Origin of the sequence: Myxococcus guangdongensis (assembly GCF_024198255.1) — a bacterium.
In the GTDB taxonomy this organism is placed as follows: domain Bacteria; phylum Myxococcota; class Myxococcia; order Myxococcales; family Myxococcaceae; genus Myxococcus; species Myxococcus guangdongensis.
On record NZ_JAJVKW010000008.1, the window covers coordinates 398,555 to 456,225 of the forward strand.

General features: G+C 69.6%; 48 protein-coding genes and 1 pseudogene (2 of these 49 running past the window's edge). 32 read left to right on the top strand and 17 right to left on the bottom strand.

Features of this window, described 5'->3' with window-relative positions; translation table 11 throughout:
- The 3 genes from LXT21_RS25615 to LXT21_RS25625 all read left to right on the top strand — a co-directional run.
- A protein-coding gene (locus tag LXT21_RS25615; RefSeq protein WP_254040807.1) for a 2-oxoglutarate dehydrogenase E1 component crosses the window boundary here: on the top strand, positions 1 to 1,103 show its 3' end. It extends 1,792 nt beyond the left edge of the window; 1,103 of the gene's 2,895 nt are visible here — the last part of the coding sequence; the start codon falls outside the window, past its left edge; its stop codon occupies positions 1,101 to 1,103.
- Positions 1,093 to 2,307, top strand: a complete 1,215-nt coding sequence (gene odhB / locus LXT21_RS25620) for a 2-oxoglutarate dehydrogenase complex dihydrolipoyllysine-residue succinyltransferase (protein WP_254040808.1) — start codon at positions 1,093 to 1,095, stop codon at positions 2,305 to 2,307. Before LXT21_RS25615 ends, odhB begins: the two co-directional genes overlap by 11 nt.
- Before the next feature lie 187 nt (positions 2,308 to 2,494).
- On the top strand, positions 2,495 to 2,698 hold the full coding sequence (locus tag LXT21_RS25625; RefSeq protein WP_015352191.1) for a cold-shock protein: 204 nt from the start codon (positions 2,495 to 2,497) through the stop codon (positions 2,696 to 2,698).
- A gap of 145 nt (positions 2,699 to 2,843) precedes the next feature.
- On the opposite strand, the gene LXT21_RS25630 is transcribed toward LXT21_RS25625, so the two are convergent.
- Complete coding sequence (locus LXT21_RS25630) at positions 2,844 to 5,051, bottom strand: alpha/beta fold hydrolase (protein ID WP_254040809.1); 2,208 nt, start codon at positions 5,049 to 5,051, stop codon at positions 2,844 to 2,846.
- A gap of 117 nt (positions 5,052 to 5,168) precedes the next feature.
- Here LXT21_RS25630 and LXT21_RS25635 point away from each other — a divergent pair, with 117 nt between their 5' ends.
- Complete coding sequence (locus LXT21_RS25635) at positions 5,169 to 5,945, top strand: UPF0489 family protein (RefSeq protein WP_254040810.1); 777 nt, start codon at positions 5,169 to 5,171, stop codon at positions 5,943 to 5,945.
- Between the two features lie 4 nt (positions 5,946 to 5,949).
- On the opposite strand, the gene LXT21_RS25640 is transcribed toward LXT21_RS25635, so the two are convergent.
- Complete coding sequence (locus LXT21_RS25640; RefSeq protein WP_254040874.1) at positions 5,950 to 7,656, bottom strand: BamA/TamA family outer membrane protein; 1,707 nt, start codon at positions 7,654 to 7,656, stop codon at positions 5,950 to 5,952.
- Positions 7,657 to 8,459: 803 nt separating this feature from the next.
- On the opposite strand from LXT21_RS25640, the gene LXT21_RS25645 reads away from it, so the two are divergent.
- From LXT21_RS25645 to LXT21_RS25655, 3 genes are all read left to right on the top strand, one after another.
- The gene (locus tag LXT21_RS25645) at positions 8,460 to 9,377 is read left to right on the top strand and encodes a cation diffusion facilitator family transporter (RefSeq protein ID WP_254040811.1); all 918 of its coding nucleotides are present in this window, start codon (positions 8,460 to 8,462) and stop codon (positions 9,375 to 9,377) included.
- Between the two features lie 18 nt (positions 9,378 to 9,395).
- Positions 9,396 to 9,740: a DUF3703 domain-containing protein gene (locus tag LXT21_RS25650; protein WP_254040812.1), complete on the top strand. Its 345-nt coding sequence runs from the start codon at positions 9,396 to 9,398 to the stop codon at positions 9,738 to 9,740.
- Positions 9,741 to 9,873: 133 nt separating this feature from the next.
- Positions 9,874 to 10,779 carry a sulfotransferase domain-containing protein gene (locus tag LXT21_RS25655; RefSeq protein WP_254040813.1) on the top strand — a complete coding sequence of 302 codons (906 nt, stop codon included), beginning with the start codon at positions 9,874 to 9,876 and terminating at the stop codon, positions 10,777 to 10,779.
- Between the two features lie 8 nt (positions 10,780 to 10,787).
- On the opposite strand, the gene LXT21_RS25660 is transcribed toward LXT21_RS25655, so the two are convergent.
- Together LXT21_RS25660 and LXT21_RS25665 are read right to left on the bottom strand one after the other, a co-directional pair.
- Positions 10,788 to 11,549 (bottom strand): sulfotransferase, encoded by a 762-nt coding sequence (locus LXT21_RS25660; RefSeq protein ID WP_254040814.1) that lies wholly within the window; start codon positions 11,547 to 11,549, stop codon positions 10,788 to 10,790.
- Positions 11,550 to 11,612: 63 nt separating this feature from the next.
- Positions 11,613 to 12,833, bottom strand: coding sequence for an MFS transporter (locus LXT21_RS25665; protein ID WP_254040815.1), 1,221 nt, complete (start codon positions 12,831 to 12,833; stop codon positions 11,613 to 11,615).
- 84 nt (positions 12,834 to 12,917) lie between these two features.
- Here LXT21_RS25665 and LXT21_RS25670 point away from each other — a divergent pair, with 84 nt between their 5' ends.
- On the top strand, positions 12,918 to 13,388 hold the full coding sequence (locus tag LXT21_RS25670) for a winged helix-turn-helix transcriptional regulator (RefSeq protein WP_254040816.1): 471 nt from the start codon (positions 12,918 to 12,920) through the stop codon (positions 13,386 to 13,388).
- 3 nt (positions 13,389 to 13,391) lie between these two features.
- Here the strand turns inward: LXT21_RS25670 and LXT21_RS25675 are convergent, their stop codons facing one another.
- Together LXT21_RS25675 and LXT21_RS25680 are read right to left on the bottom strand one after the other, a co-directional pair.
- Positions 13,392 to 13,841, bottom strand: coding sequence for an OsmC family protein (locus LXT21_RS25675; protein WP_254040817.1), 450 nt, complete (start codon positions 13,839 to 13,841; stop codon positions 13,392 to 13,394).
- A 129-nt stretch (positions 13,842 to 13,970) separates the two neighbouring features.
- On the bottom strand, positions 13,971 to 14,834 hold the full coding sequence (locus LXT21_RS25680) for an ABC transporter substrate-binding protein (protein ID WP_254040818.1): 864 nt from the start codon (positions 14,832 to 14,834) through the stop codon (positions 13,971 to 13,973).
- A gap of 290 nt (positions 14,835 to 15,124) precedes the next feature.
- Between LXT21_RS25680 and LXT21_RS25685 the strand changes: the two genes are divergently transcribed.
- The 4 genes from LXT21_RS25685 (at position 15,125) to LXT21_RS25700 (ending at position 21,109) form a co-directional block, all read left to right on the top strand.
- Positions 15,125 to 16,717, top strand: coding sequence for a serine/threonine protein kinase (locus LXT21_RS25685; RefSeq protein ID WP_254040819.1), 1,593 nt, complete (start codon positions 15,125 to 15,127; stop codon positions 16,715 to 16,717).
- Positions 16,718 to 16,758: 41 nt separating this feature from the next.
- A complete protein-coding gene (locus tag LXT21_RS25690) occupies positions 16,759 to 19,233 on the top strand; it encodes a TonB-dependent receptor domain-containing protein (RefSeq protein WP_254040875.1) in 2,475 nt (824 codons plus the stop codon).
- A complete protein-coding gene (locus LXT21_RS25695) occupies positions 19,230 to 20,483 on the top strand; it encodes a hypothetical protein (RefSeq protein ID WP_254040820.1) in 1,254 nt (417 codons plus the stop codon). Before LXT21_RS25690 ends, LXT21_RS25695 begins: the two co-directional genes overlap by 4 nt.
- Before the next feature lie 143 nt (positions 20,484 to 20,626).
- Positions 20,627 to 21,109, top strand: coding sequence for a response regulator (locus tag LXT21_RS25700; RefSeq protein WP_046715893.1), 483 nt, complete (start codon positions 20,627 to 20,629; stop codon positions 21,107 to 21,109).
- Between the two features lie 29 nt (positions 21,110 to 21,138).
- Here the strand turns inward: LXT21_RS25700 and LXT21_RS25705 are convergent, their stop codons facing one another.
- From LXT21_RS25705 to LXT21_RS25720, 4 genes are all read right to left on the bottom strand, one after another.
- Entirely contained in the window at positions 21,139 to 21,765 is a 627-nt protein-coding gene (locus tag LXT21_RS25705) for a protein-methionine-sulfoxide reductase heme-binding subunit MsrQ (RefSeq protein ID WP_254040821.1), read from the bottom strand.
- 4 nt (positions 21,766 to 21,769) lie between these two features.
- Positions 21,770 to 22,780 (bottom strand): protein-methionine-sulfoxide reductase catalytic subunit MsrP, encoded by a 1,011-nt coding sequence (gene msrP, locus LXT21_RS25710; protein WP_407667029.1) that lies wholly within the window; start codon positions 22,778 to 22,780, stop codon positions 21,770 to 21,772.
- Entirely contained in the window at positions 22,767 to 23,540 is a 774-nt protein-coding gene (locus LXT21_RS25715) for a fatty acid desaturase (protein ID WP_254040823.1), read from the bottom strand. Before LXT21_RS25715 ends, msrP begins: the two co-directional genes overlap by 14 nt.
- A gap of 79 nt (positions 23,541 to 23,619) precedes the next feature.
- Complete coding sequence (locus LXT21_RS25720) at positions 23,620 to 25,344, bottom strand: dipeptidyl-peptidase 3 family protein (RefSeq protein ID WP_254040824.1); 1,725 nt, start codon at positions 25,342 to 25,344, stop codon at positions 23,620 to 23,622.
- Positions 25,345 to 25,522: 178 nt separating this feature from the next.
- Between LXT21_RS25720 and LXT21_RS25725 the strand changes: the two genes are divergently transcribed.
- The gene (locus LXT21_RS25725) at positions 25,523 to 26,323 is read left to right on the top strand and encodes a CBM21 domain-containing protein (protein WP_254040825.1); all 801 of its coding nucleotides are present in this window, start codon (positions 25,523 to 25,525) and stop codon (positions 26,321 to 26,323) included.
- 150 nt (positions 26,324 to 26,473) lie between these two features.
- Positions 26,474 to 28,411 carry a molecular chaperone HtpG gene (gene htpG / locus LXT21_RS25730; RefSeq protein ID WP_254040826.1) on the top strand — a complete coding sequence of 646 codons (1,938 nt, stop codon included), beginning with the start codon at positions 26,474 to 26,476 and terminating at the stop codon, positions 28,409 to 28,411.
- 60 nt (positions 28,412 to 28,471) lie between these two features.
- Here the strand turns inward: htpG and LXT21_RS25735 are convergent, their stop codons facing one another.
- A complete protein-coding gene (locus LXT21_RS25735) occupies positions 28,472 to 30,517 on the bottom strand; it encodes a hypothetical protein (protein WP_254040827.1) in 2,046 nt (681 codons plus the stop codon).
- 363 nt (positions 30,518 to 30,880) lie between these two features.
- Here LXT21_RS25735 and LXT21_RS25740 point away from each other — a divergent pair, with 363 nt between their 5' ends.
- A complete protein-coding gene (locus LXT21_RS25740) occupies positions 30,881 to 31,816 on the top strand; it encodes a hypothetical protein (protein ID WP_254040828.1) in 936 nt (311 codons plus the stop codon).
- Between the two features lie 400 nt (positions 31,817 to 32,216).
- On the opposite strand, the gene LXT21_RS25745 is transcribed toward LXT21_RS25740, so the two are convergent.
- Entirely contained in the window at positions 32,217 to 33,482 is a 1,266-nt protein-coding gene (locus LXT21_RS25745) for an NAD(P)/FAD-dependent oxidoreductase (protein ID WP_407667027.1), read from the bottom strand.
- 174 nt (positions 33,483 to 33,656) lie between these two features.
- On the opposite strand from LXT21_RS25745, the gene aroF reads away from it, so the two are divergent.
- The 9 genes and pseudogenes from aroF to LXT21_RS25785 all read left to right on the top strand — a co-directional run bounded on the left by aroF (position 33,657) and on the right by LXT21_RS25785 (position 41,729).
- Entirely contained in the window at positions 33,657 to 34,682 is a 1,026-nt protein-coding gene (gene aroF, locus LXT21_RS25750) for a 3-deoxy-7-phosphoheptulonate synthase (RefSeq protein ID WP_254040829.1), read from the top strand.
- A gap of 6 nt (positions 34,683 to 34,688) precedes the next feature.
- Positions 34,689 to 35,705: an anthranilate phosphoribosyltransferase gene (gene trpD, locus LXT21_RS25755; protein ID WP_254040830.1), complete on the top strand. Its 1,017-nt coding sequence runs from the start codon at positions 34,689 to 34,691 to the stop codon at positions 35,703 to 35,705.
- Positions 35,702 to 36,517, top strand: a complete 816-nt coding sequence (locus LXT21_RS25760) for an indole-3-glycerol phosphate synthase TrpC (protein WP_254040831.1) — start codon at positions 35,702 to 35,704, stop codon at positions 36,515 to 36,517. Before trpD ends, LXT21_RS25760 begins: the two co-directional genes overlap by 4 nt.
- Entirely contained in the window at positions 36,514 to 37,152 is a 639-nt protein-coding gene (locus tag LXT21_RS25765; protein ID WP_254040832.1) for a phosphoribosylanthranilate isomerase, read from the top strand. The genes LXT21_RS25760 and LXT21_RS25765 overlap by 4 nt, the downstream gene beginning before the upstream one ends.
- Before the next feature lie 5 nt (positions 37,153 to 37,157).
- Positions 37,158 to 38,363, top strand: coding sequence for a tryptophan synthase subunit beta (trpB, locus tag LXT21_RS25770; RefSeq protein WP_254040833.1), 1,206 nt, complete (start codon positions 37,158 to 37,160; stop codon positions 38,361 to 38,363).
- Positions 38,360 to 39,151 (top strand): tryptophan synthase subunit alpha, encoded by a 792-nt coding sequence (gene trpA, locus LXT21_RS25775; RefSeq protein ID WP_254040834.1) that lies wholly within the window; start codon positions 38,360 to 38,362, stop codon positions 39,149 to 39,151. The genes trpB and trpA overlap by 4 nt, the downstream gene beginning before the upstream one ends.
- A 125-nt stretch (positions 39,152 to 39,276) precedes the next feature.
- Positions 39,277 to 39,834: a hypothetical protein gene (locus tag LXT21_RS25780; RefSeq protein WP_254040835.1), complete on the top strand. Its 558-nt coding sequence runs from the start codon at positions 39,277 to 39,279 to the stop codon at positions 39,832 to 39,834.
- 464 nt (positions 39,835 to 40,298) lie between these two features.
- Positions 40,299 to 40,517 (top strand): annotated as a pseudogene (locus LXT21_RS45665) (YCF48-related protein); the annotation flags it as partial.
- Between the two features lie 432 nt (positions 40,518 to 40,949).
- Positions 40,950 to 41,729, top strand: a complete 780-nt coding sequence (locus LXT21_RS25785) for a hypothetical protein (RefSeq protein WP_254040836.1) — start codon at positions 40,950 to 40,952, stop codon at positions 41,727 to 41,729.
- Positions 41,730 to 41,743: 14 nt separating this feature from the next.
- Here LXT21_RS25785 and LXT21_RS45460 read toward each other — a convergent pair whose 3' ends face one another.
- Together LXT21_RS45460 and LXT21_RS25795 are read right to left on the bottom strand one after the other, a co-directional pair.
- Positions 41,744 to 44,077: a YfhO family protein gene (locus LXT21_RS45460; RefSeq protein ID WP_254040837.1), complete on the bottom strand. Its 2,334-nt coding sequence runs from the start codon at positions 44,075 to 44,077 to the stop codon at positions 41,744 to 41,746.
- 90 nt (positions 44,078 to 44,167) lie between these two features.
- Positions 44,168 to 44,584, bottom strand: coding sequence for a hypothetical protein (locus tag LXT21_RS25795; RefSeq protein WP_254040838.1), 417 nt, complete (start codon positions 44,582 to 44,584; stop codon positions 44,168 to 44,170).
- Between the two features lie 84 nt (positions 44,585 to 44,668).
- On the opposite strand from LXT21_RS25795, the gene LXT21_RS25800 reads away from it, so the two are divergent.
- Positions 44,669 to 45,268, top strand: coding sequence for a histidine phosphatase family protein (locus tag LXT21_RS25800; RefSeq protein WP_254040839.1), 600 nt, complete (start codon positions 44,669 to 44,671; stop codon positions 45,266 to 45,268).
- 3 nt (positions 45,269 to 45,271) lie between these two features.
- Here LXT21_RS25800 and LXT21_RS25805 read toward each other — a convergent pair whose 3' ends face one another.
- The 3 genes from LXT21_RS25805 to LXT21_RS25815 all read right to left on the bottom strand — a co-directional run bounded on the left by LXT21_RS25805 (position 45,272) and on the right by LXT21_RS25815 (position 47,958).
- A complete protein-coding gene (locus LXT21_RS25805; RefSeq protein WP_254040840.1) occupies positions 45,272 to 45,745 on the bottom strand; it encodes a hypothetical protein in 474 nt (157 codons plus the stop codon).
- A 159-nt stretch (positions 45,746 to 45,904) separates the two neighbouring features.
- The gene (locus LXT21_RS25810) at positions 45,905 to 46,468 is read right to left on the bottom strand and encodes an anthranilate synthase component II (RefSeq protein WP_254040841.1); all 564 of its coding nucleotides are present in this window, start codon (positions 46,466 to 46,468) and stop codon (positions 45,905 to 45,907) included.
- Positions 46,465 to 47,958: an anthranilate synthase component I family protein gene (locus tag LXT21_RS25815; protein WP_254040877.1), complete on the bottom strand. Its 1,494-nt coding sequence runs from the start codon at positions 47,956 to 47,958 to the stop codon at positions 46,465 to 46,467. Before LXT21_RS25815 ends, LXT21_RS25810 begins: the two co-directional genes overlap by 4 nt.
- A 258-nt stretch (positions 47,959 to 48,216) precedes the next feature.
- Here LXT21_RS25815 and LXT21_RS25820 point away from each other — a divergent pair, with 258 nt between their 5' ends.
- The 7 genes from LXT21_RS25820 to LXT21_RS25850 form a co-directional block, all read left to right on the top strand.
- The gene (locus tag LXT21_RS25820; RefSeq protein WP_323394947.1) at positions 48,217 to 49,281 is read left to right on the top strand and encodes a ligase-associated DNA damage response exonuclease; all 1,065 of its coding nucleotides are present in this window, start codon (positions 48,217 to 48,219) and stop codon (positions 49,279 to 49,281) included.
- Positions 49,282 to 49,284: 3 nt separating this feature from the next.
- Positions 49,285 to 50,880: an ATP-dependent DNA ligase gene (locus LXT21_RS25825; RefSeq protein ID WP_254040843.1), complete on the top strand. Its 1,596-nt coding sequence runs from the start codon at positions 49,285 to 49,287 to the stop codon at positions 50,878 to 50,880.
- Positions 50,881 to 51,010: 130 nt separating this feature from the next.
- Positions 51,011 to 53,434 (top strand): ligase-associated DNA damage response DEXH box helicase, encoded by a 2,424-nt coding sequence (locus LXT21_RS25830; protein ID WP_254040844.1) that lies wholly within the window; start codon positions 51,011 to 51,013, stop codon positions 53,432 to 53,434.
- Complete coding sequence (gene pdeM / locus LXT21_RS25835) at positions 53,404 to 54,057, top strand: ligase-associated DNA damage response endonuclease PdeM (RefSeq protein WP_254040845.1); 654 nt, start codon at positions 53,404 to 53,406, stop codon at positions 54,055 to 54,057. Before LXT21_RS25830 ends, pdeM begins: the two co-directional genes overlap by 31 nt.
- 1 nt (position 54,058) lies before the next feature.
- Complete coding sequence (locus LXT21_RS25840; RefSeq protein WP_046715915.1) at positions 54,059 to 54,436, top strand: HNH endonuclease; 378 nt, start codon at positions 54,059 to 54,061, stop codon at positions 54,434 to 54,436.
- Between the two features lie 461 nt (positions 54,437 to 54,897).
- Positions 54,898 to 55,560 (top strand): cytochrome c3 family protein, encoded by a 663-nt coding sequence (locus LXT21_RS25845; RefSeq protein WP_254040846.1) that lies wholly within the window; start codon positions 54,898 to 54,900, stop codon positions 55,558 to 55,560.
- Positions 55,557 to 57,671: the 5' portion of a TAT-variant-translocated molybdopterin oxidoreductase gene (locus tag LXT21_RS25850; RefSeq protein WP_254040878.1), read on the top strand. 1,041 nt of this gene lie beyond the right edge of the window; the window shows 2,115 of its 3,156 coding nt (coding positions 1–2,115); its start codon is at positions 55,557 to 55,559; its stop codon lies off the right edge, out of view. Before LXT21_RS25845 ends, LXT21_RS25850 begins: the two co-directional genes overlap by 4 nt.

Sequence of the window (57,671 nt, forward strand, 5' to 3'; positions counted from 1 at the left end):
TGGAGCGCACCGTCATCAAGAAGCGCCTGGGCATGCTCGACAGCGAGGAGCTCCAGTGGAGCGAGGGTGAGTCGCTGGCGTACGCCACGCTGCTCGCCGAGGGCCACCCGGTGCGGCTGTCCGGTCAGGACTGCGAGCGCGGCACGTTCAGCCACCGCCACGCGGTGCTGCACGACGTGACGACGGGTGCCAAGTACACGCCGCTGCAGCAGTTCTCCACCGGCCGCGCCAGCTTCCACGTCGTCAACAGCGCCCTGTCGGAGATGGGCGTGCTCGGCTTCGAGTACGGCTACAGCCTGGACGTCCCGGACGGCCTCACCATCTGGGAGGCCCAGTTCGGCGACTTCGCCAACGGCGCGCAAATCATCATCGACCAGTTCATCGCCGCCGCGGAGAGCAAGTGGCGCCGGCTGAGCGGAATCACGCTGCTGTTGCCACACAGCTACGAGGGCCAGGGCCCCGAGCACTCCAGCGCGCGCCTGGAGCGCTTCCTGGACCTGTCCGCCGAGGACAACATCCAGGTCTGCTACCCCACGACGCCCGCGCAGATCTTCCATCTCTTGCGCCGTCAGGTGGTGCGCCCGGTGCGCAAGCCCCTGGTCATCATGTCGCCCAAGAGCCTCTTGCGCCGGCCGGAGGCCACCAGCAAGGTGGACGAGCTGGCGACGGGCGGCTTCCAGGAGGTCATCCTGGACAGCGTGGCGCCCGCGGGCGTGACGCGGCTGCTCTTGTGCAGCGGCAAGGTGTACTACGACCTGGTGAAGGCGCGGAACGAGCGCAAGGACGACAGCATCGCCATCGTCCGGGTGGAGCAGCTCTACCCGTTCCCGGCGGACGAGCTGGCGAACCTGGTGGCGAAGCTGCCCAAGCTCGCGGAGGTCTACTGGGTGCAGGAGGAGCCCCGCAATGCCGGTGCGTGGCACTTCATGTTCCCGCGCCTGCATGACCTGGTCTCGTCGCGCTCGCAGCAGCCCGTGAAGTTGGGCTACATCGGGCGCGCGGAGGCCGCCAGCCCCGCAACCGGCTTCCCCAAGACGCACGAAATCGAGCAGCAGCTCATCATCGAGGAAGCCATCTTCCGAGGGACCAAGAATGGCCGTTGAACTGAAAGTACCCCCCCTGGGCGAGTCCATCACCGAGGCCGTCGTCGGCAAGTGGAACAAGAAGCCGGGTGACGCGGTGTCCGCGGACGAGCCGCTCGTCGTCCTGGAGACCGACAAGGTCACCATCGACGTGCCCGCGCCCGCGGCCGGTTCCCTGGCGTCCGTCGCCTTCAAGGAAGGTGACAAGGTGCGCGTGGGTGACGTGCTCGGCCTCATCGAGGCCGGTGCCGGCGCTCCCGCCGCCAAGCCCGCGGCGGCCGCTCCCGCCGCCCCGGCCGCCGCTCCCGTCGCCGCCGCCCCCGCGCAGGACGCCGCGTCCGACGCGCGCATCACCCCCACCGCCAGGAAGATGGCGGAGGAGAACAAGGTCGACGTCAGCCAGCTCAAGGGCAGCGGCGCCAGCGGTCGCATCACCAAGGAGGACGTGCTCGGTCAGCTCAACCGCCCGGCCGCGCCCTCCCAGCCCGCCGCCCCGGCCCAGCCCGCGGGCCCGCGCCCCAACGCCGCGCGCGAGGAGCGCGTGCGCATGACGCCCTTGCGCAAGCGCGTCGCCGAGCGCCTGGTCCAGGCCCAGTCCACCGCCGCCCTGCTCACCACCTTCAACGAGGTGGACATGGGCGAGGTGATGGCCCTGCGCAAGAAGTACAACGACAAGTTCCAGGCCAAGCACGGCGTGAAGCTCGGCTTCATGAGCTTCTTCGTCCGCGCGTCGATTGAGGCCCTCAAGGCCTTCCCCCAGGTCAACGCGGAGATCGACGGCGAAGACGTCATCTTCAAGCACTACTACGACATCGGCGTGGCGGTGAGCGGCAGCCGCGGCCTGGTCGTCCCCGTCGTGCGCAACGCGGACAAGCTGTCCCTGGCGGAGCTGGAGAAGGGCGTGGGCGACCTGGGCACCCGGGCGCGCAACGACAAGCTCACCCTGCCGGAGCTGCAGGGCGGCACCTTCACGATTACCAACGGCGGCATCTTCGGCTCCATGCTGTCCACGCCCATCATCAACCCGCCGCAGACGGGCATCCTGGGCATGCACAACATCGTCGAGCGCCCCGTCGCCCGCGACGGTCAGGTGGTCATCCGGCCCATCATGTACGTGGCCCTCACCTACGACCACCGCCTCATCGACGGCCGCGAAGCCGTCCAGTTCCTCGTGCGCGTGAAGGAGTGCATCGAGGACCCCGAGCGCCTCCTGCTCGACGTCTGAGGCCAAGCCAACGCGACGCGTCAGCTTTGCCTGAGATGCCCGGCCTCAATGCAAACCGGGCATTTCAGGTCGCTGGCTGGACTTCCAGGCAGGCGTTTCACTAAAACCGGACATGTCTCCCGGTCGTCGGGGGGCGGGAAGAACGGGCGACTCTCACGCGTCGCCCCGCAAGACTGAAGGAAGTGCAATGGCAACCGGTACCGTGAAGTGGTTCAACGACGCGAAGGGCTTCGGCTTCATCACCCAGGACGGCGGTGGTGAGGACGTGTTCTGCCACCACACCGCCATCAACATGGACGGCTTCCGCACCCTCGCCGAGGGTCAGAAGGTGGAGTTCGAAGTGACGCGTGGCCCCAAGGGCCTTCAGGCGCAGAACGTTCGCGCCGGCTGAAACGTCGTTGCCATGAGCCCTTCCCCGCGAAGGGCTCGTGAACGGAGGCCCGGCCCCTGTCCAAGGGAACCGGGCCTCTTGCTTTCCTGAAGGACGGTGGAGGCCCCCGGGGCGCGCGCGCCACCCGCGCACCGGAGTGCTCCCGTCACAGGTTCTTCTTGAAGTGCTCCATCACGCGCTCCCACTGGCGCTGCTTCACCAGCGGGTCCGGGACCATGTGCGTCAGGCCGCTCAGGGGGAGCAAATCGTGCGGCTTGCCGGCGCGGAACAGGGCGTCGCTCAGCTTCAGCGTGTGGAAGAAGTAGACGTTGTCATCCGCGGTGCCGTGGATGAGCAGCAGCTTGCCGATGGGCTTGTCCGCCTTGGCGTAGGTGAGCAGCGAGCTCTTCTCGTACGCCTCGGGGTGCTCCTGGGGCAGGCCCAGGTAGCGCTCGGTGTAGTGCGTGTCGTAGTCGAGCCAGTCCACCACCGGGGCGCCGGACACCGCGGCCTTGAAGACGTCCGGGCGCTTGAGCGCGGCCAGCGCGGACATGTAGCCGCCGAAGCTCCAGCCCTGGATGCCCACGCGGTTGATGTCCAGCTCGGGCAGCTCCTTGGCCAGGGCCTGGAGCGCGTCCACCTGGTCATCCAGCGTGACGGTGGCGAAGTCGTACTTCACCTCGCGCTCCCAGGCGGCGCCGCGCAGCGGGGTGCCGCGCACGTCGAACTTCACGACGAGGAAGCCCTGGTCCGCCATCCACTGGGACATCAGGTGCGCGGCCATGCTGTGGTGCACCACGGTGGTGGTGGGGCCGCCGTAGATGTCGACGATGACGGGCAGCTTCTTGCCGGGCTTGAAGTCGCGCGGGCGGGTGATGGACGCCCAGTAGCGCTTGGGGCCCACCTGCCTGAGCTCCGTGTTGGGGACGAAGGGCGGCTCCTGCGCCACCTCGGGCAGCTGGCCCACGCGCGTGCCGTCCGCGCGCAGGACCTCCGTGCGGCTCATGCTCTTGAGGCTGGACGTGTTGACGACGAACACCCCGCCCTCGCGCGAGGCGGAGCCGCCCTCGATGCCCTCGCCGTTCTTCGTCACGCGCTCGGGCGCCCCGCCGTTCTTCACGCGCCACAGCGCGCTCTGCGTGGGGTTGGGGCCGCCGGAGAAGAACAGCGTGCGGTCCTTCTGCACGAAGCGCGACAGGCCGCGGAAGCCCGCGTCCGGCTTGACGATGCTCTTGTCGAGCGAGCCGTCGGCGCGGCGCAGCTCCACCTCCGGGCCGCCGTTGCGCTCGGTGTACCAGAGGAAGCCCGAGCCATCGTCCAGCCACAGCGGGAAGTCCTGGTCCAGGTTGAGCCAGGCCGAGTCCTTCTCCACCAGCAGCTCACGCGTCTTGCCCGTGGCCGGGTCGACGGAGAGCAGCTGCTGCTCCGTCTGGACGCGGTTCTGCACGAGGATGGTGAGCGGGCCGCCCTTGGGCCACACCACGGTGGCCAGGTACGGGTACTTCGCCGCGTCCCACTGCACCCACGTCGTCTTGCCGCCGGTGACGGCCGTGACGCCCAGGCGCACCTTGGCGTTGGGCTTGCCGGGGCGCGGGTACGCGAAGATTTCGCCGCCGCGCTCGGGGTGCATCACGTCGACGATGGTGAGCTTCTCCACCTCGGTGGTGTCGGACTCGGTGTAGGCGACGCGCCTGGCGTCGGGGCTCCACCAGTAGCCGGAGAAGCGGCTCATCTCCTCCTGGGCGACGAACTCGGCCACGCCGTGCGTCTTCTCGGCGGTGCCGCCCTTCGTCACGCGCTGCTCCTTGTTCGCCGCGACGTCGATTCGGTAGACGTCGTTCTCGCGGACGTAGGCCACCTGCTTGCCATCCTGGGAGAAGCGCGGGTCCAACACGCCGGGGCCCGTCTTGAGCTCGGTCACCTTGCCGCTCGCGCGCTCGACCACGTAGAGCCGGCCGGAGAGCGGGACGAGCAGGCGCGAGCCGTCGTCGGAAATCTGGTACGAGGTGAAGCCCCGGGCGCTGACGCGCATGCGCTCACGGCGGGCCTTCTCCTCGGGGGTGAGCGTCTCCTCGGTGCCCTTGAGCAGCGCCTCGGGGGTGAGGACCTCCTTCACCTCCCCGGTCGCCACGTCGAACGCGTAGAGCGTCTGGACGTTGGAGGTGGCCTGGGTGCGCAGGAAGAGGACCTGCTTCTCGTCCGGGGTGACCTTCACGCTCACCGGGCGGCCGCTGGAGAAGTTGCGGGTCTCCGACAGCTGCCTCAAGAAGGGGTCTTGCGAGTGCGCCGTCTGGGGCATGGTGAGGGGCTTCACTTCCTGGGCGAATACGGGCGCGCTCACGAAGATGAGCGCTGCGGTAAGGACCTGGCGCATGCGTAGTCGAACTCCCGCCGGCGGCGGGGCTCCTTTCACGGAAAGGTGCGGGGAAGCCTACACTCGGCCGCCGCGCAAGCTGAGCAAACCCGCGACGGACGCGAGGATTCCCGAGGCATGAAGACCGACGACGACGGCCTGCTCCACCTGCGCCTGGCGGGCGTCATCCGGCTGGGGCTGGGAGGCGGCCGGGGGCCGACGGACGCGTACGTCTTCGACCCCCACCGGCTCGCCCTGCCCTCCTGGGCCATGGCCCTGGGGGACTCCGGGCCCGCCGCGCTGCTCGTCACCCTGGACCGCCACCTGGACGTGGTGGTGCCCCGGAGACCGGATGCGGTGCCGGACCGCTCGGCGGGCCTGCGAGCGCTGGACGAGCACGCCCGGTGGGAATTGGACGTGCGCAACTACGACCACATCCTCGCGGCCATGGAGGCGGGGTTGGTGGGAGATGCCCTGTTCATCGCCCGGACGCGGCCCCGGGGCGCCTTCGCGGGAGACACCTACGTGGACACGCGGGGGCGCTCGCATCGACTGGTGGTGGTGCCCACCGTGGACCGCGCGTCCGAGGCGTGGAGCCGCCCCGCCCCGGGGGACGCGGTGCGAGACGTGCTCGAGGACGCGGAGCGGGTGCTGCTGGACGTGGACCTGGACTGCTTCACGTCGCTGAGCGACGCGGACCCGACGACGGTGCTGCCCTGGCCGCGCGCCATCATCCGCGAGTTCCTGCTGCCCGAGGGCTCCGAGTCCTTCTGGGACGCGGTGCTCCAGCGCGCGGTGGCGCTGACGCTCGCGAGGGAGCCGCACCACTGCGGCGGCCTGCTCGCGTCCGGAGCGCTGTTCCGGGACGCCGCCGAGGTGTTGTTCCGGGAGCTGTTGCGCGTCGAGCCGCCGTGAGTGGCTACAGCGGTGAGTCGAGGAAGCTGGGACGCAGGTCCGTCACCTGTCCGCCGGCGAACGTGAAGCGGCTGCCGATGGGCGGCCGGTCGTCGTTGAGCACGTAGCCGAAGTCGATGCGGAACGGATTGACGTTGAACTGGGGGAAGAGCAGGCGCAGGCCCACGCCCACGGACGTCACCATGTCCGGGCGGTCGTTCCACGCGCTGCCCGAGTCGAGGAAGAGCACGCCGCCCACGTGCACGGTTTTGATGACCAGCGGCGCGGTGCGGTACTCCACGTTCACCAGCAACATCTTCCTGCCGGAGTATTCGTCGGCGGGCGCGCCGCGCAGGCCGTTGCCTCCGCCCAGCAGGGTAATCCGGTCGAACAGGTCATCGATGTTGATGTCCAACAGGCCGCGCGCGACGAAGCGGCCTCCGAACACCTTGGGCGACACCTGCGTGAGCTCCGCCGCCCAGTGGCGGTTGTTCCACGTCGCCGCGGCTCCCAGCTGCCGACGGATGGAGCCCGAGGCCGCCACCGTGGTGAGCGCATCGCCCCAGCGCAGCCGGTAGCGCGCGGCGAGCCCCGCCTCGGCGAAGTGCGTGTCGTCATCGAAGACGGGGGGTGCGTAGCGCAGCGTCGCGGAGAGCCAGTGCCCCATCTGGTAGTCCTCGGAGAGGACGTAGGAGTCCACGTCGCGCAGGACTTCGTAGCGGGCCTCGAAGGCGCGCAGGGACATGGACACGTAGCCCGCGTCCTCGGCGCGCGGCAGGTAGTTGCTCCGGAACCAGTCGACCTGCGACTGCCCCAACATCGACGACATCGGAGGGTCGTAGGCGTAGTGGTACGCGCCCACGGAGCCGCTCACGTTGACCTTGTAGCGCAGGCCGAAGGAGCGCGTGTACGAGGCCGCGCCGGCGACCTCCTCGGTGCGGTACACGTAGGGCACCGCCGGGCCACCGGGGAACGGGAGCTGCCAGATGTCCGCACCCCGGTAGACGCGGTTGGTCTCCACGTTCCACGCCACGGACGAGCTCACGCTCCACGGCGTCGACAGCGAGTACAGCGGCCGGCTCACGGAGACGCTGCCCCGGGAGCCCTCGGCCTGGCCGCTCTCACGTCCGATGATGATGGCGGCCGACTCGGTGAGCGACCAGCGGGAGCCCAGCACGCGCGGGTCCGTGTAGCTCTGGCCGAGGCTCAGCGTGTCCAGGCGCAGGATGAAGTCCACCGCGAGCTTCTTGCCCCGGCCCAGGAAGTTCTGCTCCGTGCCCTGCAGCCGCAGGTACTGGAGCAGCGAGCCCACCGCGGAGAAGTCACTGTTGAGCCGCAGCGACCAGATGTCCTTGGTGACGACGAGCAGCGACACCGTGCCGGGTGTCTTCCCGACGAGCGGGACGACGCGCACCACGGAGAACAGGCGCAGTGAGCGCAGGTTGCGCGCCGTCTCCTCCGCGAGGCGCGTGGAGTAGGGCTGACCGAGCGGCAGCAACACCTCGCGGCGGACGACCTCGTCGCGGGTGCGCACGTGGAAGATGTTGAGGAAGTTCGGATACGGGTCGCTCTCGGCCACGACCTCCTCGGTGTCGACGAGCACGTCCGAGAGCGGCTTGCCCTCGGGCGAGGGGTCCACCTTGCGGCCATGACGGACGAGCGACTCGACGATGAGCGCCTCCTCGTAGTTCTCCTGCGGCAGCCCGGGCGCGCGGGCGGGCGGCGGCTCCACCGTGACTCCTTCCGGCTGCTCGCCCTGCTGTGTCGCGATGGGGGCATCCGGTGGCGGAGTCGCGACGACGGGAGCCGGCGTCTCGGAGACGGGCTCTGGCTGCCTCGCGGCGAGCGCGTCCGGTGGCGGCGACGCGACGACGGGAGCCGGTGACTCGGAGACAGGCGCTGGCTGCCTCGCGACGAGCACGACCGGTGGCGGCGACGCAACGACAGGGGCCGGTGTGTCGGAGACGGGCTCTGGCTGCCTCGCGGCGAGCAAGACCACTGGAGCCGGCCTCTCGGAGGCAGGCTCGGCCTGGAGTGGAGTCAGGGCGAGGGGAACGACGATGAGGGCAACCAGTGGTAGCGCCACCCCACCATCCTGGCATGCGCCGCATTCCTGGCGAGCATCTTCATCGCGGGAAGCTCGGATGGCGCGGTCCGCCAACTTCACCTTTCCCTTGAGGTCCTGGCTGCCGCTCGGGCACGGGCCGCCAAGAGCCACGGAGCGCGGACAGCACCGCCACTTGCACGGAGGTCCTACCTTCGGCGCGAGCCATGGCAAGTCGCTTCGTTGGTCGCTGTCAGTCGAGCCACCCGACGGCCCCCCCCGTGTGAGCGCCGAATCCGAGGTGCGCGGCCCCACACGCCGTAGCAGCCCCCCTCCCCCGCTGGCGGTACGCCTCCTTCAGAAAACCTCGGGAAATGCCGCTGTAATACCGCGCGAAAGGTGGCGTCTTCCTCGATGAACGGTGGGTCGCGGCTCGTGGGTCCCCGAGCGCGCCCCTCCAGCACCATTCATTCCTGGAGGTCCCTGTCCCCATGTCGGGTTCACACAGTCATGCGCCCACGTCGCACGGCCGAGCCTTCGCGCTCGGTGTCACCCTCAACCTGGCCTTCGTGGCCGTCGAGGCCCTCTACGGCTTCATCTCCGGCTCGCTGGCGCTGCTCGCGGACGCAGGCCACAACCTGAGCGACGTGCTGGGGCTCGTGCTCGCCTGGGGCGCCAGCATCCTCGCCCGGCGCGCGGCGACCGAGCGGCGCAGCTACGGCCTGCGCGGTGCCTCCATCCTCGCGGCCCTCTTCAACGCGCTCATCCTGTTGGTCGCCGTGGGCGCCATCGGCTGGGAAGCCATCCGCCGCTTCGGCGAGCCCGCGCCCGTCGCCAGCCTCACCGTCATGAGCGTCGCGGGCATCGGCGTCGTCATCAACACCGCCACGGCCCTGCTGTTCTGGAAGGGGCGCAAGAACGACCTCAACGTGCAGGGCGCGTTCCTCCACATGGCGGCCGACGCGGGCGTGTCGCTCGCCGTGGTGCTCAGCGGCGCGCTCATCTACTTCACCGGTCAGGCGTGGCTGGACCCGGTGGTGACGCTCGGCATCGCGCTGCTCATCCTCGTCAGCACGTGGAGGCTGCTGGTGGACTCCGTCAACCTCGCGCTGCAAGCCGTTCCCGCGAACATCGACCTGAGCGCGGTGCGAAACCTCATGACACAGGCGCCCGGTGTCGCCAGTGTGCACGACCTCCACGTCTGGGCCCTGAGCACCACCGAGTCGGCCCTCACCGCCCACCTCGTGGTGGAGGCGCCGTCCGGTGATGAGGCGCTCGTGCCCTCGCTGAAGGCTCGGCTGCACGACACGTTCGGCATCGAGCACGTGACGCTGCAGCTCGAGCCCGCGCTCGCCGCGACCTGCCACCCCTGCGGGCCCGGCGACACACGCCACGCCGCTTGCGCCTGACACACATCGAGACCTCCCATGACCCCGACACTGCGAACCCACTTCGACCTCGAGCTGCACCGCGCCGCTGAAGCCCATGCACGCGGAGCCCATCAAGACGCCTGGCGCTTCCTGGAGCGCGCTCACATCCTGAGCCAGGCGCATGCGTGGCCCCACCTGCGCGTCCACGGCGCCATGTTCCGGTGGGCCGTTCAACATGGCGACTGGCGGGAGCTGCTCGGACAGTTGCCGCGACTCCTCCTTGCCGCGCCGGGCTCGTGGTTCGGTCGCGCCCCACTGGGCAACACAGGCGGCGCCAACGTGGGCATCTTCACGCCCATGGACATCCCCGAGGACCTCCGCGCCATCCTGGACGCGCGTTAACTCCCCGCGTCGAGCTGACGTCCCGCGTCGAGCCCCCCGCAATGAATCCGTGACGGACGCGGCACGAGATGCGGGCATGGACTGGCGCTAGGCTCCCGAGCAGGTGGATTCCCGCCACCGGGGGGCACGCTTCATGACCGCGTCGGACACCGCGCACCGTCAGCCATCATCCCGTCTGCCGAAGTCACTGCCGGAGCTGCAAGCGCTGCGAGCATGGCGCGAACCCATCTCCGGCCCCGCGAGCTTCCACGTCGAGCCGACGGACATCTTCGTCGCCACCTATCCCAAGTGCGGAACCACGTGGACGCAGCAAATCGTCCACGGGCTGCGCACGCGCGGAGACATGAACTTCGAGGAGATCTCCCTCGTCGTCCCGTGGCACGAGAGCCCACCTCTCCCAGGCGTCGACCTCGCGGGTCCCCAGGTCGCTCGCCCCCGCGCGTTCAAGACGCACCTGCATTGGGAGCGGGTGCCGAAGGGCGGGCGCTACATCTACGTGATGCGAGACCCGGCGGACACGCTCACGTCCTTCTACCACTACGTGAATGGCTGGATGTTCGAGCCCGACTCCGTCAGCGTGGAGGAGTTCTGCTTCGGCATCTTCCTGAAGGACGCGCGCTTCGGCCGCTACTGGGAGCACCTGCGCGCCTGGTGGAACGTGCGTGAGCGCGACGACGTACTGCTCCTCGCCTACGAGGACATGAAGGAGGACCTGGAGTCAGCGGTCCGCCGCATCGGCGCCTTCATGGGTGTCCACCTGGACGACGCGCTCGTCGCGCTCGTGACGAAGCAGTCCACCTTCGAGTTCATGCACGCGCACGAGTCCCAGTTCGACGACCACCCGACGACCGAGGCCGTCAATCGGCTCACCGCGCTCCCACCCGAGATGCAGACCACCAAGGTCCGAGCGGGGCGCGTGGGAGACTCCTCGGAGCTGTCCGCGTCGGTGCACGCCGTGCTCGCCGAGACCTGGCGCGCGGACATCGGGGTGCCCCTCGGCATCCCCTCCTATGCCCGGATGCGCCAGCAGCTACGCTAACCCCAGGCTCAAGCCCGGACGATTCGCTCGTAGCCCAGCGCCTCCAGCACGTCCTCATGGCCCGCGAGCGCGGCGTTGATTTCATCCAGGTCCGCGGCGCTCATGCGCCCGAGCGAGTCCCCGTTGAAGTCACGGATGGTGCTGTGCTCGCCCATGATGTCGAACGCGCGGCCGACATCCAGTCGCCCCAGCTCCGGGATGTACTCGAGGATTCGCGCGGCGATGGTCTCCGGCGACTGACAGAGGTCCTCGTAACGGAAGAAGAGCGAGCCCTTGAGCACCGCGCGGTTGCGGAGCTGCAGCCGACTGGAGCGCACCCAGTGCGCCGTCGCGGTGGACAGCGGATAGCCACGCTTGCGCCGCACGCCCTCCGCGAAGGCGTACGGACTGCGCACCGAGACAAGGAACCGCGCGGGCGCGAACTGCTCCTGCAACAGTGGCGCGGCCATCACCATGGGAGGGCTCTTCTCCACGAGCACCGCCTTGCGCAAATCCCACGCGCGATGCCAGACGGCCTTGATGCGCTCCCAGTGGTAGCGCTGGGGGTCCGCGAACTTCGCCTCGTTCGTCGTCCAGTTGCGAAGCTCGTCCGACTCGGTGTCGGGGATGGGCATCGCCTCCGGGTCATCCCGGTGCACCAGCCACTGGCCCTCGTGGTTCATCGAGTCGAACACGGAGACCTGGTCCGACGTGGCCAACAGCCGCACCAGCAACGTGCTGCCGCTGTTGTTCGGACAGATGACGAATGTGTAAAGCGGCGACTTCCGCACCACCTGCTCCACGAATCACCCCCGGGGACGGAGCGCAGGCGTCTCACGAATCGTACCCCCACGTCATGACGAGGCGCGGCGAGCCTTCGCGAATCCCCGCGCCGCGCCGCCCGTCGACCGTCGCGTGACACTCCAGAACACCAGCGCCACGGCGGCGATGGCGGCCCCCTGCGCGCACACGCCCACCCAACCCGCGTGCGCGAACACCACCGTGGACGCGAGCGAGCCCGCGCCACTGCCGATGGAATAGAAGACCATGTAGCCCGCCACCAACCGGCTGCGCGCCTCCGGGCGGACCGCGTACAGCTCGCTCTGGTTCGTCACGTGCAACGCCTGGATGGCCAGGTCCAGGCCGATGATTCCCAACCCCAGCGCCCACAGCGACTGGTGCGTCTGCGTCAGCACGAGGGGAACCCACGACGCCACCAGCAGCACGAGCGCGAACACCGTCGTCCGGTTCCCGAAGCCCCGGTCCGCGAGCCGCCCCGCTCTCGACGCCCCCAGCGCTCCCGCCACGCCCGCGAGACCGAACAGGCCCACCTGCGTGTGCGAGAGCGAGAACGGCGGCGCCGCCAGCAGCAGCACCATCGGCGTCCACAAGGTGCTGAACGTCGCGAAGCCCAACAACGCGAGCACCGCGCGGACGCGCAACACGGGCTCCTCCACGAACAACGTGAGCACCGAGCGCAACAACTCCGGATAGGACAGCCGCGTGCGCGCCCGCTCGCGAGGCAGCACCCGCAGCAGCGCCAGCGCCACCAGCAACGTCGCGCCCGCCGATACGAGATAGACGGAGCGCCACCCGGCGACGTCGGACAGGAAGCCCGCAACGGTGCGCGCCATCAGGATGCCAATCACCACCCCGCTCGTCACCAGCCCCACCACGCGGCCCCGCTCGGCGGGCGACGCGAGCGACGCGGAGAACGCCACCAGCACCTGCGTGACGACCGCGAGCAACCCCACCACCGCCAGCGCGCCAAGCAACACCGCCCCCGTGGGCGCCAGCCCCACGAGCGTCAACGCCCCCACCGACAGCAACATCTGGAGCGCCACCAACCGACGCCGCTCCACCAGATCTCCCAGCGGCACCAGGAACAACAACCCCAGCCCGTACCCCACCTGCGTGACGGTCACCACCACGCCCACCGTCGCCGGCTGCAACCCCAGCTCCCGCGCCATCGCATCCAACAACGGCTGCGCGTAGTAGACGTTCGCGACGGCCAGCCCACAGGCCACCGCGAACAGCCCCGTCACCGCGCCCGACAGCCCGGACTCGCGCCGCATCCCTCACCTGCCCGCATCTGGTTTCAAAATAAAACCAGATGGGAGTTAACGGCCCACAGGGGATGTGGCAACCTCCGTTTCCGAATGGCGCAGCGAAAGCCCCACAGCCAGGCCGAGTGCCCCGTCGAGCGGACCGTGGACATCCTCGGGGACGAGTGGTCCCTGCTCATCCTCCGGGACGTGTTCGACGGCCTGCGCCGCTTCGGGGAACTTCAGAAGAACCTGGGCGTGGCGCGCAACATCCTCTCCGGCCGGCTGCGCAACCTCGTCGCGCACGGCATCCTGGAGACGGTGGCCGCGTCCGACGGGAGCGCGTTCCACGAGTACGCGCTGACGCCCAAGGGCAAGGACCTGTTCCAGGTCATCGTGGCCTTGAGACAGTGGGGCGAACACCACTGCTTCCAACCCGACGAGCCCCACTCCCGACTGGTGGACGCGGAGCACGGCAGGCCCGTGCGCCTCCTGGAGCTGCGCGCCGAGGACGGCCGCCCCCTGGCGTGCTCGGACGCCGTCGTGAAGAAGGTGTCCGAGCAGAAGCCGCGCAGGAAGCGCTGAGCGCTACCCCGCGGGCAGCACCTCGATGGTCGGCTCCATCACCACCTCGGCGGTGATGCTCTGGCCGATGAAGCAGTACTTGTGCGCCTTCACGAACATCTCGCGCACCTTCTCCACGTCCGTCCCCGGCGCCACGCGGATGAGCGGCGCGAGGCGGACCTTGTTCACCCGCTTCACCTTCTCCACCGTGTCGAGGAACACCGTCACCTGGTCCTCGTACGAGCGCACGTCCAGCCGCAGCTTCTTCGCCAGCGCCAGGAACGTGAGCAGATGGCACTGCGCAATCGAGGCCCCGAACAGGTCCTCCGGATTCCAGCGCGAGTCCTCACCGCCATACCCCGTCCCCGCGCTCACCAGGATGTCCGGCTTGCCGTCCGTGCCGGCCACCGCGTTGCGGCTGTACTCGCTCGCGGTGGAGCCCTTCCACGTGAGCCTCAGCGGAAATCCTTCCACGTCCTGCCTCCTTGCGATTCGTGTGTCCTCGCGCCCGAGCATAGGCGCGGAGACCTCGTCCCGGCGCGGCTGTCGCACCGGCTCACTCCATCGAGGGAGTCCGCCCCCCACGCGGCGTCCGGACCTCCGTCATCCGCCGCGCAGGTCCGCGCCCTTCGGCACCGGCAGCTTCTCACCGCGCGCAATCGCCGAGACGATGCGCGCGAGCCTCTCCACGCCGTCCGACAACGCCGCGGGCCCCGGCTGCAGGATGAGGCTGCTCTTCACTTCATAGAGCTGGTCGTCCACCACCGCCGTCACCTTCTCCCAACCCGGACGCGCTGAAATCTTGTCCCGCTTCGCCTTGCGGCCACACCAGCTGGCGATGACGCCCTCGGGGTCCCTGCGCGCCACCTCCTCGGGCTCGAAGATGCGCCCCTTGGCGCCCTGTGACGCGCGCGACTCACGGCACACGTCCACCCCGCCCACCAGCTCCACCAGCTCCGAGCACCAGCGGATGCCGGAGATGAGCGGCTCGTGCCACTCCTCGAAGAAGATGCGCGGCCGGCGCGGCAGCGACTCCGCCGCGTCCGCGTGGCGCGTGAGGTTCGCCGTCAATTCCTCCGCCAGCTTCTCCGCCGCCTCCGCGCGCCCCACCAGCGCGCCCGTCAACCGCACCGACTGGAGGATCTCCGCCACCGAGCGCTGGTTGAACAGGTACACGGGCACGCCCCGCTTGCACAGCTCGCGGCCCAGGTCCGCCTGCAAGTCGGAGAAGCCCAACACCAGGTCCGGTTTGAGCTCCAAGATGCGCTCGAAGTTGGCGTCCAGGAATGACGACACCCGAGGCTTCTTGCGCGCCTCCGGCGGCCGCACCGTGAAGCCAGACACCCCCACCACCAGCTCCCCCGCGCCGATGCGGTAGAGCACCTCCGTCGTCTCCTCCGTCATGCACACCACCCGCCGCGGGTAGGCGGGCGCGCTGGAAAGCAACTCGGTCAGGTGGACGCTCATCCCTCCACCCTAACCGCGCGCCCCCTCTTCGCGGAGGCTTCGTGAAATCCCGAAAACCATGTTCCACACTCCGAGTCGCTCACGCTCGCGTCCCTCAGTCCGCGTCTCTTGGCTGATCCACCGAGGCGCGTGTCCGGTGTCGGACGTTGCGGCGCTCGCGCCGGTTTCTCGGGCTTTGATGCACTGCGCCAACCTGGCAGGTCGCTTGGGCAGTGGACGATTGCGGTGTTAGCATCCGCACGCATGTTCGACCGGAGCGTCACGAGCCTTCCCGGTCGGTGGGGGCAGACATGATTGAAAACAACGCCCCGACGAACGGCGCTCCACCAGAGATGGTGGATCCGCTGCTGGGGCGCGTCCTCAACGAGCGCTTCCGCATCCTGGAGACCCTGGGCGCCGGAGGCATGGGCCGCGTCTACAAGGCCGTGCAGGCGCCGCTGGACCGGCTGGTCGCGCTGAAGGTCTTGAACCCCCACTACAACGACGAGGGCAAGGACCCGGGCTTCCAGAAGCGCTTCTTCCTGGAGGCCAGCGTCACCGCGAAGCTGCGCCACCCCAACACCGTCACCGTCATCGACTACGGCAAGACGGACGACGGCATCTACTACATCGCGATGGAGTACCTGGACGGGCTCACGCTCGGCCAGTTGCTCACGCAGGTGGGCCCGCTGCCGTGGGCGCGCGCGCTCAACATCACGCAGCAGATCGCCCGCTCGCTGCGCGAGGCGCACAAGGTCGGCCTCATCCACCGCGACCTGAAGCCCGCCAACGTGATGGTCCTCAACCAGGAGACGGACCACGACATCGTCAAGGTGCTCGACTTCGGCCTGGTGAAGTCCTTCATCGGCGACACGGACGTGCCGCAGGACACGTCGCTCACCCAGGCGGGCATCATCCTGGGCTCGCCGCAGTACATGGCGCCGGAGCAGGCGCGCAACGTCGCCGACCCGCGCAGCGACGTGTACAGCATGGGCGTGGTGCTCTATCAGATGCTGATGGGCCAGCCGCCCTTCCTGGCCGCGCAGAGCATCGACGTCATCGTCAAGCACATCAACGAGCCCCCTCCCGCCTTCGGCGCCGTCTGGGCCAGCCACGGCGTGCCCGCGGAGGTGGAGGCGCTCGTCATGAAGTGCCTCGCGAAGATTCCCTCCGAGCGCTACCAGTCCATGGACGAGGTGCTGGAGGCCATGCGCCGCCTCTCGCACGTGGTGGGCGTCAGCGGCGTCTTCAGCGGCCCGCGCCTGACGGGCGCAGGCTCCGGCCCTCGCAGCGGCCCCATCAGCGCGCCGGTGAGCGGCCCCGGCTCCGGCCCCAGCACCATGGCGCTGGACATCGCCGTGGAGGAGCCCGCCGCGAAGTCCGGCAAGGGCCTGCTGTTGCCCATGGCCATCCTCGGCGGCGCCATCGTCATCGGCGGCGGACTCTTCGCGGTGGCGATGATGATGCGCGAGCCCAAGCTCAAGCCGCTGCCGGCCAACTACGCGGCCACCCAGGCCGCGGCGCCCAAGGTGCCCGCCGCGCCCGCCACGGGCTCGGCGGCCATCGCCGTGGATGACGAACTGGCGCTGGCGCCGCTGGTGCCCGGCAACGCGCCCTCGGTGCTCTTCACCATCGAGAGCGAGCCGATGGGCGCCCGCGTGCGCGTGGGGAACAAGGACCTGGGTGTCACCCCCGTGACGCATAAGGTACGCCAGGACGGTGAAGGCAGGGCGAGCGCGGAGCTGACCTTCACGATGGAGGGCTACCAGTCCCTCACGGTGAAGGCCGAGGGCACGGGCACCGCACAGACCATCCGCCACAAGCTCAAGAAGAAGCCGACTCCGGCCGCCCGCCCCCAGCGGCCGGCTGAGCCGCGCGACGATTTCAAGGACAACCCCTACTAGTGAAACACTTCAAATCCCTTCGACGAGTGGGCCTCGTGGCGCTGTGTCTTTGCGCGTCGCAGGCCCTGGCGGACGCACGTCTGGAAGCCCGTCGCCACTTCCGCAACGGCATGAGCCTCATCGCCCGGAAGGAGTACGACCAGGGCATCGCCGAGCTGGAGCAGGCGTACGCCATCAAGCCCCACCCCAACGTCCTCTTCAACATCGCGCGGGCGTACCAGGACGCGGGCCGTTCGGCGGAGGCGCTGGACACCTACCGGCGCTACCTGGCCAGCAACCCTCCGGACGCGGCCACGGTGGAGAGCACCATCGCGGCGCTGGAGCAGAAGCAGCGCGAGGCGGAGGCCGCCGCCGGCACGCCGGACAACTCCGCGCTGCCCATGCCGCCGCCTCCCGCCAGCGTCCAGTCCCAGCAGCAGTTGGCGGGGCTGCTCGAGCGGCTGGAGAAGGCCATCGAGCGCGCCGAGTCCATGCCGACGACTGGCGCGACGCCCGCGCCCTCCACGTACGTGCCCTCCGTGGTGCCCGGCATCACCTCCGAGGCGGCCACCGGCGACGACGGCGCGGTGCCCTACGAGGAGCGCGTGGTGACGGCCAGCCGCCGCGCCCAGTCCTCGCTGGAGGCGCCCAACGCCACCACCGTCATCACCGCGGAGGACATCCGCCTGTCGGGCGCCACCAGCCTGCCGGAGCTGTTGCGGCGCGTGCCGGGCGCGGACGTGATGTCGCTGGGCATCGGCAGCGCCAACGTGTCCATGCGCGGCTTCAACCAGCGCATCGCCAACAAGGTGCTCGTGCTCGTCGACGGGCGCACCGAGTACCAGGACTTCCTCGGCCTGACGCTCTGGTCCACCATCCCCATCGGCCTGGATGAAATCGAGCGCATCGAGGTCATCCGCGGCCCGGGCAGCGCGCTCTACGGCGCCAACGCCATGTTGGGCGTCATCAACATCATCACCCAGGCCCCCGGCTCGGGCCCCCGCGCGCGCTTCAACGTGACGGGCGGCACGGGCCACAGCGTGGCGGGCTCGTTCCTGAGCCACGGCAGCTCCGGGGCGCTGCGCTACCGCGCGTCGGTGGCTTACTCGCAGGCGGACAAGTGGAGCCGCGACTACGCCAGCGACCGGCCGGACATCGTGCTCAGGGACCCGGACCCGGACATCGGCATGCGCGGCGCCCGGGCCACGCTGTCCACGGTGTACAGCTTCGCGGAGGGCCGCACGGTGGGCCTGTCCGGCGGCGTGCACCGCTACGCGACGGAAATCTATCCGCTGGGCCTGCTGCGCAACTACTTCATGGACGGCCTCAACGCGTACGCCAAGGGCGACGTGGAGCTGGGGCCGCTGAAGCTCAAGACGTTCTGGAACCACATCTCCGGCAGCGCCGGGCCCCAGTACGAGCCCATCGGCCAGCGCTCGCTGGGCACGGAGGTCAGCTCCAACCTGTTCAACGCGGAGCTGCTCTTCGCGCGCGCCTTCCACCTGGGCGGCGAGCACCAGCTCAACGTGGGCGTGGAGGGCCGCCTCAAGCGCGTGGGCTGGGACTACCTGGGCCCCTTGCGCGAGGAGGTCCACGCGGCCGCCTTCGTGCAGGACGAGTGGCGCCTGGCGGACCCGCTGCGCCTCATCGCCAGCTACCGCGTGGACCGGCACCCGCTGCTCGACGGCGGCTCGCCGGGCCTGGCGCACTCGCCGCGCGTGTCCGCGTTGTTCATGCCCGTGGAGGGCCACGCGTTCCGCATCAGCGCGGCGTCCGCCTTCCGCGAGCCCACGTTCCTGGAGAGCTACACGCGGCTGCTCGTCCCCGTGCAGGGCGTCAACGGCGCCAGCGCGCTGACGACGGGCAACACGTCCCTGCGCCCCGAGCGCCTCACCGCCTTCGAGCTGGGCTGGCGCGGCGAGTCCGCGGAGCTGGGCATGGACTGGGACGTGGCCCTGTACCAGAACCGGGTGAAGGACCTCATCGGCCTGTCCAACTTCGAGCGGCTGCCGGTGGGCGAGTCCTACGACGCGGCCACGGGCAACTACCTCATCGGCCGCTCGCGCTTCGTCAACGAGGACTCCATCTACACCGCGCGCGGCGCGGAGGCGGGCCTCACGCTGGCGCTCATCGACGGCCTGGGCATCAAGGCGAGCGCCGCCTTCCAGACCGTCTCCTCCGACCTGGAGGACAAGGAGGAGTGCGGCCCGTGCAGCCAGGCGCCGCAGCTCAAGCTGTACGGCGGCGTCACCTACCGCACCAAGGCGGACCTCGAGTTCGGCGTGGACCTGGCCTACACCTCGTCCACCACCTGGATTGAGCGCGAGCCGGCGGCGTCGGACCCGACCCGCATCGAGCTGGCCTCCAACGCGCTGGGCGCGCACACCATCATCAACGCGCGCGTGGGCTACGCGGCCGTGAAGAACCTGGTCGACGTGGCGCTCATCGGCAGCCAGCTCGGCGCCGCGCACTCCCAACACCCCTTCGGCAACCGCATCGAGCGGCGCGTCTACGCGACGCTGACGGTGACTCCATGAGCCGCACCTCCTCCTCGTTCAAGCACTCCGCGCTCGCCGCGCTCACCTCGTCCCTGCTGGTGATGGGCTGTGAGTCCCCGTCCGTGGTCCCCACGGCGGACGGCCAGCAGGCCCTGCACACCGCCCGCATCGAGGGCAGCCTCGTCGTGCAGTCGGGTCTGCGTGGCAACGCGGTGGTGTTCCTCTACGACGTGGACAAGCGCCCGCTGCCGCCGCCCCAGGGCAGCGGTCGTCCGGTGGCCTTCACCGTCATCCCCGCGGCGCAGCTGTTCGGCCCGGCGATCGGCACGAACTCGCCGGGCCCCTTCACCGCGCCCTTCGCGTTCAGCCTGGTGGGCGCGGGCCGGTACATGCTGCGCGGCTTCATCGACGTGGACACCTGCGCGACGGGCGTCACGCCCTGCCACCTCCCCGACTTCAACCCCTGGTACGGCGTCACCAGCGAGCCCAACACGGGCGACATCGGCGGCGCCGCGGTGGACCTGACCAACGGCCAGCCGCTGGTCCTGGAGGTCACCAAGGACGCGGAGGGCCACCCGCAGCCGCTCACCAACGTCACGGTGAGCTTCTCGCAGGCCACCGCGCAGGTGCCCGTGGACCGGCCCGCCTTCCAGGCCACCGTCGTCGTCGGTGGAGACCCCACCCTGGTGGCGGGTGGGCCCATGAAGGTGCTGCGGCTGACGCCGCAGGTGGTGGAGGCAGGCCCGGTCGCGCAGCGGCCCAAGGCCTTCCTCGTCAGCTACGTGGACGCCAACCGCGACGGCGTGCCGGACGACGCCAACCGCGACGGGGTGCCGGATGTCTGGCCGCGCGTCGTGGTGCGCAAGCTGGCGGATGCGCAGGGCCTGCTCGAGGACAATGACAAGGACCGCGACAGCGTCCTCGACGCGGACGGCACCGACTACCCCCGCGCCGACGGCACCCGTGACGGCAAGCCGGACCTGGTGGTGCTCGCCGCGGGGCTGGTGATGGACCCCATCATCGCGGCGCTGACGGACGAGAACGGTCAGCCGCGGATGACGCCCGTCCCCCTGGCGGAGCTCCAGGTGGCCGTGCAGCCCATCGCCCTGGACGCCAGCGAGGCGGCCCCGGTTCGCCTCGAGGGGCTGCCGAAGGGCCGCTACTCCGTGGTGCTGATCCAATCCACGGGGCAGACGTGGCGGGTCCCCAACGAGCTCGCGCCGCCGTTGGCGGCCAGCATCGGGATTCCCGGAGTAGAAAGTCAGGCCTTCGTTCTTGAGGTCCCCTGAGCCCCACTTCGTGGGGCGTGAGGGTGTGAGACGCCCCACGACGGCAAAAAAGAGAGGAAGGACGGTGCTTTGACTTCAGCATGTCCTTCCGTCAACATGGTCGGGTCTGCAGGGGGACAGCCCCACCTGAGGTTGATGATCCGATGAAGGCCGGTACCCTTCCCTCCCCTGAGCCCGTTCCCAACCGCACCACGACGGACCCGGCGCGCCCTGGAGGAAGCCGGACCGCGACGGGCGGCGCGCCACAGCGCGTGCTGCTGGTGGATGACAGCCGCTCCATCCGGACGCTGCTGAAGATCTACCTCATGGCGCGCAACTTCGAGTTCCTGGAGGCGGAGTCCGCCGAAGAGGGACTGAAGGTCGCCGAGGCGGAGGGCATCGACCTCATCCTCACCGACTTCCACATGGACGGGATGAACGGCGCCGACTTCGCGGCGCAGATTCGCGCCAACGCCAACCCCCGGTTGGCCAAGGTCCCCATCCTGATGATGACGGGTGACCCGAACGTCGCCGAGGTGCGCGCGCTGGGTCAGAAGGCCGGCATCAGCGCCTTCGTCCGCAAGCCGGTGAGCTGCGCACAGCTCATGACGCTGGTGGACACCATCCTCCCGCTGCCGCGCAAGTAGCACCTGGGGCCCAAGGCCCCGCCCTCACCTCACGCCGGGTTCCGGGCCGCCGCAGCGGCGCGGGCCCGGCGTTTTCGCATCGCCTCACCCACCCGCACCGCGAAGAGCAGCGCGAGCACCGCGCCGTAGATGAGCGGCTCGGTGACGTCCTGCTTCACCCGCCACACGAAGTGCACCACGCCCAGCACCGCGGCCACGTAGGCCAGCCGGTGCAGGCGCTGCCAGCGCGGGAAGCCCAGCCTCCGCACCCAGCGATTCGTGGACGTGACGGCCAGCGGAACCAGCAGCACCCACGCGGTGAAGCCCACGGTGATGAAGGGCCGCTTCACCACGTCGTCGAACAGCGCCCGCCACGCCAGCCCCTGGTCCAGCACCGCGTACGTGAACAGGTGCGCGCACGCGTACGTGAAGGCCAGGAGCCCCAGCGTCCGGCGCACGCGCGCGGGCCACGTCCACCGCGTGACGAGCCGCACGGGCGTACACGCCAGTGACGCCAACAACATCACCAGCGCGAGCAGCCCCGTCTGGTTGAGCGCCGCCTCGATGGCGTTGGGACCCAGCTGTCCCAGCGGCCCCTGCACGGCCAACAACGCCAGGGGCAACAGCCCGCCCACGGTGAGCGCGGGGTTGAGCCAGGGATGTGGAGTCGAGGCCATGGCGTCAGAAGTTCTCGCGCAAATCCATGCCCGCGTAGAGGTGCGCCACCTGCTCGCCATAGCCGTTGAACGGCAGCGTGGGCCGCCGCCCGAAGTCACCGATGCGCCGCTCGGTGGCCTGGCTCCAGCGGGGATGGGACACCGCGGGATTCACGTTGGCGTAGAAGCCATACTCGTGCGGCGCCGCCATGTTCCAGGTGGTGAGCGGCATGGTGCGCGTCAACGAGATGCGCACGATGGACTTGCCGCCCTTGAACCCATACTTCCACGGCACCACCAGCCGCAGCGGCGCGCCGTTCTGCCCTGGCAATTGCTTGCCGTACAGGCCCATGGCCATGAACGTCAGCGGGTGCATCGCCTCGTCCAGCCGCAGCCCCTCCAGGTAGGGCCAGTCCAGCACCCGCCGCTTCTGTCCGGGCAGCTGCTCCGGGTCCATCAGCGTGGTGAACGTCACGTAGCGGGCCTGGCTCGTCGGCTTCACCCGGGCCAGCAGCGCGGCCAGCGGGAAGCCCAGCCACGGAATCACCATGGACCAGGCCTCCACGCAGCGCATCCGGTAGACGCGCTCCTCCATCGTGAACCAGGACAACAGCTGGTCGATGTCCACCGTCTTCGGCTCGTGCACCTCACCGTCCACGGTGACGGTCCACGGCCGTGGCTTGAGGTGGTGCGCGAGCCGCGCCGGGTCGTTCTTGTCCAGCCCCAGCTCGTAGAAGTTGTTGTACGTGGTGACGTCCTCGTACGGGGTGCGCGGCTCGTCCGTGTCGAACGCCCCCTTCGCCTTCACCACCGGCCCTGTGACGTCACCCGCGTCCGGGACATACGCGTCCATGAGGCGACGCTGCTTGCGGGTGAGCAGGTACAGGCCCCCCGCCACGGCGGCGGCCGTGCCCGTGAACAGGCCCGCGTTCCTCAAGAAGTCGCGGCGGCGCAGATACAGCCGTTCGGAGGTGATTTCGGAGCCAGGCGGCTCCACGGGCGGCTTGTCGCTCATGGCCCTTTTATAACGGCCCAGCGTCCCCGGCCGTTACATCGCCCGCCCGCTGCGGCACGGCGCGAGCGTCCTTGATGCGCCACAGCCGCCACCAGGGCGTGCCGGGGGACTGGTGGTGCTCCCAGTGGTAGCCGAAGAAGTAGCAGGACAGCATGGCCCACGCGTGGTTGCGCGGCAGCGTGCGAGCGTGGTGCGGCGCCATGTCCGGCGTGTCCGGGCGCCGGTGCGGCAGGTAGGTGCCGAAGTAGAAGAGCTGCAACGTGCCCAGCACGGCCGGCACCACCCAGAACACCAGCACGCGCGGCTGGGACACGCCCAGGAAGACGAGGATGTTGAACTTGGCCGCCATCACCCCCAGCTGCGGCAGCGTGGTGTAGCGGACCATGAACGTGCCCAGCCACGGCCAGAAGGACTGGGTGCGGGTGGAGAAGTCCGGGTCGTCGTCGCCCGTGGGGTTCTGGTGGTGCGCGTGGTGGTTCAACACCAGCCGCCGATAGGACAGCCCCGCGAACAGGAAGCAGGCGAGCGTCCCCACCGCCTCGTTCACCCAGCCCTGCCGGGCCACCGTGCCGTGCATGGCGTCATGGCCGGTGATGAACAGCCCCGTGCACAGCCAGGCCTGGAAGGCGACGTGCATCCACGTGAGGGGCGAGTCCAGGGGCAGCCCCGGCGACATCAGCATCCACGTCAGGTGCGCGCCCCACACGCCCAGGATGACGAGCGCGATGACGACGCCCCAGGGGCCAAGGGGTGTGGCGCGATGACGGGCCGAGGTCTCCATCTCACCTGACTCATGGGGACGACCTCGCCGCCGCGCACGGGAAAGCACCCCGGCGCGGCGAGCGGGCCGTCGGCCGTGGCTACTTCCGCACGCCGGCGTCGGCCGCGGGGGCGGTGGCCTCGCGCACCAGCTCCTCCGCGGTGACGTAGCGCGGCTCGATGTCCACCGGCACGTCCTTGAGCCGCTCGAGCACCTTGCGCACCGGCGGACGAATCACGCCCATCTTCGCCAGCAGCGCCTCGGCCGCCTTGCGGTCGCCCTTGGCCTGAATCTCCATCAGCTGCTTCGTCAGCGAGGTGACGGACTTCTTCATCGTCTCCGGCACCACGGAGAAGGTGCCGTCGGCGGCGACCTTCACCGCGCCGGTGTCCAGGAAGTAGTTGAGCTGCAGCGCCACGCCCTTGCCGTGCGCCTCGTCGATGCCGAAGCGGATGGAGCGGAACGCGGAGGCCAGGAACGTCGTGTACATGGTGCGGCCCATCGCCTTGTCGATGACGCCCGTGTCCATCAGCCGCTGCAGCGCCCACAGGCCGGAGATGTCCGCCTTGGCCTCCTCGAGCGCGCTGGACGACACCTGGAGCGCCTGACGCACCGTCGTCGCCTTGCCGCCCACGGTGATGTTGTGCGGCCCCAGCCCGTGCATCAGCTCGTGCATCAGGATGTGCGTGAAGAAGGCGTCGAAGGCCACGTCCTGCTGGTCCTTGGCGGACAGCGCCACCTTCGCGATGGGCACCAGCACGCGCTGGAACTTCGCCTCCTGCACGTTCTTGAGCATCACGCGCTTGGAGCCCATGGCCTCCGTGACGCGCTCGTCGTTGGGCAGGTTGTACGCGGCCGTCTGCACGCCCCGGTTGGCGTCACCGGAGGAGAACAGGCTGTTGACGACGCGGATGGGGGCCAGCGCGCCCAGCTTCGGGTTGCGCAGCTTCGCGTCGATGGGCAGGTGGTTCTCCAGGTCCTGCAGGTGGTCGCTGAACTTCGACAGCTTCTGCGTCTCCGCGTCGTCGCGCAGGCCGACGAAGGCCTCGAACGCGGCCTTGTAGTTGAACCAGCCGTCCTCGTAGACCTCGTAGGGCCCCACGGTGGGCTCGATGCTCGCGTCCAGCTTCATCCACGCGACTTCGCTCGCGTAGTAGTCGTTCGAACCGAACGCGTCCGCGCGCGACTCCAGGAACGCCTTGAGCGTGGGCTGCTTCGTCAGCTGCGCGGCCTCGCGGAACAGGCGCGCGGCCTCGGCCAGCTCACCCTGGTACTCGATGCTGTACGGCACGGAGACGAACTTGCCGTCGGTGCCCCGGCGGATGGTGGTGTAGAAGCCCGTGGCCTCCTTCTGCTGGGCCTCCGGCAGCGACTTCACCCACGCCTCCACCTGCTCCTTGGTGGCGCCGGCCGGATAGAAGTTGCCGGCCTCCGGCTTCGCGGGCACGCCCGGCAGGAACGGCCGCCCCTCGTCGAGGCTGTTCCACGGGCCCTTGTCCAACACGAACGCGTGCAGGCGCGCGCGGCCCAGCGGCGAGTCGTCTCGCACCAGCCCCAGGAGCACCGTCTCGCTGCCCGCCCAGCGCTGGCGCAGGAAGAGCGCGTCCATCAGCTGCGAGGCCTGGACGATGCGCGCGAGCGCCTGACGCTCGTTTCCGGGCAGGGCCTTCAAGTCCACCTTCAGCTCCACCGGGGCGAAGCGCGCGGTGAGGCGCTGCAGTTCGGCGGCGTCGGGCAGGGCGGCGGGGGCGGCGGCGTGCTCGGCGGCGAGGGCGGAGCCGGACAGCATCGCCGCACCGAGCACGGACAGGAGGGTTCGGTTCATGGCCCTTCCCTACCCCAACGTCGCGCCCCCTCCCAGCGCTCCCGTGCGCCTGTGCGCATCGGAACATTCCAGTCACGACGGTTTGGCGGCGCGCGTCAGCGCTCGCTGACAACATGCGCAAGCCTGGATTTCCCGGGCAATCCAGGTGCCCTTCAACCCGGGCACGCGAGGACTTCTCATGACGACGACTCGAACCGACCCCCTGTCCCGCCGGGGCCTTCTGCCGGGGCTGCTGGTGGCCCTGTGCGTGGGGCTGTTCTCCTCCTCCGCGCTGGCGGCGGACGAGGTGCGCCTGCTCAAGGCGGTGAGCACCGTGGGCAGCCGCTATGGGCAGACGTGGCAGGACGTCACCTACCTCCTGGTGGTGAAGAACCTGGCGTACGAGAAGCAGGTCGCCATCCACGACAAGCAGCCGGATGGGACGTGGCTGGATTTGGAGGCCAGCTACTCGGGCGACGCGGGCGCGGGGTACGAGCTGTGGAAGGTGACGCGCCAGTATCAGAGCTGGGGCACGTCCCCGCAGCCGACGCGCGATTTGGAGTTCGTGGCGAAGTACACGGTGAATGGCCAGACGTACTGGGACAACAACGGCGGGGCCAACTACCAGCTGGTGCGCACCAACGGGCCGCTGCTCCCCCGGGCCAACGTGCTGGTGGGCAGCAGCTACTGGCAGCCCACGGGCGAGGTGGACATCGGCATCGACGTGAAGAACCTCGCCTACACCAAGAGCGTCACCGTGGTGTACTCGACGGACCACTGGGCCACGTCCCACGAGGTCTCCGCGGCCTTCGTCCCCGGCTACGCGGTGGGCTACGCGTACGTCTCCAGCCCCAACGCGTACGGCGTGGAGCGCTGGCAGGCCCGCATCCCGGCCGGCACCGGCACGCCGCTGTACTACATCCGGTACGAGGTGGACGGGCACACGTACTGGGACAACAACTTCGGGTACAACTACCCGCCCATCTACCCTCCCCTCTAGCCCTCCCGAGGGCCGACCCGGGGGCCTGGCCGTCCAGCGCCGGGCCCACCGGGGGGCATTCGGGCGAAGGCCCTCGACAGGCCGGTTTGCATGGTTATGGGGAGACGACGCTTCGCGCCCACACGGGGCGCGCCCGGAGGCCTTGAACCCATGACCGTCGACGCTTCCCCCCAGCGGGAAACCCACGCCTTCCAGGCGGAGATCAACCAGCTCCTCAGCCTGGTCATCAATTCGCTCTACAGCCACAAGGAGATCTTCCTCCGGGAGCTGGTCTCCAACGCCTCGGACGCGCTGGACAGGCTGCGCTTCCGCGCGATTACCGAGCCGGAGCTGCTCGCGGACGCGCCGGAGCTGGAGCTGCGCATCATTCCGGACGCGGAGAAGAACACCCTCACCATCGAGGACACCGGCGTCGGCATGTCGCACGACGAGCTGGTGAAGAACCTGGGCACCATCGCCCACTCCGGCTCGCGCGAGTTCATCCAGGCGATGACCCAGCGTGGCCAGAAGGACATGCAGCTCATCGGCCAGTTCGGCGTGGGCTTCTACAGCGCGTACCTCGTGGCGGACCGCGTGGAGGTCGTCAGCCGCGCCGCCGGCAAGGACAGCCAGGCCTGGAAGTGGACGTCCGAGGCGCACGGCACCTTCACCGTGGAGCCCTCCGAGCGCGCCGCCCGGGGCACCTCCGTCATCCTCCACCTCAAGGAGGACCAGAAGGAGTTCCTGGACGAGTGGCGCGTGCGCTCGCTGATTACCCAGTACTCCGACTACGTCGGCCACCCCATCAAGCTCCAGGTGACCAAGACGACGGGCACGGGGGACGACGCCAAGACGGAGAGCGCGCTGGAGGTGGTGAACAAGGCGAGCGCCCTGTGGCAGCGCGCCAAATCGGACATCACCGACGAGCAGTACCAGGAGTTCTACAAGCACCTGACGCACGACTGGGAGAAGCCGCTCGCGTGGACGCACTTCAAGGCGGACGGCAACCAGCAGTTCACCGGCCTGCTCTTCCTGCCGAAGAACCCGCCGTTCGACTTGAACGCGCAGCAGCAGCGCGGGGTGCGGCTGTTCGTCAAGCGCGTGTTCATCATGGACCGCTGCGAGGAGCTGGTGCCGCAGTGGCTGCGCTTCGTGCGCGGCGTCATCGACTCGGATGACCTGCCGCTCAACGTGTCGCGCGAGCTGCTCCAGGACTCGCAGACCGTGCGCGCCATCCGCAAGCACGTGGTGAAGAAGTCGTTGGACCTGTTGGAGAAGCTCGCCAAGGACAAGCCCGAGGACTACACGACGTTCTGGAAGGCCTTCGGCACGGTGCTCAAGGAGGCGCTGGCCACCGAGGCCGAGCACAAGGACAAGGTGGGCGGCCTGTTGCGCTACGAGAGCTCGCGCGACGAGGGGCTCACGTCGCTGGCGGACTACGTGTCGCGGATGAAGGAGGGCCAGGAGGCGCTCTATTACATCTACGGCGAGTCCCGGAAGGCGGTGGAGGACAGCCCCCACCTGGAGGCGCTCAAGCAGCGCGGCTACGAGGTCCTCTTCATGACGGACCCGGTGGACGAGTGGGCGGCGCAGGGCCTGCGCGAGTTCCAGGGCAAGCCGCTGGTGTCCGCGCTCCAGGCGGACCTGAAGCTGCAGTCCACGGACGAGCAGAAGAAGGAGCACGAGGAGAAGAGCGAGGGGCTCAAGGGGCTCACGTCGCGGATGAAGGACGTGCTGCAGGACTCGGTGCGCGAGGTGCGCGTGTCGGACCGGCTCACGGACTCGCCGGTGTGCCTCGTCGTCCCCGAGGGCGGCTCGCCCGCGTACCTGGAGCGGCTGCTGCAGCAGCGGGGTAAGGGAATGCCGAGGGTGAAGCGCATCCTCGAGGTCAATCCCAAGCATCCGGTCATCGAGCACCTGAAGACGCTCCACGCCCAGGACCCGGCGCAGGCTCAGGTGTCCGAGTGGATTGAGCTGCTGCATGACCAGGCGCTGCTCACCGAGGGCAGCACCATCGCCGACCCGAACCGCTTCGCGCGCCGGCTGACGTCGCTGCTCACGCAGGTGGCGGGGCAGGCCGTGAAGGCGCCCGTGGCGCAAGCGACCTGACGCCGGCCCCCGACCCTTCTTCATGGAAGGGTCGGGGTGCCTCTCCAGGGAAGGGGCCCTCTAGGGGCTCGTCCATTCGCGGGTGTATGGGGCCGGGGGGACGACCCGCTTGGCGCCATACAGGGCCACCCAGCGATGCATGTCCGCTCCATTCTCCTTGTAGCTCTCGCAGTACCAGCACGAGACAAGCGAGCCCCGGAACTGGTCTAAGTCGACCGACCCATCCCGCACCTCCCGCTCCCGGTAGAGGTTGACGTGGAAGGCGGACCTTCCCCCCAGCGCGGTACAGAGCGCGGGGTCCTCGAGGTCGGTCCAGCGCAAGCCCAGACCTGGCAGGTACATCAGCCCCTCCGTCAACTCGTCCGGGAAGGACCTGTAGAGCGACGTGTAGGCCCCCCACGGCTCCAACCACTTCCAGATGTTCACGGAGGCGAGCTTCGCCTTCGTCGCGGCCTTCTGGGGACACCTGTCCTTCCCTGTCTGCCGGCTCGTCTTCATTCCCTTGTAGGTGTGAAACGGGTCGCGCTGCTTGTCGTTCGTCCCCAGCAGGTTGACCGTCACGGCCAGGCGGGCCCCGGCGTCATCGGCGGTGAGCACGCCGCTGCTCACCCACCCCGAGCAGGGCCAGTTCGGAGGGTCCTGGACCAAGGACAGCACGCCGTGGGCGGGGACCACTCCGACCTGTTCGGTCCTCCCCATGCAGGGGCGGGAGAAGCGCAGGCGGACGGTGCGAGGAGTCGCCTCGGCGTTCGCCACCTGGACCCCGCTGAAGTAGCCGTAATTGTCGGCCATCACCAGAGGGAGGACGAACTGGGAGCTCGTCTCCTCCAGGCCGAACGCCTCGTAGGTCGACGAGGAGTAGCCCCAGGTGGCCAGGGGGCGCTGGTGATTGACCAGCGCGACGATGGGCGCGCCCGTCGAGGTGATGCGCCCGCTGCCGTTGAGCACGCAGTCGCCGAACATCTCCACCGTGACGAAGAAGTGCGACGAGCCGGGCGCGATGGTCGCGAAGCGCGAACCCGGACGCGCGCTGGCATCCGTGCAGGTGGACCCGGGCCCCGGGACGAACTTCATCTCCACCTGGGCGGGGACGGACCCGACGTTCGTCACCGCGGTGCCGGACCAGAACCCGAACCAGTTGTGCTGGATGATGGGCGCCAGCACCGTGTTCGAGCCGTCATGCTCGCTGAACATGGAGGCCGCGTTGATTCGCCGTGACAGGTCGAACTGGAGGACGGTTCCCACGAGCATGGACAGGGGGCCGCCGCTCGCGGGGCCCTCGACGATGCCCGTGGCGGCGACCGCGCCCGTGGGGAGCCCCGGCACACGCCACGCATCGAGGCTGCGGGACTGTCCGGCCTCCAGCCGCAGCGGCGCGCTGCCCAGCGCCGGGTGGTAGATGGGCCCTCCGGGAAAGTCGAAGCGGACCCGGAACGTGAGCGGTCCGGGCGTGGGGTTCTGGTAGGTGAGGATGGAGTTCCAGCGCGCGTTCGAGTCTCCATTGCGCACCTGGACCACGGGAGCGATGGCTCGGCTCCCGGAGGGACGCAGACCGTTGTAGCTGGAGCCGCCCTCCTGGTTGCCCCGCATCAGGTTGACCATCGCCTCCACCGTCGTGGGCGAGGAGCCCTCCGTGGTGACGATGGCGGAGCCCTGGAACGTCGTGGGCACGGGGCTGCCCGTCAACACGCGCCCCCGGACGGACACCATGTTGGTGATGTCATCCACGCGAGGAATGGAGATGGAGTCCTGGGGCGCGAGGGTGATGACCTGACGCGCGGCGAGCGCGCCTCCCATGCGCTCATCGACGTAGAGGATGTGGACCGTGTTCTGGGTATTGCCGTGGTTGATGAGCGAGATGCCCGTCCAGAGCGGCTCGACGCGCCCGTCCTCCAGGACCCGGTTCGCCGACTTTCCCGCGATGAGGGGCAACAGGATGCTGTCCGGCGCGCGAATCATCAGCTCGCCGACGCGCGTCCCCGTGCCGAGCGAGAGCGCGGCCTCGGCCTGCGCCACCGGGGATGCGGTCTGTTGTGCGGGGACGAAGACATCCTCCGCGCCGCCGCAACCGACGAGCGCCGCGCAGAGCCACGCCAGCAGCAGCACACTTCCACCTCGAGAGGGCTTCCACGAGGCCTTGCGCGAGGAGCACGACCGGACGACCGGAGATACGACGACGCATCGACCACGCGGTGGCTGCATGCTTCCTCCCTGCTGGAAGAAACGGCTCGATGGAGGACTCCTCGCGGGAGCCCGGGAGCTGAAACGGGAGCTGCAATTGTAACTCAAGACGCGGATTCGGCGCCCGTGAGGCCGACGCCGCGCGAAAGGCACGCCCGCGCGGCGCCACGTCCCCTGCCGGCGGGTCCAGGCGGTCCCGGGTCCCGCTGGATGGCTTTTCGCCGGAAATGCCCCAGTCCGGAGCCGTACCGTTAGACAGCCATGTCAGCGATAGGGAATGATGGCTGGATGTCCCAGACCTCCTTCGCCGTCTTCACGTGCGACATCCTCCCGACGGCGGACGCCTCTGTCCGCTCCGCCATCCAGGGAGTGGTTCGCGCGGAGCTCAGCAAGCCCCACCGTCGCGTGCGTCAGCCGCTCGGCAACCAGTGGCTGGTGCGCTTCGACGACGGTGGCTTCAATGCCTTCGTGCTGGTGCTGAGCACGCTGCGCGCGCGCTACCCGGAGTCCTTCCGCTACCTGGTCGTCGGCTGGAACGACATGGGCTCGGTGGCGCTCTATCCCCTGGGTGGCGCGACGCCCAACACGCTGAGCCTCGTCACCGCGATGGCCGCCGTGGCCTCGGGCGCGGACGAACTGGCGGCGCCGCTGCTGCTGGCGTCGGGCCCGCTCACCGCGAACGACTTCCCGCTGCAGTGGGCGGACGAGGCAGGTGAGGCGGAGAGCCTCCTGGGCGCGGCGGCGGCGCGGACCCGGCGCGTGGCGACTCCCGGTCCTCGTCGGAGCGTGACGCGGACGCCCCGCGCGCCCGCGCCCGCGCCCGTCATCAGCGAGGCGCCCGTGCCGGCCCCGGTGGTGGTGAGCGCGGTCGAGGAGGCCCCCGCGCCCGTGGTGAGCGAGGCCCCCGCGGCGGAGGTTGCCGAGACCCCGAGCGGCGGACGCAAGGGTGCGCGTCGCAAGGGCGCGCGCAAGGCCGGCACGGCGCGGGCGAAGAAGGCCCCGGGCGGGAAGCGGGCCGCCAAGAAGGTGGCCCGAACGGAGCGCACGGAGGAGGCCGCGAAGCGTCGGCGTCCCACCGCGACGAGCAAGCGGACCGGTGGCAAGCGCCGGGGCACCGCGGTCAGCGCGAAGCGCTCCACGTCGGGAAAGCCCAAGGCGGCCAAGGCGAAGGCCAAGAGCCCTCGCGCGACGGCGAAGCGCAAGGGCAAGAAGGGCGCTCGCTGAAGCGTGCGTCGTGACGCCGCGCGCGGCTGACGTGCGCGGCGTCTTGCTTCAAACCGACGGTGGCGTCATCGCCGGAAGTCCGAACGCACCTGCGCCGTGTGTGCCCTGCGCGGCCCCGCTTTGAGCTTGAGCTCCCTTCGTGGCGCATGGCGCCGGGCTGCTCGACCCGGCGGCCTCATCGATAGACGGCCGGACGCACCTGCGCTGTGCGCGCTCCATGCGAGGCGCCCTTGAGGTCACGCGCCCCTTCATGCGCATGGGCACCAGTGGCTTCGCCGTCGGGAGCGCCAGGGTCGCCACAAGGAGGAGGCACTGCGGAGACTCGCCCACGCGGATGCCCTCGACGAACGTACCGTCGTTCACCTCACCGTGAGGCCGCCCCAGACGCGAGCGCCACCTCTCACAATCCCATGTCGAGCAGCACCGCCTCCGCCGCGCGCCGTCCCGAGCCCAGCGCGCCGTGGATGGACGCGCTGTCCCGGTGGTCACCGCACACGTAGAGCCCCGGTGACAGTCGCACCGGCCGATGCGGCGGCTCCAGCGCGGCCACCGTCTGCGCCGGCAGCGCGAACGGGAGCGAGTACGTGCGCAGGTGCCGCCAGTCCGCCACCGCGGCGCCGAACCACTCCGCCAGCTCCACGCTCACCCGCTCACGCAGCCCCGCCTCATCCGAGTGCACGCCCAGCACGGACACGGACACCAGCGCCTGTCCCCGCGGCGCATACGCGGGCGACACCTCGCTCATCACCGCCACGTTGTTCACCACGCCCCGCCCCTCGCCATTGAGCAGGAGCCACGGCCCCTCCACCGGAGGCTCCGGCGCGGCGAAGTACAGACACGTCACCGCGTTCATCATCGGCACCGGCATCCCGGGGAGCAGCCGCGCCGCGGCCAACGGGTCCGTGGCCACCACCACCGCCTTGGCACCGAGCATCTCCCCATCCGCCATCCGCACCCGGTGCCCCCACACATCGGCCACGGGTGCGTGCCTTCGCAGCGCGACGGGCGGCAGCTTCGCGGCGAGCTGCTCCGCAATCACCCCCATCCCCCGCTCCGGCACCCCGGCCTCGCCCGAGGCGAACATCCGGAAGACGAACTCCAGGAAGCGGCTGGACGTGTTCAGCGAGCGGTCCAGGAAGATGCCCGCCAGGAAGGGCCGCAGGAAGCCCTCCACCATCTCCTCCGTGAAGCCCAGCTCCTCCAGGTAGCGCCGCGAGGTGCGCTGGGGACGCAGCCACACGTCCTCGTCTTCTCCCGAGCGCGAGAGCTGCCGCAGCTCCAGCACGCGCAGCTTGTCACCGAACGTCCCGGGGACGTCGAGCAGGTGCGAGAGCGCCGTCACCGGCTGACGCAGCGGGTCCGCCACCGTGCGGAGCCGCCCCTGTCGCCACACCTTGGCGCCCGGCATGAAGCGCCGCAGACTCAGCGCCTCCACGTCGAGCTGCCTCCGCCCCTCCGGGTAGGCCGTCAGGTAGACCTGGAACCCACGGTCCAGCAGGAAGCCCTCATGCGAATCCGTGCGGACACGGCCACCCGGAGCATCCCCGGCTTCCAGGACCACCACTTTCAAGCGGGATTGGACGAGCGCTCGCGCGCACGCCAGCCCCGCGAGACCCGCGCCCACGACGATGACGTCCGGGTTCGACACGCGCTCTCCCACATCCACGCTGGCTCCCCTCCATGCTGGTGCGGCGAGCGCGCGGGCTGCAACCAGCACCGTCGTCCAGGTTGCTCGGGAGCGAACACTTGTGCAGAACTGGAAGGCGAGGCGCCACATGCAAGAGCCTCGAAACGCCGGGCTTCCCGGCGTCACCTGAGTGGAGAGAAGGCGGGTTACCCCATGTTGATCGTGATGCGACCAGACGCGACGGCCCAGGACATCGAGCGTGTGAACGACGAGATCCGCCGCCGTGGCTGGCAACCGCACGCGATTCCAGGGGGCACTCGCACGGCCATCGGCATCACCGGCAACCCCGGCGCGGTGGAGCCCGAACCCTTCCGAGTGCTGCCCGGCGTCGCGGACGCGGTCTCCATCTCCCAGCCATTCAAGCTCGTCAGCCGCGAGGTGAAGCCGGACGACACGCAGCTGCGCGTGGGCGACCTCACCATCGGCGGCTCCTCCTTCCACGTCATCGCCGGGCCGTGCTCGGTGGAATCCCGCGAGCAGATCCTCTCCACCGCCCACGCGGTGAAGAAGTCGGGCGCCACCATGCTGCGCGGTGGCGCGTTCAAGCCGCGCACCAGCCCCTATGAGTTCCAGGGCCTCAAGGGTGACGGCCTCGCGCTCCTGGCGGAGGCGCGCCAGGAGACGGGCCTGCTCGTCACCACCGAGGTGAAGGACACCGCCACGCTGGACGCGGTGGCGGACGCCACGGACATCCTCCAGGTGGGCGCGCGCAACATGCAGAACTTCAGCCTGCTGGAGGCGGTGGGCGAGCGGCGCAAGCCCGTGCTGCTCAAGCGCGGCATGAGCGCGACCATCAAGGAGCTGTTGATGGCGGCCGAGTACATCGTCGCGCGCGGCAACACCCAGGTCATCCTCTGCGAGCGCGGCATCCGCACGTTCGAGACGATGACGCGCAACACGTTGGACCTGAACGCCGTGCCCATGCTCAAGCAGCTGTCGCACCTGCCCGTGTTCGTGGACCCCTCGCACGGCATCGGCGTGCGCAAGGCGGTGCCGGCGATGATGCGGGCGGCGGTGGCGGTGGGGGCCGACGGCATCATCGTGGAAGTGCACCCCGACCCGCCGCGCGCGAAGTCGGACGGCGCCCAGTCGTTGGACTTCTCCGAGTTCGACAAGTCCATGAATGAAGTGCGGGCGATTGCACAGGCCATGGGCCGTGAAGTCGTGCGGTTGGGATAGCGCGCGATGACCCTCAAGGAAGCGCTGGGCAAGGTGGTGGGCCGGCGCGACCTCACCCGCGAGGAGATGGCCCGGGTCATGGGCCTGATGCTCGCGGGCGAGGCATCGCCTGCCCAAGTGGGGGCGCTGGCGACGGCGCTCAAGATGAAGGGTGAGACCGAGGATGAAATCCTCGGCGCCGCGGAGGCCATGCGGGCCTGCGCGGCGAAGCTGTCTCCGCGCGCGCAGGTGGTGCTCGACACCTGCGGCACGGGCGGGGACGGCGCGCACACCTTCAACATCTCCACCGCGGTGGCCTTCGTGGCCGCCGGGGCGGGGGTGACGGTGGCCAAGCACGGCAACCGCGCGGTCTCCAGTCGGTGTGGCAGCGCGGACGTGCTCGCCGCGCTGGGTGTGTCCATGGAGCGGCCGCACGAGCGCGTCGCGCTCGACATCGACGAATACGGCGTGGGGTTCCTCTTCGCGCCCTCGCACCACAGCGCGCTCAAGCACGTGGCGCAGGCCCGGCGGGACATGGGCTTCCACAGCATGTTCAACCTGCTGGGGCCGCTGACCAACCCGGCCGGCGCGCGCTATCAGCTGCTCGGGACGTTCGATGGCAAGCGCGTGGAGCAGACGGCGCGCGTGCTGGGGCGACTGGGCAGCCGGCGCGCGTGGGTGGTGCACGGCCACGATGGGCTGGATGAAATCTCGCCCTGCGCGCCCACCGAGGTGGCTGAGCTGCGCGAGGACGGCACGGTGCGCTGCTTCACGGTGCGGCCCGAGGACGCGGGGCTCGAAGTGGTGTCACGCGAGGACATCGCTGGCGGTGACGCGGACGAGAACGCGAAGCGGCTGCGCTCGCTGCTCGACGGCGAGCGCTCCGGGCTGCGCACGGCGGTGCTGCTCAACGCGGCGGCGTCGCTCGTGGTCGTCGGACAAGCGGAGGACCTGCGCGAGGGCGTGAAGAAGGCGGAGCACGCCATCGACTCGGGCGCGGCGTCGCGCAAGCTCGCCTCGCTCATCCACGGGGCCGTGTCATGAGCTGGTGGAATCGCAGCGCATCTCAGGCCGCCCCGGGGACGCTGGACCGCATCATGAAGCGCAAGCGCGAGGAACTGGACGCGCGGACGCCCATCGCGCCGTATCCTCATCCCGCGCCCCGAGACTTCGCGGGGGCCCTGCTGCGACGAGCCCCCGGGCGTCCCGTGAGCGTCATCGCGGAAGTGAAGCGCAAGAGTCCATCCGGCGGAGCGTTTCCGCACACGGACGTGGTGGCGGTGGCGCGGGCCTATGAGGCGGCGGGCGCCAGCGCCATCAGCGTGCTGACGGACGGGCCGGACTTCGGCGGCTCGCTGGCGGACCTGGTCGCGGTGCGCGCGGCGGTGTCGGTACCGGTACTGCGCAAGGACTTCCTCGTCGCGGCACAAGAGGTAGAGGAGAGCGCGCTGTTTGGCGCGGACGCGGTGCTGCTCATCGCGGACGCGCTGGAGGACGGCGAGCTGCGCGAGATGCTGGCGGCGGCGCGCACGGCGAGGATCGCCGCGCTGGTGGAGGCGCACACGGAGGCGCACGCCGAGCGCGCCCTCGCGGCGGGCGCGGAGCTGGTGGGCATCAACAACCGGGACCTGGCCACGTTGAAGACGGACGTGGGCACGGCGCTGCGGGTGATGCCCAGGCTGCGCGCTCGGGCACGCGCGTTGGTGGCGGAGAGCGGGCTCAAGTCGGTGACGGAGCTCATCGCCGCTCGCGAGGCCGGCGCCGACGCGGTGCTGGTGGGCGAGTCGCTCCTGCGCGACGCGGAGCCGGGACGGGCGCTCACGCGGCTGCTCGGAGAGGACGGCACGCCGCCGTGAGTGTCCGGGTGAAGGTGTGTGGCGTGACGCGGCTCGAGGATGCTCGGGCCGCGTGGGACGCGGGGGTGGACGCGCTGGGGCTCAACTTCTATCCGCCCTCCCCCCGGTATCTGGACCTGGCCACGGCGGCGCGGCTCGGGCGCACGCGGCCTCCCCTGGGCGCGCTGATTGGCGTGTTCGTCAACGCGGCGCCGGAGGACATCCGACGGGCGGTGACGGAGTGTGGCCTCACGGCCGTGCAGCTGCATGGGGACGAGCCACCGGAGGCCTGCTCGGGGTTCGGGGTGCCGGTCATCAAGGCGCTGCGGGTGCGCGGCGCGGATGACGTGGCGCGGGCGCGAGCGTACGTGGGAGTGGGCGACGTGACGGGGCTGCTGCTGGACGGGGCGGCGCCGGGGTACGGCGGTGGTGGCGTGGGGTTCGACTGGTCGCTGGTGGCGGGAGTGTCGGGCAGCGGCGTGCCGGTGTTGGTGGCGGGAGGGCTGAAGCCCTCCAACGTGGCGGAGGCGGTGCGCGCGACGCGGCCTTACGGAGTGGATGTGGCCAGTGGGGTGGAGTCGGCCCCGGGCATCAAGGACATGGACGCGGTGCGCGCCTTCGTGCGGTCCGCGAAGTCCATCAACCTCTGGGAGTGACAGGGATGAACACGGAGACTTCCACCGGCCGCTTCGGCCGCTTCGGTGGGCGCTACGTGCCGGAGACGCTCGTCCCGGCGCTGATGGAGTTGGAGGCGGCGTACATGGCCGCCAGGGCAGACCCGACGTTCGACGCCGAGGTGGCGCGGGTGCTGCGTGAGTTCGTGGGTCGGCCCACGACGCTGACGCCGGCGCGCAGGCTCACCGAGGCGTGGGGCGGCGCGAACGTGTGGCTCAAGCGCGAGGACCTGGCGCACACGGGCGCGCACAAAATCAACAACACCGTGGGACAGGTGTTGCTCGCGAAGCGGATGGGCAAGAAGCGAATCATCGCGGAGACGGGCGCGGGCCAGCACGGCGTCGCGACGGCCACCGCGTGCGCGCTCTTCGGGCTGCCGTGCGAGGTGTACATGGGCGCGCTGGACGTGGAGCGGCAGGCGCTCAACGTCTTCCGGATGCGGGCGCTCGGCGCGGTGGTGCGGCCGGTGGAGTCGGGCTCGCGGACGCTGAAGGACGCGATGAACGAGGCGATGCGCACGTGGGTGTCGCAGGTCTCGGACACGCACTACGTCATCGGCAGCGCGGCGGGGCCGCACCCGTATCCGTCGGTGGTGCGCGACTTCCAGTCCATCATCGGGAAGGAGCTGCGCACGCAGGCGATGGCTGCCTTCGGCCAGCTGCCGGATGCGATTGTCGCGTGTGTGGGTGGCGGCTCGAATGCGATTGGCGTGCTGCATCCGTTCATCGGGGACGCGAGCGTGCGGCTCATCGGCGTGGAGGCGGGTGGGCACGGGCTGGACTCGGGGCAGCACGGGGCGTCGCTGACGCTGGGGACGGAGGGCGTGTTGCACGGCTCGCGCTCGCTGGTGCTTCAGGACGCGGACGGACAGATTCAGGAGGCGCACAGCATCAGCGCGGGCCTGGACTATCCGGGCGTGGGGCCGGAGCTGGCGCACCTGGCGAAGATTGGGCGCATGGAGGTGCGCACGGCGACGGACGACGAGGCGTTGGCGTCGTTCTACGAGGTGGCGCGCATGGAGGGCATCCTGCCGGCGCTGGAGACGTCGCACGCGTTCGCGCGAGGCCGGGAGCTGGCGCGGGAGCTGGGGGCGGGCAAGTACCTGGTCATCAACTGCTCGGGTCGCGGGGACAAGGACGTCGCGACGATTTCGGCGCGCGGGGTTCCGCCGGCGGTGGGGGTGAAGGCGTGAGCGGCGAAATCGCGAAGGCGTTCGCGCGGGCGAAGGCTCGGGGCGAGGGCGCGCTGGTGGCGTACGGGATGGCGGGAGACCCGGACCTGGCGCGCTCGGTGGATGTGTTCACGGCGATGGTGGAAGGCGGCGCGGACATCATCGAAGTGGGCGTGGCGTTCAGCGACCCCATCGCGGACGGGCCGGTCATCCAGGGAGCCTCGGAGCGCGCGTTGAAGGCGGGCTCCACGCTCAAGCGGGTGCTCGACGAGGTGGTGCCGGAGGTGCATCGGCGTTGCCCGGAGACGCCGCTGGTCATCATGACGTACGTGAACGTCATCATGGCGATGGGCGAGGAGCGGTTCGCGAAGCTGGCGCGAGAGCGCGGTGTGTCGGGAGCCATCCTGCCGGACCTGCCGCCCGAGGAGAGTGAGGCGTTGCGCGCCACGTTCGACGCGGCGGGCGTGGACCTGATTCCGCTGTGCGCGCCGACGACTCCGCGAGCGCGAGCCGAGGCCATCGCGAAGGACGGGCGCGGCTTCGTGTACTGCGTGTCGGTGGCCGGAGTGACGGGCATGCGCGCGGAGCTGCCGCCGGACCTGTCACAGCGGTTGGACCTGGTGCGCAAGGCGTCGCCAGTGCCGGTGGTCGCGGGCTTCGGCATCTCCAGCGCGGAGCAGGCGCGGACGCTGTCGGCGCACGCGGACGGTGTGGTGGTCGGCAGCGCGCTCGTCCGGGCCGCGCACTCGGATGGACCGCAGGCCGTCAAGGCGCTGTGCGCGGACATCAAGCGTGGCTTGAAGCGCTGAGGTCGAGCGGGCACGGAAGCGCTGCGTGCCCGTGCCAGCCACATGATGAGGTCGTGATGCTTCCGTGAGGAAGCCGTCCACGCGACATCACTTTCATGGGCGCTCTTTCAACAAAGGAGCGACCCATGCGCGGCAACCAATGGACGGTGAGCGGGCTTCTCGTGGCGCTGGTGACCAGCCCCTGCCTCGCGGGGGAACAATGGCGGCCACAACGAGAATTCTCTCCTGAGTGTCTGCTCGACGCCTCCCATGCGGCCGTGAAGCTCCGCTTCGCTCAGGCCCATTGCCATGGGGGCAATCATGGCTCACTCACGCTGACCCACTCCCCCATCGCGTCACGCATCGAGGGACACTTCAGAGAGTATCCCTATACCAGCCTCAACGTTTCGCCACGGGTCGTCTCCCCGTCCGTCTCGCAGCAGATGTTCCGAGCCCTGGTGGACGGAGCACTCCAGCGTGAAGGGGACCCGAAATGCCCACCCTGGACATGGAACTACGTCGTCACGTTTGAGTGGACCTGCGACACGAGAGATTCCGGCGCGTGGCAGGCGGCGACTTTCGATGCGCAGATATGCGACGACGATGAGTTCCCGAACCTGCCGACGCCAGACCCACGCCACGCCACGAGCGCCCAGCGCATCTATCGCATCGCGCACCTGATGCTCCGCGAGGCGCTCCGCTGATGAAGGCACCACGAGGATGGAGCGTCTCCACCATGGTGTCGCTGGTGCTCCTGCTCGCAAGTGCCTCCTCGTGGGCCGAGGAGACACCGCTCCCCCTCGTGAACCTCGGCGTCAGGGAGTTCGACATCCAAGGTCCCATCACCTTCGCGCGGCGCACCGATGACGACTGGTGGGCCCTCGCGTTCCACAGGAAGCCGCATCCAGACGGGATTGACGAGCGAGCCCGCGTCTTCCGCAGCGCGGACAAGGGGCTCACCTGGCGAGAAGACAGAGAGGCCGCTTCAGCAATCCGCGCGCCCACAAGCCTCCTCTCCTCAGCCTCGCCTCGCTTCGAGTTCCTCATCTGGTACACCCCCAGCGTCGGAATCATCGCGGGCGACCTCGGGAACCATGTGTTCCGCACCTCGGATGGTGGCCGCGCGTGGAAGAAGGTCACTCTCACGAAGCCCCTCTCACTCCGTGCGATGGCGCGTGTGGGGCAACGCACCTGGCTCTGCGGAGTCGGTGCCACCCTTCTCATCAGCGACACCCAAGGCGCCGAGTGGCGAGAGCTCTCCAGCCTTCCGTTCCAGAGCATCACCAACCGGTGCGAGTCCCTCTCCTTCCGAGACGAAAACCACGGCTGGGTCGTGGGTTCGAGGTCAGGACTCTGGGAGACCCAAGATGGAGGTTCAACATGGCACAAGCTGCCACTTCCCGAACGACCTCCCGTCGAACCTTCCTCGGGCGAGCGTACGCCCCCTTTGCTACATCAAGCCCTCCTGCTCTCCAGCAGGGTGGGTTGGGCACTCGGAGCAGGGGGGCGATTCCAGACCACGGATGGTGGGCTCACGTGGAAGTCCCGTCCGCTGAGCCCTCAACAAGCCCAAGCGGGCTTCGGCATCGTCCACCTCGAGACTGAACGACACATCGTCACCCTGGGACGCACGGCCCCGAACCTTCCCCTGTCGAAATGGGTCCCAACCCTGGAGCGCATCACAGAGGTGATGGGCCCCGACACCGTCGTGAGCATCGACAGGCGCTACGGCCGACGAGGCCCCTTCCGATGGGATGTCGCGGGGAAGCGAATCAGGGCAATCCCCCTCATCAGTCAGGGACCAGAACAATCGACCCGCTTGTTGGGAGTCCTGCTGCACCCGTCGGGTGAGCGGTTCGGCTGGACCTCACGGAAGGTCCTCGCATCTCACGACCAGGGCAAGACCTGGTTCGTCCGGGGAGGGCCTCCCTCCACGGCCTTTCCCATCCAGAAGCTCCACTTCCAGGAAACGCCGCTCGGCGCGCGTCTGCTCGCGCTGACGGAGAACACAGCATGGGAGTCCATGGATGAAGGCTTCACCTGGTCACGCATCGGCCACGGGCTCGACGACTACGAGCACGCGGTGAAGCAAGGGCTCTCACTGAAGGAGATGCGACTGCTGCCTACGCCGCGCTGCCTCCTGCTGTCACCGGACTCCATCCTGAAGGTCCAGTTCGGCATCCACGGAGAGGGCCATCAGGGACAGGGGCATCTGGAACTCACCCAGAGTGCCCACCACCTCTCCGTCTCGGGAGCGCACGCGTCCGACCTCACCGAGAGCATCCAGGTGTCCACGCGGCGATACGTCCGCCCTGATCGCGAATGGTTTCTCCGCGACCTGGTCGATGTGGCGACACAACCCGAACGCCCGGTGGAATGTGATGCGCATCTGCGCCACGTCGTCACGCTTGAGTGGACCTGTGGAATCCAGGAGCCCGCGTGGCATCGAATCGACTTCCAATCCCCCATCTGCCCCAAGGACCTGCTCTACCAGCCGCCGAACTCATTCACGGATGGCGAGCCGGGGGACGCTCCCTCCATGCGGGCTCGCTCCCTCCATCACACCGCGTACCGCCTGCTCCACGACGCGAGGCCCTGAGGGCCCTCACCTCCTCACGAAGCTCCACGCGGTCGACGCACCACCGCGAACCCAAGCATTCCCAGGAACGTCATCGCGGAGAGGCCCAGTCCCCATCGCGCGGCGACATCCCGATAGGTCAACGTCACTCGATGTCGCCCCGCCTTCACGGGCACCGCGCGCACCGCCACGTTGGCCGGAAGAATCGGTGTCTCCACGCCATCCACCGTCGCCGTCCACCCCGGGAACCACGCATCGTTCACGATGAGCACCGCGTCGCGAGGACTCTCCACGTCGAACTCCAGACGCTCCGCCTCGTAGCGCTCCACCGTCACCTTCCCCCCCACGGCGGACACCTCCCCGGACGCAATCCCCGCCTCACCACACTCGACCAACGCCACCTGCCCGGCACGAACGAGCGGGTCCGCCAGCCCCGGCATCGCCGCCGCATACGACTCGACACAGCGAGCATTCGCCAGGAACACCCGAGGCAGCACCCCAGGGTGCTCCACCAACACCGCCTTGATGGACCGGTCCGTGACGGCGTTCTTCTTCCCAGCCGCCTCCAGCGCCTGCCACTCCACGAGCGGATGCACCGTGTACGCGACCGAGAACAGCGGAGCACGCTCCAGGAACCACGGCGTCACATCCCAGACGACCGCGCGCACCCGTCGACTCGTGGCGGGAAGGGTCCCATCCGCGCTCTCCATGCCCCACAGCCCCGGCGTGTCCGGCATGAGCGTCTGCGCCGCGACGAGCGAGCGCCACTGCCGCGCATCCATCCCCGGGATGAGCGACGTGACGCCAGCCACGTCGTAGTGCGAGGCCACCCGGATGGGCACCCGCGAATCCTCACGAGGCTGCGAGAGGATGTGCTCGGCGAACGGAGGCGGCGTGGACAGCACCTCCGGCGTGAGCAGCTCATAACTCCCGTACCCCACCAAGAAGCCCGACACGAACTGCGTCACCAACAACACCCCGGCACTCCCACGCGTCCACAGCACCCCGACCCCACAGAGCACCGCGCTCACCAGCGCCACCCCACAGACGAGCACGAACTGCCGCGACAGCATCTCGCGCAGCTCAGCGGGCATCTCCGGCCAGCGAGGCACCAGCAACGACGCGGTGAACCCCCGCCCCAGCGACTCGCCCACGATGAGCACCCCACACCCCACGCCCACCGCCACCGCCAGCCGGAGGAACACCCGCCGCCCCTCCACCTGGGCCACGCACTTCCACCCCAGCGCCGCCAGGAAACAAACCCCCAGCCCCAGGAACGGAACGAGCTTCGACGGATAGCGGAACACGCGCCACGGAGGCACCCACGTGTACATCGCCTCGTAGAGCGGCAGCGCGGGCCCCAGCGAGAGCCCCACGACGAACAGCCACACGCCACCCCAAAGCCACAACATCCGGGAGCGACGATTCACCCAGGCCGCCACCCCCGCGAGCAACAGCACGGGCACCCCCAGATACAAGGACCCCACCCAGAAGCTCGCGAAGCCCGAGGGCGCCACCTTGGTGACGATGGCCAGCGTCACGTCCGGCCGCTCGCCCGGAATCTCCAGGTAGGCCCCCAACAGCGGCTCGAGCAGCCGCAGCGGATGCACCGCGTACTCCTGCGCGATGTCGAGCGTCCTGCCTCCCGCCTGCGCCGTCCCCATCAACGCCACGGACGAGAACAACTGCGGCGAGGCCAGCAACGTCCCCACCCCAAGCACCCCCAACACGGCCACGAGCCGCGCCCGCCGCGACTCCACGGGCGACGAGAGCGCCAGCAACACCACCAACCCATACGTCACGCAGAACGCCTGCACGTCCCCCGCGAGCAGCACCAGCGCCAGCAACAACCCCGAGGCCAGCAACCTCCCCGCCCCCGGCGAGCGAAGCTGACGCTCCGTGGCCCACAGCGCCCACGGCACCGTGGCCGCGGCCATCAGGTAGCAGAGGTTGTTCGTGATGCAGACCAGGTAGCCGCTGAAGGCATACGCCATCCCCGCGAGGAACGCCCCCGCGCGAGGCACCTCCCACAGCCGCGTCAGCGCATACATCCCCAGCAGCGCGACCGGGAAACACAGCAGGATGTTCGCGTTGAAGGCGTGATTCAGCGCGAGCAACAGGTACAGCAGCTTGCTCGGATGGAACGGCGCCACGACCAGCGTGCCAGCGAAGGGCTGACCGAAGCCGTCCAGCGTCAGCCACTCCGGAATCCGCCCCGCGAGCACCGCCTCGCGCCAGTAATGGAACACCGGCAGGTAGACGTACAGCGAGTCGCGCGCGCTGAACATCTCCCCAGTGAGGAACACCTGGTGGAAGTAGAGCACCGTCAGCGCCGACGCACAGGCCACCAGCAACACGCACTGGGACACCCGCGCGTCACGTGGCGGAACACTTGGAGGCAGGGAGGGGGCAGCAGGCTCTGGAGAAGACACGCGAGCCGCGAGCATACCCAACCCCGCTCACGGCGTGGCGGAGCGCGTCTTCTCCCAGATGGGCCGGTAGTCGTACGTCGGGTAGAACTCCGTGCGGAACGCGCCCCACGCGCCCTTCTCGAACGCGAGGTTCACCTCGCGCAGCTTCTCGGGCGGCAGGCGCACCGTGACGACCTGCCCCACGCCCATCATCACGTACCAGGACACCACCTCCACGCCCGCGGGAGGGAAGCTCTTGCGGAAGCCCGTGCGGTCCAGGTGCGCGTTGATCTCCTCCAGCGTCTTTCCCTGGTCGTGCTTCATGAAGATGGTCAGCAACATCGTCCCGTCCGTGCCCCCCCCCTTCGCCGCGGCGGACTGCGCGTGTCCGGGAAGGGCCAGCGTCAGCGCCAGGAGCGACGCGAGGACGAACGACACAGGGGGAATCGAACGAAGGGAGTGCATGGACGCGAGGCTACTGTCCGATCGCCACCGGGTGTTTCATGAAACGCGCGCCGAGCCCTCGCCGGGTGGCACAATCCGTCGCCTATGAAAATGCGCGGTCCCCAGGTGGTGCTCGTTCGTCACGGAGAGACGGCATGGAGCCGGGGTGGGCAGCACACGGGGCGCACCGATGTCCCGCTGCTCGAGGACGGACGGAAGATGGCGGCGAAGCTCGGTGAGCCCCTGCGCGCGTGGGACTTCGCCCAGGTGTGGACCAGCCCCCTGAGCCGCGCCTTCGAGACCTGCGCGCTCGCGGGCTACGGCGAAGGGGCCGTGCGGCGCGACGATTTGATGGAGTGGGACTACGGCGACCACGAGGGACGCACCGGCGCGGAGATTCGCGTGGAGCATCCCGGCTGGACCGTGTGGAAGGACGGCGTCCCGAACGGCGAGACGGCGGAACACGTGGGTGCTCGCGCGGACCACGTCATCGCGGACCTGCGTCAGCAGACGGGCGACATCCTCCTCTTCTCCCATGGCCACTTCCTGCGAGTGCTCGCGGCGCGGTGGCTGGGGCTCGTGCCCTCCGACGGACGGCTGTTCCTGCTGAGCACCGGCTCCATCAGCGTGCTCGGGGCGGACGGACCGGATGCCGCCCAGCCGGCACTCGCCGGCTGGAACGACACCACCCATCTCAAGCCGTGAAGCTCAGCAGCCGCAGCTCAGCACCGCGCCGCCCGCCTGCTCGAAGTCGGTGCACGACGCACCGGCCGGGTTGAAGCACACGCGGTAGCGCTCCTGCGCGCCGAAGAGCGCGGGGAGCGGCTCGCGGTAGAGGATGCCGCAACACGGGGGCAGCAGCTCCTGGCCATCCTTGGACACCGTCGGCTCGGGGGCCACGCCGTTCGGACAGCCCCAGGGGTCCTCCTCGCAGACCCAGCGCATGCCGCACGTGGAGCTGGCGCCGCAGTAGCTGCCACCCACCGCGTACCAGGGGGACCAGTTGGCGCAGGAGTCGTAGCCCGGGCACTGGCCCAGCGACGAGTCCACCGTGGTCAGCTCCGCCTCGTCCATCGGCACGCCCGCGCCAGCCTCGGCGGACGGCTCCGCACCACACGCGCCCAGCACCAGCGCGCCGAACACCGCGACCAGACCGCGAGACACCGCACTTCGCACGTTCATCGAGGGCTCCTCCCAGCGCCGACTCCTGGATGGAGCCTCGGTCGCCGGAAGGACCCACGCTATGCGTGTGGATTTTCCGTCAAGAACGTCGGAATCGTCGGGCTTCGAACAGTGTCACCCACCCGACAATCCCCTCGTACTCCAGGGTGATGTCCCCTCTCAGAGACGCCCCTCCAGGAAGTTGCGGACCAGGGTGGGACCCTCGGGGGTGAGCACGCTCTCGGGGTGGAACTGGAAGCCCACGACGGGCCGCTCGCGGTGGCGCAGCGCCATGATGAGCCCGTCCTGACTCCACGCCGTGGCCTCCAGGGACGCGGGCAGCGAGGACGCCTCCACCACCAGCGAGTGGTAGCGCGCGGCCTGGAAGCCCTGGCTCGCGCCGGTGAACACGCCCGAGCCCTCGTGACGGATGCGCGCGGACTTGCCATGCACCGGCTCGGGCGCGCGGATGACGTTGCCACCGAAGGCCGCGCCGATGGACTGGTGCCCCAGACACACACCGAGCACCGGCACCTTCGATTGCGCGATGGCGGCCACGCTGACACCGGCCTCGTGCGGCGTGCAGGGCCCGGGTGAAATCACCAGGTGCGACGCGCCTTCGGCGGCGATGGCCTCCACGGTGAGCGTGTCGTTTCGCACCACCTTCACCTCGGCGCCCAGCGTGTAGAGGAGCTGGACGAGGTTGAAGGTGAACGAGTCGTAGTTGTCGATGACGAGAATCATCGCCCACCTCCCTCGCGAGCCAGCCGGAGCGCGGCGGCCATGGCGCCGGCCTTGGCCTCCGTCTCATCGGCTTCCTTCGACGGCACCGAGTCCGCGACCAGCCCCGCGCCCGCGGTCCAGAACGTCTTGTCCCCGTCCACGAAGAAGGTGCGCAGCGCGATGGCCACGTCCAGCGTGCCGCAGAAGGACAGGTAGCCCACCGCGCCCGAGTACGGTCCGCGTCGCTGCACCTCCAGCTCGTCGATGATCTGCATCGCGCGAATCTTCGGAGCCCCGGACACGGTGCCCGCGGGGAACGTGCTGGCCAGCGCGTCGAGCGCGTCGAACTTCGAGTCCAGCTTCCCGCGCACCTGCGAGACGATGTGCATCACGTGGCTGTAGCGCTCGATGACCATCAGGTCCTCGACGCGCACCGAGCCGGGCGCCGCCACGCGGCCGACATCGTTGCGGCCCAGGTCCACCAGCATGATGTGCTCGGCGCGCTCCTTCTCGTCCGCGAGCAGCTCCTTCTCCAGCGCCAGGTCCTCCGCCTCGGAGGCCCCCCGTCGACGCGTGCCCGCGATGGGCCGCACCACCACGTCCCCGTCGCGCACCTGCACCAGCAGCTCCGGCGAGGCCCCCACCAGCGCGCGGGCCTCGCCCATCTCGACGAGGAACAAGTACGGAGACGGATTCACGCGTCGCAGCGCGCGGTAGAGCGACAGCGGCGGAGGCGCGCCGAGCGCCTCGAAGCGCCGCGCGAGCACCACCTGGAAGATGTCACCCGCGCGGATGTACTCCTTGGAGCGCTCCACCGCGGCCTCGTAGCCGGCGCGGTCCCAACAGGCGACGGGCGCGGAGTCTCCCTTCATGCGAGGCGAGGGCACATACGCCTCGGGAGGCAGCGGCTTGAGCAGCTTCTGCGCCATGGCCTGCGCGCGCTCCTCCGCGTCTTTCAGCGCATGGGCCACGCTGCCATGGAGCGACGGCCGGGCAATCGCGGTGACCTTGAGCGTCCCGGTGCGCGAGTCGTGCGTGACGAAGTCCTCGCTGATGAGCCACTCGGAGTCCGGGAACGAGGTGTCGCGCGGGTGCCGGTCCGGGACGGTGGGCTCCATCCACGAGATGCAGTTGTAGCCCATGTACCCCACGAGGCCGCCCAGGAACGGGGCCTCGCCCGGCAGTCGCGCCACGGCGAGCTCGCGCCACAACGTGCGCAGGACGTCCAGCGGCTTGCCCTCGCGTCGCTCCTCGCGCGAGCCACGCCACAACGTGGCCCCCTGCGCGTCCAGGCGCACACGCCCCGCGGCGTGGGTGCCCACGTGGCTGTAGCGCCCGAAGCGCTCGCCGCCGTAGCACGACTCGAGGATGAAGCCGCGCGAGCCTCCGCCCAGCTTCAGATACGCCGACAGCGGCGTGTCGAGGTCCGCCGGCAACTCCACCGACACCGGCACCGACTCGCCCTGCTCCGCGCGTTGGCGATACGCCGCCTTCCGCTCCTGTGCATCCATCGTCATGACCTTTCCCCCGCGACCAGTATCGCCCGTCCCGGACAGCGACGGGGAGCCGCGCTCGCGCCTCACTCCACGCGAGCAGAAACCACGGTTCGCGACGGCCTCACCGGTGTAGCGCGGAGCCCCTCCCCGGGCGAGGGACATCGCACCCGTCCACGATGACGGGATGTTTCCCGCGCGGCGGGCGGGCGCGAGCCATGGGCGCCTGGCGAGCGTGCCGGCGAGCGGCGGAGGTGAGAGGCACGCGCACCCTGGGTGGTCACCCCTGGAAGCCCTCGTTATTTCAGAAGGACTGTGGACGCCTCCGTCTCCTTCAAACCTCGAAGGCCGCTCGTCACGGTGACGCCCCAGGGGCTCTTCTGTGAGCCCGGGGGCTTCCACATCGACCCCTGGCAGCCGGTGGAGCGGGCCCTCATCACCCACGCCCACGGCGACCACGCGCGCTCCGGCCACCAGCGCTACCTGGGCACCCGAGCAGGCGAGTCCCTGCTGCGGCGCCGCGTGGGGGCCACTTCCGCCATCGACACCCTGGATTATGGCGAGCCGCTGAAGATGGGCGACGTCACCGTCAGCTTCCATCCCGCGGGCCATGTCCTGGGCAGCGCACAGCTCCGACTGGAGCACCGGGGCGAGGTGTGGGTCGTGTCCGGCGACTACAAGCGCGCGGCGGACCCGACGTGCGCGCCCTTCGAGGTGGTGCGCTGCCACACGTTCATCACCGAGGCGACGTTCGGCCTGCCCATCTTCCGCTGGGACGACGCGCGGATGGTGGCGGAGGACATCCTGCGATGGTGGGACGCCAATCGCGCGGTGGGGCGCTCGGTGGTGTTGTTCTGCTACGCGCTGGGCAAGGCGCAGCGAATCCTCGCGGAGCTGGCGCGACTGACGGACCGGCCCGCCTTCATCCACGGGGCGATGCACGGCCTCGTGGAGGCGTATCGGGAAGCGGGGGTGAAGATGATTCCCACGCAGCTCGTGTCGGAGGTGGAGAAGGGCACGTCCTTCGCGGGAGCGCTGGTGCTCGCGCCTCCGAGCGCGGGCGGCTCCACGTGGATGCGCCGCTTCGGGGAGATGGAGACGGGCTTCGCCTCGGGGTGGATGCGGGTGCGCGGCAACCGGCGCAGGCGCGGCTTCGACCGGGGCTTCGTGTTGTCGGACCACGCGGACTGGCCGGACCTGCTGCGCACGGTGGAGGACACCAGCGCCGAGCGGGTGCTGACCACCCACGGCTCCGCGGAGCCCCTCGCGCGTTACCTCCGAGAGAAGGGGGTGGATGCCTCCCCGCTGGCCACGCCCTTCGAGGGCGAGGCGGAGGACTGACGCGTGCGACGACTCGCGGACCTGTACGAGCGGCTGGACCAGACCATGTCCACCAACGCGAAGGTGGACGCGCTCACCCGCTACTTCACGGAGGCCCCTCCCGACGACGCCGCGTGGGCGCTGTACTTCCTCACGGGACAGAAGCTGAAGCGGCTGCTCACCACGAAGCTGCTCGTCGGATGGACGCAGGAGCTGACGGGCATCCCCGACTGGCTCTTCGCGGAGGTGTACGCGTCCGTCGGAGACCTGGCCGAGGTCATCGCCCTCCTGCTCGACAACCTGGAGCGGCCCACGGAGCCGGAGGAACTGCCGCTCTCGGTGTGGCTCACCCAGCGGCTGTTGCCCTTGCGTGAACTGGACGTGGCCGAGCAGCGCGAGCAGGTCGTGTCCTGGTGGCGCTCGATGCCCCGGCGCGAGGTGTTCCTCCTGAACAAGATGCTCACGGGCGAGCTGCGCGTGGGCGTGTCCTCCACGTTGGTCGTGCGCGCGGTGGCCAAGGTCGCGGGGCTGCCCGCGCCGGATGTCGCGCATCGGCTGATGGGCACCTGGACACCGTCGCGCGAGTTCTTCCAGCAGCTCATCTCACCGGATGTCTCCGACGCGGAGAGCTCGCGGCCGTATCCGTTCTATCTGGCCTCCCCCCTGGAGCAGCCGCCCGAGGCGCTGGGTGAGTTGTCGGACTGGTTGGTCGAGTGGAAGTGGGACGGCATCCGGGGCCAGCTCATCCACCGTCACGGAGACGTGTACCTGTGGAGCCGAGGCGAGGAGCTGCTCACCGAGCGCTTCCCCGAAATCACCGAGGCCGCGAAGGCCCTGCCGGAAGGCACCGTGCTGGATGGCGAGGTGCTCGCGTACGAGGACGGCAAGCCCCTGCCTTTCGCGCGGCTCCAGCGTCGCATCGGTCGACAGAAGCTGACGGCCAAGGTGCTCGCGGAGGCCCCCGCGGCCTTCATCGTCTACGACCTGCTGGAGCACGAAGGACAGGACATCCGCGCGCTGCCACTGCACGAGCGACGCGGACGGCTCGAGGCCTTGTTGAAGGCACATCCCCGCTTCCCCCTCTCGCCCGCGGTGGAGGCGGAGTCGTGGGAGGCGCTGGCGCACACGCGAAGCGAGGCCCGCGAGCGCAACGTCGAGGGCTTCATGCTCAAGCGCAGGAGCTCCGCGTACCTCACGGGCCGCAGGCGGGGCGACTGGTGGAAGTGGAAGATCGACCCGTTCACCGTGGACGCGGTGCTGCTCTACGCGCATCCGGGACATGGGCGACGCTCGTCGCTGTACACGGACTACACCTTCGCGGTGTGGAACGGGACGGACCTGTTGCCGGTGACGAAGGCGTACTCGGGCCTGACGGACGCGGAGATTGGCAAGCTGGACCGGTGGATTCGCTCGCACACGCGGGAGAAGTTCGGACCGGTGCGCTCGGTGGAGCCCGAGCAGGTCTTCGAGCTGCACTTCGAGGGCATCCAGTCTTCGCCCCGGCACAAGTCCGGCGTCGCGCTGCGCTTCCCACGCATCGCCCGGTGGCGCACGGACAAGAAGCCCCAGGACGCCGACTCGTTGGACTCGCTCAAGGAGCTGCTCCATGCCGGCGCGTAGGTCGCCCTCGCTGAGGGCGCAGCTCCAGGCCCGACGCAAGGCGCTCCGAGGCGAAACCGGGACACCCTCTCCCCCGAAGCGCCGCAAGCGGACGCCCCCTCGTGAGCGAAGCACGGGAGGTCCTCCGCCGATGGATCGGCTGCGCGCGTGGTTCGCGTCGAAGGGGTGGACACCCCATGCGTTCCAGGAGGAGTCCTGGGCCGCATATGCGAGAGGACAGAGCGGGCTCATCCACGTCCCCACTGGCGCGGGGAAGACCTATGCCGCGTATCTCGGTCCGCTCGCGGACGTGGTGGAGCATCGCGAGACGGGGCTCCAGATTCTCTACGTGACACCGCTGCGGGCGGTGTCGCGCGACGTGGAGCGGGCGCTGCTCGAACCCTTGGCCGTGCTGGACACGGACCTGGACGTGGAGAGCCGCACCGGGGACACCTCGTCGTCCGTGCGTCAGCGTCAGCGCGAGCGACTCCCCGAGGTGCTCATCACCACTCCCGAGTCCCTCTCCGTGATGCTGTCGAACGAGCGCGCGCCGGAGCTGTTCTCCTCCCTGCGCGCCGTCATCGTCGACGAGTGGCACGAGCTGCTCGGCGCCAAGCGGGGAACACAGACGGAGCTCGCCCTGGCGCGGCTTCGTCACTTCGCGCCGCGACTGCACACCTGGGCCATGTCCGCGACGCTGGCCAACCTGGACGAAGCCGCGCGCCATGTCGTCGGCACCGGGAACACACCCACGCTCATCAGCGCGGACATGGAGCGCCCCGTGGAAGTGGAGACGCTCCTGCCGGAGACCGTCGACAGCTTCCCCTGGGCGGGGCACCTGGGCTTCACCATGCTGGCGGGTGTGGCGGCGAGGATGGACCCGAAGCAGTCCACGCTCATCTTCACCAACACGCGCTCCCAGGCGGAGCGCTGGTACGAAGGCCTCCGCTTCGCTCGCCCCGAGTGGGAGCACCTGCTCGCGCTGCACCACGGCTCCATCGACAAGGAGGAGCGCGAGCGCGTGGAGCGCGGCCTCAAGGACGGCACGCTGCGCTTCGTGGTGTGCACCTCTTCACTGGACCTCGGCGTGGACTTCGGCCCCGTGGAGCGCGTGGTCCAGGTGGGCAGCCCCAAGGGCATCGGCCGGACGATGCAGCGAGCAGGACGCGGAGCCCATCGTCCTGGTGCCACCTGCAACATCCTCTTCGTTCCCACGCACGCGCTGGAACTGGTCGAGATGGCCGCCGCCCGGGATGCCCTCGCGCGCAAGGAAGTCGAGTCACGCCATCCCCCTGGCAAGCCCCTGGACGTGCTCGCCCAGCACCTCGTCACGTGCGCGCTCGGTGGCGGATTCACTCGCGAAGCCTTGCGCGAAGAAGTCCGAAGCGCCGCCGCCTACGCGAACCTCACCGACGAGGAGTTCGACTGGACGCTCACGCTGGTGCGCGAGGGCGGCCCCACGCTGAGCGCCTACCCCGAGTTCCGCCGCGTGGAGGAGCACGAGGGCCGCTTTGTCGTGAAGGACACACGCGTCGCGCGGCTGCATCGGCTCAACATCGGCACCATCACCTCCGACGCGATGGTGGAGCTTCGCTACTGGACCGGGGGCCGCCTGGGCAGCGTGGAGGAGTCCTATGTCAGCCGCCTGCGCCCCGGAGACACCTTCCAGTTCGGCGGCAAGAAGCTCGAGTTCAACCGACTCCAAGGGCTCACCGCTTACGTGCGCCCCGCGAAGGCGAAGGTGACGCGAACCCCGCGCTGGGGTGGGAGCCGACTGCCACTGTCCACATCCCTGGCGGCCGCGGTGCGCCGCACGCTCGACGCCGCGCGCCACGGCGACGTCACCTCCGATGAGCTGGCCGCCGCGTGGCCCGTCCTGGAGACCCAGGAGAAGCTGTCCCGCATCCCCGCGGCGAGCTCGGTGCTCGCGGAGTTGTGTCACACGCGTGACGGTCACCACCTCTTCCTCTACCCCTTCGAAGGGCGCCGGGTGCACGAGGGCCTCGCAGCCCTGCTCGCCCTGAGGCTGACGCGGCTGCGGAAGGCCACCTTCAGTGTGTCGGTGAACGACTACGGCCTGGAGCTCGTCACCCCCGCGCCCTTCCCCTTCGAGGAGGCGCTGCGCCCCGCGCTCTTCACGCGTGAGCATCTGGAGGAGGACGTGCTGGAGAGCGTCAACGTGGGCGAGCTGACCAGGCGCCAGTTCCGGGACATCGCCCGCGTTGCGGGGTTGGTGCTCCCGGGCCTCCCCGGAGCCCGCAAGTCCACGCGGCAGGTGCAGACGAGCGCCGCCCTCCTCCACGACGTCTTCGCCCGCCACGACCCCGGACACCTGTTGCTGCTCCAGGCCCGACGCGAGGTGCTCGAACAGCAATTCGAACAGGTCCGCCTCGAGCACGCCCTGGAGCGACTCGAGGCCGGCCCCGTGGAGCAGGTCCATGTCCGCAGGCCCACGCCCCTGGCCTTCCCCCTGGTCGTCGAGCGCATCAGCGCCAGCGTCTCCAACGAGTCCCTCCTGGAGCGCGTGGAGCGAATGAAGGAGCGATGGACCCGCGACGATGCCAGGTCCGCGTAGGCGGCACCCCGCTGGAGCTCCTCCCGGAGCGAGCCCTGCTCTGGCCCGAGGCCCGCACCCTCGCCGTGGCCGACCTCCACTGGGGCAAGACGGAGAGCTTCCAGCGCCACGGCATCCCCCTCCCCCTGGGTGTGCTCGACGAGGACCTGGCCCGACTGTCCTCCGCCCTCATCTCCACCAACGCCCGCCGGCTGCTCGTCCTGGGTGACCTGGTCCACGCCCGCGAAGGCCTCACCCCCACCCTCGTCCAACGACTCGCCGCCTGGCGCGAAGCCCACGCCGACGTGACGATGGTGCTCATCCGGGGCAACCATGACCTCAGGGCCGGCCCGCCACCGGAAGCGTGGCGACTGGAGGTCCACGAGTCCCACCTGGATGAAGGCCCCTTCCGCTTCGCCCACCACCCCACCCCCGAGTCAGGTCGCTACGTGTGGGCGGGACACGTGCACCCCACGGTGCGGTTGGCGGCTGGCGGGGACCGGCTGCGTCTCCCATGCTTCCACCTGGGTCGGGATGTGGGAGTCCTCCCGGCCTTCAGCGCCTTCACCGGCGGACTCGACGTGGCCCGCCGCCCCGGCGAGCGCGTCTTCGCCCTCGCCGGTCCTTCCGTCCTCGAGATGTAGGATGAGCACCGCCAAGCGCCGCAGGATTCTGGGCATCATCGCCACGGACCTCACCTTCGAGCGCACCGAACATCGCGGGCGCGAGGCCTGGCTGGGCAAGTGCCTGCACTGCAACGCCCACCTGTTGGTGGGTCTGGATGGGGAGCCCATCAGCCGGGCCACCATCGAACACATCGTCCCGCAGACCGCCGGCGGCACCGATGCGCTGGAGAACCTGGCCCTTGCGTGCGCCCGCTGCAACCAGGGCAAGGGCACCCGACACGACCCCCACTATCACCGCGATGCCCGCGCCCGGGAGCTGGTCGAGAAGCTGCTCGCCCGCCGCCGCGAACGCTGGCGCGCACCGGATGGGGGCGACGAGGACTCCGACGCGGAGTGAGTCAGCCCACGCACCGGCGCGAGGCTGATTGTCGGTGAGGGCCGACACGCGGATCAAATGCCCGCTGAAACAGGGGAGATGATCCGTCTCAGCCGGAAACGACTCAACGTCGCTTCCTCCCGCCAGAAGAGAGATTCATCGCGTCCGGACCGCGATTTCCCGCCTCCGCGCGAGGAAATGGTATCCCACGGCCACACAACATCAGAATGGTTGACACTGCGGTGTCGATGGTCAATGGTCCCGCGCCGCGCTGGGTTGGACAGGAGGAGGGACCTGCCCGCGGCAACATCCATAGAGGTTTCGTTGGACGTGACTGCTTCGTCTTCCGCGCGCCAGGAGCCGCCCCCCCGCCCCCTCGGGGCCGGGATCGTTCCGCCGCTGTTCGCGTGCAGTCGCGCGTTCGCCTCTTCCTCCTCACCGTTCACCGTAGTCGTTGAAGCCCCCTTGCCCATGGTCCTGGTATGAGCGGCCCTCTGTTTCCACGCTGGACGAACACGGTGTCTCGGCTCTCCGCCGCGGCGCTTCTTGCCGTGCCCGCCATCGGCATCGGCGGCCTCATGGCGTACGTACGGTCTCCGTACGTCACGAACCAGCAGATGCCCGTCGAACAGCCGATCGAATTCGACCACCGCCACCACGCGGGTGACGAGAAGATCGACTGTCAGTACTGTCACTGGTCAGTGGACAAGGCGCCCTCCGCGGGCATCCCGTCCACCACCGTGTGCATGTCCTGCCACGCACAGGTCTGGAACAAGAGCCCGTACCTCACCGAGGTGCGCAAGGCCTTCTTCTCGGACATGCCCATCCAGTGGGTGCGGGTCCACAACCTGCCCGACTTCGTCTACTTCAACCACTCCATCCACGTGAACAAGGGCGTCGGCTGCGCCACGTGCCACGGCCGCGTGGACCAGATGGGCGCCATCGAGCAGGCCGCGCCGCTGACCATGGCGTGGTGCCTCGAGTGTCACCGCAACCCCGAGCCGAACCTGCGGCCCGCGGAGTTCATCACGTCGATGACGTGGACCCCGCCCAAGGACAAGGCCGAGGCCGCCGCGCTCGGCAAGAAGCTGAAGGAAGAGTACGACGTCCACTCGCGCGAGAGCTGCTCCACATGCCACCGATGAACACGAAGCGCGACGGCACCCCGTCGCAGGAGTCCTCTTCCTTCGCGCTCCCGGTCGTCTCGGACCGACCCGCCAAGGCGCCCGACGCCGTGGGTGAGGCGCTGGACCACGCCGCCCAGCACGCGAACGCTTCCGAGCACGGCTACGGCCAGACGTACTGGCGCAGCCTCGAGGAGAAGCTCGGCGCCTCCGAGTACATGGAGGAGACCCGCCCCGAGTTCCCCGCGGGCGCGGACCTGCCCCCCTCCGGCTTCGTGCGCCGCGAGTTCATGCAGCTGCTCGGCGCGTCGCTCGCGCTGGCTGGCGCCACGGCGTGCAGCACCCGTCCCCAGGACGAGAAGCTGCTGCCGTACACGAAGACGCCGCCGGAGGTCACCCCCGGCAACCCGCTGCACTACGCGTCCGCGATGACGCTGTCGGGCCATACGTCCGGCCTGCTCATCACCGCCCGCGAGGGTCGCCCCGTGAAGATCGAGGGCAACCCGGACCACCCCATCAACCAGGGCGCCGCCTGCACCTTCGAGCAGGCGTGGCTGTTGTCCCTGTACGACCCCAGCCGCGCCCGCGTGCTACGCCAGGGCAAGAGCCCCCGCGCGCTGCGCGTGCTCAACGAGACCATCGCCGGGCTGGCGAACAAGTCGGCCAACGGTGGCTCGCGCGTGCGCTTCCTCACGGAGGCCGTGGGCTCGCCGCTGACGGGTGACCTGCGCAACCGCATCCTGAAGAAGCTGCCCAACGCGCGCTTCTTCAGCGCGTCCTCCAACCAGGACACCAGCGCGGACGCGCTGCGCACGATGTTCGGCGGCCAGCACGTCACCGCGCTGTACGACTTCGCCAACGCGGACGTCGTGCTGTCGCTGGACGCGGACTTCCTGGAGAGCTGCCCGGGCAACCTGCGCCACATCCGCGAGTTCGCGGACCGCCGCGACCCGCGCAAGGGCAAGCTCAACCGCCTGTACATGGCGGAGGCCCGCTTCTCCATCACCGGCGGCATGGCCGACCACCGCAAGCGCCTGAAGTCCCGGGAGATCCTCGGACTGGCCGCCGCCGTGGCCCAGGCCGTGGGTGGCAGCGCCGCGTCGCTCGCCGCTCCGGCCGCCGCCAAGTCGGCGCTGCGCGGTGACATGGGCAACTGGGTGCAGGCGGTCGCCGCCGACCTGCGCGCCGCCGGTCCCGGCCGCTCGCTCGTCATCGCGGGTGAGCGTCAGCCGGCCGCCGTGCACGCGCTGGCCCACGCGCTCAACGACGCGCTCGGCAACGCGAACAAGACGGTGCGCTACGTCCAGGCGTCCATCGCGGAGGCCACCGGCCTGTCGCAGGCGCGCGCCCTGGTCGAGGACATCGAGGCGGGCCGCGTCGACACGCTGGTCATCACCGCCTACAACCCCGTCTACACGCTGCCGGCGGACATCGGCCTGGCCAAGGTGCTCAGCAAGGAGCACCCCAACCGCGCCAAGCTGAACGTCATCTACACGGGCCTCTACGAGGACGAGACCAGCGCGCACGTCGACTGGTTCATCCCCGCGGCGCACCCGCTGGAGACGTGGAGCGACGGTCGCTCGGTGGACGGCACCGTCTCCATCGCGCAGCCGCTCATCCAGCCGCTCTTCGCGGGCGTGCCGGAGGCGGAGCTGCTCGCCATGTTCCTGGACGAGCCCTTCCGCCCCGCCTACCAGCTCTTGCGCGACTACTGGCGCGGCCAGTCCGCCAACGCGGCGGACTTCGAGGCGCGCTGGGAGACCTGGGTGTCCCAGGGCTTCATCGAGAACACCGCCTCCGCCGCCGTGGGCACCGCCCCGGACTTCGGCGCCGCGGCCTCGCTGGTCGCGGGCTACACGCCCCCGGCCTCGGGTGACCTCGAGCTGAACTTCATCAACGACTACAAGGTCTACGATGGCCGCTTCGGCAACAACTCCTGGCTGCAGGAGCTGCCCGAGCCCATCACCAAGATGACCTGGGACAACGCCGCGCTCGTCGGCCCGGACACGGCCAAGAAGCTGAGCCTGTCCCCCGGCGACCTGGCGGAGCTGTCCTACGGCGGCCAGAAGCTCACGGTCCCGGTGTGGGTGGTCCCCGGTCACGAGGACGACACCGTCACGGTGGCGCTGGGC

Bases quoted from the DNA above. Each gene is read 5' to 3' on its own strand.
- odhB (WP_254040808.1), top strand. From the start codon at position 1,093: ATGGCCGTTGAACTGAAAGTACCCCCCCTGGGCGAGTCCATCACCGAG.
- LXT21_RS25625 (WP_015352191.1), top strand. From the start codon at position 2,495: ATGGCAACCGGTACCGTGAAGTGGTTCAACGACGCGAAGGGCTTCGGC.
- LXT21_RS25630 (WP_254040809.1), bottom strand. From the start codon at position 5,051: ATGCGCCAGGTCCTTACCGCAGCGCTCATCTTCGTGAGCGCGCCCGTA.
- LXT21_RS25635 (WP_254040810.1), top strand. From the start codon at position 5,169: ATGAAGACCGACGACGACGGCCTGCTCCACCTGCGCCTGGCGGGCGTC.
- LXT21_RS25645 (WP_254040811.1), top strand. From the start codon at position 8,460: ATGTCGGGTTCACACAGTCATGCGCCCACGTCGCACGGCCGAGCCTTC.
- LXT21_RS25650 (WP_254040812.1), top strand. From the start codon at position 9,396: ATGACCCCGACACTGCGAACCCACTTCGACCTCGAGCTGCACCGCGCC.
- LXT21_RS25655 (WP_254040813.1), top strand. From the start codon at position 9,874: ATGACCGCGTCGGACACCGCGCACCGTCAGCCATCATCCCGTCTGCCG.
- LXT21_RS25665 (WP_254040815.1), bottom strand. From the start codon at position 12,833: ATGCGGCGCGAGTCCGGGCTGTCGGGCGCGGTGACGGGGCTGTTCGCG.
- LXT21_RS25670 (WP_254040816.1), top strand. From the start codon at position 12,918: ATGGCGCAGCGAAAGCCCCACAGCCAGGCCGAGTGCCCCGTCGAGCGG.
- LXT21_RS25680 (WP_254040818.1), bottom strand. From the start codon at position 14,834: ATGAGCGTCCACCTGACCGAGTTGCTTTCCAGCGCGCCCGCCTACCCG.
- LXT21_RS25685 (WP_254040819.1), top strand. From the start codon at position 15,125: ATGATTGAAAACAACGCCCCGACGAACGGCGCTCCACCAGAGATGGTG.
- LXT21_RS25695 (WP_254040820.1), top strand. From the start codon at position 19,230: ATGAGCCGCACCTCCTCCTCGTTCAAGCACTCCGCGCTCGCCGCGCTC.
- LXT21_RS25700 (WP_046715893.1), top strand. From the start codon at position 20,627: ATGAAGGCCGGTACCCTTCCCTCCCCTGAGCCCGTTCCCAACCGCACC.
- LXT21_RS25705 (WP_254040821.1), bottom strand. From the start codon at position 21,765: ATGGCCTCGACTCCACATCCCTGGCTCAACCCCGCGCTCACCGTGGGC.
- LXT21_RS25715 (WP_254040823.1), bottom strand. From the start codon at position 23,540: ATGGAGACCTCGGCCCGTCATCGCGCCACACCCCTTGGCCCCTGGGGC.
- LXT21_RS25720 (WP_254040824.1), bottom strand. From the start codon at position 25,344: ATGAACCGAACCCTCCTGTCCGTGCTCGGTGCGGCGATGCTGTCCGGC.
- LXT21_RS25725 (WP_254040825.1), top strand. From the start codon at position 25,523: ATGACGACGACTCGAACCGACCCCCTGTCCCGCCGGGGCCTTCTGCCG.
- htpG (WP_254040826.1), top strand. From the start codon at position 26,474: ATGACCGTCGACGCTTCCCCCCAGCGGGAAACCCACGCCTTCCAGGCG.
- LXT21_RS25740 (WP_254040828.1), top strand. From the start codon at position 30,881: ATGTCCCAGACCTCCTTCGCCGTCTTCACGTGCGACATCCTCCCGACG.
- aroF (WP_254040829.1), top strand. From the start codon at position 33,657: ATGTTGATCGTGATGCGACCAGACGCGACGGCCCAGGACATCGAGCGT.
- trpD (WP_254040830.1), top strand. From the start codon at position 34,689: ATGACCCTCAAGGAAGCGCTGGGCAAGGTGGTGGGCCGGCGCGACCTC.
- LXT21_RS25760 (WP_254040831.1), top strand. From the start codon at position 35,702: ATGAGCTGGTGGAATCGCAGCGCATCTCAGGCCGCCCCGGGGACGCTG.
- trpB (WP_254040833.1), top strand. From the start codon at position 37,158: ATGAACACGGAGACTTCCACCGGCCGCTTCGGCCGCTTCGGTGGGCGC.
- LXT21_RS25780 (WP_254040835.1), top strand. From the start codon at position 39,277: ATGCGCGGCAACCAATGGACGGTGAGCGGGCTTCTCGTGGCGCTGGTG.
- LXT21_RS25795 (WP_254040838.1), bottom strand. From the start codon at position 44,584: ATGCACTCCCTTCGTTCGATTCCCCCTGTGTCGTTCGTCCTCGCGTCG.
- LXT21_RS25800 (WP_254040839.1), top strand. From the start codon at position 44,669: ATGAAAATGCGCGGTCCCCAGGTGGTGCTCGTTCGTCACGGAGAGACG.
- LXT21_RS25805 (WP_254040840.1), bottom strand. From the start codon at position 45,745: ATGAACGTGCGAAGTGCGGTGTCTCGCGGTCTGGTCGCGGTGTTCGGC.
- LXT21_RS25810 (WP_254040841.1), bottom strand. From the start codon at position 46,468: ATGATTCTCGTCATCGACAACTACGACTCGTTCACCTTCAACCTCGTC.
- LXT21_RS25815 (WP_254040877.1), bottom strand. From the start codon at position 47,958: ATGGATGCACAGGAGCGGAAGGCGGCGTATCGCCAACGCGCGGAGCAG.
- LXT21_RS25830 (WP_254040844.1), top strand. From the start codon at position 51,011: ATGGATCGGCTGCGCGCGTGGTTCGCGTCGAAGGGGTGGACACCCCAT.
- pdeM (WP_254040845.1), top strand. From the start codon at position 53,404: ATGGACCCGCGACGATGCCAGGTCCGCGTAGGCGGCACCCCGCTGGAG.
- LXT21_RS25840 (WP_046715915.1), top strand. From the start codon at position 54,059: ATGAGCACCGCCAAGCGCCGCAGGATTCTGGGCATCATCGCCACGGAC.
- LXT21_RS25845 (WP_254040846.1), top strand. From the start codon at position 54,898: ATGAGCGGCCCTCTGTTTCCACGCTGGACGAACACGGTGTCTCGGCTC.